The following is a 55,255-nucleotide window of genomic DNA, read 5'->3' on the forward strand; positions in this document are numbered from 1 at the left end:
TCCTCCTTAGGCATATTGTTTGTTTGGCGATTAACAACATGCCGACCCATGCAGGTCTTTTCAATCATATCATCCTGATTTTCTTATCTATTTCGTGGGGATCCATCAGGGGTCACCTGGTGGTCGTCCACGGCGAGAATGCGGGCGTTGCTGATGGCGATCTGGCGCGTGTAGCGCGCCAGGTAGCGGACCACGCCGGGCGTGTGCTCGAGACAGTCCTTGCTGTAGACCACCCACTCAGTGGCCATCAGGGTGTTGAGCTGATTGTCCACGTCACCCGGCCGGGTGACCCGGTGGAGTTCGCCGGCAGTGGCGGCCTGACGCAGGGCACTGACCATGTGCCCGCGAAAGTGGCGCGACAGGGCCCGGACCGGGAACAGGTAGCGACTGCGAGCCCCATGCCAGCCGCCATCGTCGCCCAGCGCACCGCCGGGGACCAGGCAATGCAGGTGCACGTGCTGGCTCAGGTTCTGGCCCCAGGTGTGAAGCACGGCGCTCATGCCCATCTCGCCACCGAGACGCTAGGGATCGCGACCAAAGAATCGGAGGGTGTGCCAGACGCTCTGGAACAGCAGTCGGTAAATCACCTCGGGGTGAAGCTGGACCCCGCCGTTGAAGCTGTGCGGCAGGGTGAACACGACGTGGTAGTAGCGCACCGACAGGATGTTCGCCTGCTGACGCTCGGCCCACTGATACATGGCGCAGCCCTGGCACTGCGGGCAGTGACGATCGCGACAGCCGAAGTAGTGCGGCTGGGTGTGGTCGCAGTCCGTACACTGCAAGACCGTCCCGCCCATCGCCTCGGTGCGACAGGCAAGCAGGTGGTGGCACACCCGTTGACGCTGGAGATCGAGGCCGGCCGGATCGAGAAAGCGGGTCAGGGCCTGTTGAAGGGTGGCAGTCTCAGTCATGGCTCACCTCCAGGCCGGCCACCAGGTCGATGGGGCCCTGACTCGTCCCCTGCTGGCCCGGCAGCCAGTGCAGGTAGCGCATCGTCGACTGGACGCTGCGGTGGCCCAGCAACCGTTGAAGCTGATGAACGGGCAGTCCCTGCTCCAGGACATGCGTGGCGTAGGCTGTGGATGCCACCGATCCGTTCGACCCCGGCCTGGCGCTTGGCCTGGGTAAAGGCCTTCTGCGGCGCGCTCGGGTGCAGCGCACGATCCGGGAACAGGGCACTGGGGAACAAGCCAGGTCGGCGGCCGATAGGCACGCCAGACATCACGCAAGCGATCGAGCAGGGTCGCCGGTAGCAGGACCATGCGGTCCTTCGCCCCCTTGCCCTGCGCCACACGGAGCTGGCCGCGCTGGCCGTCGATGTCCCGGACCCGTAGGTGGCAGACCTCGCTCACGCGCAGTCCGCAGCCATAACACAGTTCGAGCATCATGCGATGCTTGGGGTTGTGGCACGCGGCCAGGATCCGCCGGACGTCGTCGCGAGTCAGCAGCTCCGGAATCCGTTGTGGTGTCTTCGGCACCACGGGCGATACCTCAACCGACGGCCAGTGCAGCACCTGGAGGTACAGGAACCGCACGCCGTGCAGATAGACGCGGCAGCTGGCGGCTAACAAACTGCGTTCCTGGACCAGATGATTGAAGAAGCGTTGCAGGTCGTCGGTGCTCAACTGTCTGGCGGTCGGTGGAAACAGCGCGCCAGGTCCGTGATCACCATCAGGTAGGTAGTGTGGGTGCGTTGCGCGAAGCCATGCTGACGCATGGCCTCGATCATCGTCTGTCGTAAGGCAGTCATCGTCGTCACTCCTGTTCTTTGACCCATGAGGGTCGAAGAACAGTGTGGTTCGATGAAGCGAAAGACAGGATTCGACGACAGCTACCGCGAAGCGGTTTAGTTCAACGCCGCGCTTTGCGGCTGCTTTGTAGCGCCAGCGGAAAAGCAGTCCGACAACAGCGCCTTGTTACAACTTGCTTCGATTGTGGCATAGTGCTACAATTAAGAAAACTCTACGCTGGAGGCACAAATGGCTACGAACAGTATTCGCTTAGATCAAAAGCTAATTGAAAAAGCCACTATTATGGCCAAAGCTCTTAATCGAACCCCTCCCAAACAAATAGAACATTGGGCAAAAATCGGCGAGATAATGGAAGATAACCCCGATTTACCCTACGAATTTGTAAGGCAAGCCATCATCGCGCAGGCAGAGCGGGACGCCGGAAAGCTGGAGGCCTACGATTTTGGTTAAAGCCACGAGTGTATTACAGACCCCTACGTTCAAGAAAGCGGTAAAGAAACTCAAGCCCAACCAGAAAACAGACCTTGATCTGGCGGTTAAGGACTTAATCGCCGACCCCAACATTGGTGAGCAGAAGAAAGGGGATCTGGCCTTTCTGCGAGTCCATAAGTTCAAAATGAACAAGCAGTTGACGCTGCTAGGTTACAGCTTTGATGATGGTGCTCTTGTCCTCGAACTGATGGCCCTGGGATCACACGAAAACTTCTACTGCGATCTAAAGCGGAAGAAATGACGTTGTAACGCCAGCGCACAACGGCGCCCTTGTAATGGAGGCGCAGCCGCAATGTAAAGGGCGTCCGGCGGCCGCAGGCCGCGAATTGATGCGCCTTGTTACACATCACCTGCCAATTCTGCAACCAGCGCCTCATGTGAGTTGCCTGCCTGTAGAGTGTGCCAAATTTCGATAATGTGGCGCCTGTTTCTCTCAAGCCAGGAGACAACATCACTATCGTATTTCTTGGGCAAGTTACCTTCCAGCCTTTCACCCGACTCAATCGAATAACTGGCGGCGTGTTGTTGCTTACCATAATCAATGTGGATATGAGGTAATTTATGCCCCTTTTCCTGGTAGATCTTGATTTTCATGTTTTTTCTCTTAGCCAAGAGAATCTCCATGAAATCACTTTTTGAAGGTCGCCTTGGCTGGGTAATGTCATCCTTTTGAGCAAATAACCTCTGCAGCTCCTTGAATTCCTCGTCAAGGCTCATAGTTCCTCCGTGAGGTGTAACGCTGCCAACACGCGCAGCTTTGTAGTGAAGGCGAAGCCGCAACGGAAAAGCTGTCGCTGTGCTTGGCCTGGTTATGTGCTTTACCGGACATACCCCTTCAACTGTTTGCGTAGCTGAGAAAACGCCTGAGAAACCTGGCCTATGTGTTTCATCAAAGTTTCGTTGTCGTTTTCAGGGTTCTCCGTCTTGTGCCCGTTCTCCTTGCAGATATAGAGATCAGTCAATCCGCCCATACCACCTTTGGGAATGCTCTTTTCTTGAGCTACAGCGTGCTGAATATTGCCTTCTGCCAGCGCGCGCGAAAGTACCTCGTACCTTTTTGCCCAGGCTTCCAAACCTCTGGACCTGAGGAACGAAACGAATGCGTTCACTTCATTGAGCGCTAGAATTCTTCTAGATTCGTTGGATTCATTCATACTTACACATAACAGGTATTAGACGGCGCGTTCTATGATTGGATCAACGTGCCGGCACGTTTTATTGAAAAATGCTGCTTGCAAAAGCGCTTTCAATCTCTTAATTCTCCATAATTTTAATTAAAATTAGGCTACATATCCAAAATTCGCGCTCCTGCTGCATTTGCCGGAAAGGCCGCTTTGGGTCGATAGCCGCCCTTCGACCAATACAACCCATCGGCCACAGGCTGACGGGCAAGGGGCGAAATTCCCAGTCTCGGGGCACGCTACCGCCGGAAGGCGCACAAGGGGCTGCCATCCTGGCGGTTGCGGGATATCAGCGTCGCCATCCCTGCGAACATCGAATCACTTCACGTTAGCAAAGATTGCTTCGGGTTGTATCACCGCAGCCTGATGAAAAGGTCGTAGGTTTCTGGTGCCAATCGGTGGCCTGCCTAAGCCGCTGGCGGGGTCTCGATGCGAACCCGCAGCGGTCATGGGGAGCTGGCCTGCCTTCACGGCAGGGCCCTGCGTGTCTGCCGGCATCGGGGCCCGGGAAGTGGTCAGTCGAGGCCGTGGCGCGCCCGGAAGGCCTCGACGACAGAGCGCAGCTCGGGGGCGAGTCTGGCCAGGGTCTCCTTGGCGATCGGGGCCGGCACGCCGCCGTGGAAGGCTTCCGCCATGCCGCCGGCCATGCAGGCCAGGGTGTCGGCATCGCCGCCCAGCGAGACGGCGTTGCGGATGGCCTCCTCGACACCGTCCGCCTCCAGGAAGGCGATGATGGCCTGGGGCACCGAGCCCCGGCAGGTCACGTCGAAGCGGTAGCCGGGGCGGATATCGTCGAGGCGCGGCGCGAGGTCGTAGTAGAAGCGCTCCTCGATCTCGGTGAGGATCTCGAGCCGCGAGGCGCCGTGACGGGCCAGGAAGATGACGGCCGCCACGGCTTGGGCGCCACGGATGCCCTCGGGGTGGTCGTGGGTGACCTCGGCGCTGCGTCGGGCCAGCGTCAGCGCCTCGTCCAGGGAGCTGGCCGCGAACCCCACCGGACTGACCCGCATGGCCGAGCCATTGGCGAGGCTGTGATAGGGGCGACGCTCACCGCTTATCGCCCACTGGCGGAAATGGCCACCGAAACCGGCCTCCGGGTAGCGGTGATAGTAGGCGTGGAAGGCCTCGGCGAAGTCGCCTCCCTCGAGCAGCACCTCGGCCACCGCCACGCTCAGCACGGTATCATCGGTGAAGGTGCTCCCGGGCGTGAACAGCGGGAAGTCGCGGGTCTTGGTCCCCGCTTGCTCGTGGACCGAGCCGATGATGTCGCCGGCGATGGCTCCCAGCATGCGTCACCTCCGTCGTCCGGTGCCTCCAATCCCCGCCCTCTCCCGCAGTATAGTCCGGCACGGAGCGGGGGCGCGGCAGGGGCCGGGAAATCAGGGGGTCAGGACATCAGCGCGGGCTCGGCGCCAGCGCCTCGCCGACGGCGATCGTCTGGCCCTCGCCCGCCAGCAGGATGGCGTTCTGGCCGAAGTAGCCGCCGGGGGCCAGGCGGGTGCTCATCTCCACCAGGGTGCGCAGAGGCTCGCCGGGCACGGCGATCTTGCCGGTCGCCTGGTCGACGGTGGTGATCTTGCAGCGCTGGCAGGGCTTGCGCAGCCCCAGCCGGACCGCGCCCTCGTGGAGGGAAAGCTCGCCCCAGCCGTCCTCGGCGAAAGGCTCGTCACCGTCCACGACGATACTGGGCCGGAAGCGGGCCATGGGCACCGGGGCGAGGCCCTTGGCCTGCAGCGTCCGGTTGACCTCGGCCAGCGAGGCCTCGGAGACCACCAGGAAGGGATAGCCATCGGCGAAGGCGGTGTGGGCCTGCTCGCCGGGCGCCAGGAAGTGGGGCTCGACGTTACGACGTTGGTCCGGCGCGAAACGCACCAGCCGCAGGCCACTGCCCTTGAAGTCGCCCAGCACGGCGCCGAGCCACGCGGCGGCCTCCGCCCCCTCGTCCAGTGCCTGGCACTGGTCGTCCCAGACATACACCGGCAGTCGGGGCTGGTCGTCACGCCGAAGCGAAATGCGTAGCGGCGCCGCCTCGGGGTATTCCAGTATCAGCGCCTCGTCATCCAGGCGCACGACGATCCGCGCCATGTGCGGCAGCTGGCGCTGGGTGACGAAGCGGCCGATGTCGTCGACCACCATCCAGTGGCGGTCATAGGTCAAGCCCCGGGCGCCCAGTTCGGCCTGGCCGAGCGTGATGCCGCCCAGCGATTTGACGGGATAGATATGAAGTTCGGTGATCCTCACGGGCGGCTCCTGAGGCGGGAAAGCCCCAAGCCTAGCCCAGCCAGAAAGCGATTACAGCCGGCGGGTCTCGACCACGTAGCCGATGATCGGATAACCCGCCTTGCGGGCGGCCTTCTCGGCTTCCAGCTGAGCCTCGACCTTGGAGATGCTGGAGGAGACGTGCTCGAAGACGCTATCGAGCTCCAGCGGCTTGGTGCGCACCGCCAGCTTCACCAGGTGGCCGGTCTTCGGCGCGCCGGATGGCTTGCTGCGCGTGGCCTTGGGGGCAGGGTTCGCGTCGGCGGGCCATTCGGGGGGCGAGGTCGCCGCCTTGCGACGAGTCTCCTGCTCGTTATCCATGAAGGCGTTGATCTCGCGACGCATCTGCTGCTCGAATTCATTCAGTTCCGTTTCCATCGTGTCTCCGTCAACCACAGGGATGGCGCGAGTGTACCAGAACTCTCGCCGAAGCCATGCCTCCGCCAACACCCGCCCCATGGCGCATGCCGGGTTGGCGGTCCCTCGCCGCCCCCTGTTTCAGGACCCTTTCTCGCGTTCGGTAACCCTCACGACACCTCGAGGGCGACCTTCAGCACGCCATCACGCTGATGAGAGAAGAGGTCGTAGGCATCGACGATCTTCTCCAGCGGGTAGCGGTGGGTGACCATCGGGCCGAGATCCAGGCGGCCGCTGTCGATGATCTGCATCAGCCGGCGCATGCGCTCCTTGCCGCCGGGGCACAGCGAGGTGACGATGCGATGGTCGCCCAGGCCCGCGCAGAAGGCGTCCAGCGGGATGGTGAGGCTCTCGGAGTAGACCCCGAGGCTCGACAGGGTGCCGCCGGGCTTGATGACACGCAGCGCCTGCTCGAAGGTCTGCTGCAGCCCCAACGCCTCGATGGAGGCATCCACGCCGCGCCCGCCGGTGAGCTTGAGGATCTCGGAAACGACGTCCACCTGGCGGAAGTTGAGGGTCACGTCGGCGCCCATCTTGCGGGCCATCTCGAGGCGCTCATCGACGCCGTCCACGGCGATGATCAGCCCCGCGCCGCGCAGCCGGGCGCCGGCAGTGGCGCACAGGCCGATGGGGCCCTGGGCGAATACCGCCACGCTGTCGCCGATCTTGATGTTGGCGGATTCGGCGCCGGCGAAGCCGGTGGACATGATATCGGGGCACATCAGCACCTGGTCGTCGGTGAGGCCGTCGGGCACCGGCGAGAGGTTGGCCTGGGCATCCGGCACGCACAGGTACTCGGCCTGGGCGCCGTCGATGGTGTTGCCGAAGCGCCAGCCGCCCATGGGCTTGTAGCCGTGGGCGTGGTGGCCGCCATCCTGGGAGCTGCAGCCATCCTGGCAGGCGTAGGAGGTAAAGCTCGGGCAGATCGCCCCAGCGATCACCCGCTGCCCTTCCCGATAGCCCTGAACGTTGGCGCCGAGCTTCTCGATCACCCCCACCGGCTCATGGCCCACGATCAGGCCCGTCTCCACCGGGTACTCGCCCTTGAGGATATGCACGTCGGTGCCGCAGATGGTGGTGGTGGTCACCCGGATCAGGGCATCGTTGGGGCCGATGTCGGGAATCGGGCGGTCGTCGATCTCGATGCGGCCGGGTTCAACGAAGACGGCGGCTTTCATCATGGCGGGCATGACAGACTCCTGGCGCGTGAAGGAAAAGTACCCTTCAGCTATAGCAGGAGTTCTCTGACTCCACCTTTGATCCACATCAACGTCATGCTGCAACGCCGTATTCCGTGCCCCGTGGCATCACGGCTTCCCATGGCCCTTGAGCCGCCGTAACCTTCGGGTTCACCCGAACGCGCTTTCGCTCTCCAAAGGAACTGGAATGTCACCCGCCGATACCCTGCGCCTGCTGCTGCTCTCCTCGTTGTGGGGCCTGTCGTTCATCTTCATGCGGGTGGCGTCACCCGAGTTCGGCCCGGTGCCGCTGGTGCTGGTGCGCATGGGGGTTGGCGCGGCGCTGCTGGTGCCGCTGCTACTCAGCGTTCACTACCTCAGGCTGGTGCGGGAGCATGCGGGCAGGCTCTTGGTGCTGGGATTGATCAACCATGTGCTGCCCTTTTCGCTGCTGGCACTCGCCACTACCCGCCTGGAGGCGGGCTTCACCTCGCTGATCAATGCCACCACGCCGATCTTCACGGCACTGCTCGGGGCGCTGTTCTTCGCCACGCCCATCCAGCGCCAGCAGTACCTGGGACTGGCCATGGCGCTGTTCGGGGTCTATGTGCTCTCGGCCGACCGGCTGGACTTCGCCCTGGGCGGCGATGGCTGGTTCATCCTTGCCGTGCTGGGGGCGACCTTCTGCTACGGGGTGGCCGGCAACTACTCGAAGACCTATCTTACTCACCTGCCGGTGCGGGTGCTGGCCGCCGGCAGCACCACCATGTCGGCGCTGATCCTGCTCGTCCCGGGGCTGATGCTCTGGCCCGCGGAGCCGATCAGTGGCCTGGCCTGGGCCAACGGCCTGGCGCTCGCGGTGCTCAGCACCACGCTGGCCTTCCTGCTCTACTTCGGCCTGATCGCCAGCGCCGGGGCCACGGCCACCTCCACGGTGACCTTCCTGGTGCCGGTCAGCGCCCTGGTCTGGGGCTACCTGCTGCTGGGCGAGCGTCTCAGCCTGCAGATACTGGCCGGCATGGCGATCACCCTGGCCGGCACCGCCATCGCCACCCGCATGATCCGGCGCCGCCGTCGCCGAGTCGCCTAGACTGACCCTCGCCGCACGCCACTCCCTTGCCGCACGTCCGGGGCTTGGCGAAACCGCCCTCAGGGGGTCAGACTGACGACGTCATACCCCAAACCAAGGAGCCCGCCATGACGATTGCCATCGGCGACCGAATTCCCGACGTGACCCTCAAGACCAACGGCCCGGACGGCCCCCAGGACCTATCCACTGGCGAGCTGTTCGCCGGCCGCAGGGTGGTATTGTTCGCGGTGCCCGGCGCCTTCACTCCCGGTTGTTCCAACACCCATATGCCGGGCTTCGTGGTCAATGCCGACAAGATCCTCGCCAAGGGCGTCGACGCCATCGCCTGCCTGTCGGTCAACGACGCCTTCGTGATGGGTGCCTGGCAGCAGGACCAGAACGCCCAGGCCTTCACCATGCTGGCCGACGGCAACGCCGAGCTGACCCGGGCGCTGGGGCTGGAGAAGGACGCGACCGCCGGCGGCATGGGCATTCGCTCTCAGCGCTTCGCGATGATCGTCGATGACGGCGTGGTGACGTCACTGGGCATCGACGAGAAGGGCGTCGACAAGAGCAGTGCCGAGACGGTGCTGGCCCAGCTGTAGGCCTTGGCCACCCGACACGTCAGGCCTCCATGAGCCTTTCCCCTTAATATCAATACCCCCTTCGAGCGCCTGGAGAGGGTGACGGTGATCACCCGCCGGACGCAGCGCGGCCGTGGCATCCATGCCACGGCCGCGCTGTTTCTGCTTGCCAAGTTGATGACGGCTCAGAAGTTCGGCTTGCGCTTCTCGACGAAGGCGCTCATGCCCTCGGTCTGCTCGTCGCCGGCGAAGCAGAAGGCGAACAGGGCATTCTCCAGCGCCAGGGCGCTGTCCAGGTCCTGGTCCATGCCGTCGTGGATCGCCTGCTTGGCGGCGCGCACCGACCGCGGACCATTGCCGCCGATCTGCTTGGTGAGCTCATCGACGTAGCCCTCGAGCTCGGCCTGGGGCATCACGCGGTTGACCAGACCGATGCGCAGCGCCTCGGCAGCGTCGATCTTGCGCCCGGTGGTGCACAGGTCGATGGCCATGGCCGGGCCGACCCGACGCGGCAGGCGCTGGGTGCCGCCGAAGCCGGGGATCACGCCGAGCAGCACCTCGGGCTGACCGAAGATGGCGTTGTCGCTGGCCACCGCCCAGTCGCAGGCCAGCGCCAGCTCGCAGCCCCCGCCCAGGCAGAAGCCGTTGACCAGCGCCACGGTGGGCACCGGCAGGGTCTCCAAGCGCTTGAAGGTATCCAGCGCCTGACGGGCGAAGTCGCGGGCTTGCTCGGGTGTCTTCTCGCGCATCTCGGCGATATCGGCACCGGCCACGAAGGACTTCTCGCCGGCGCCGGTGATCAACACGGCACGCAGGTCGTCGCGGGCCTCGAGCTCGGCCAGCACGCGTTCCAGCTCGACCAGCACGTCGCTGTTCAGGGCATTCAGCGCCTTGGGACGGCTGATGGTCAGGCGCACGATGCCGGCGTTTTCTACAACTTCAATCGGGGACTCGCTCATTTTGGGGCTCCTGGCGTTGTTCTTGAAGGGTAGACCGCCCAACCCTAGCGAACGCTTGGTTGGGCGGCAATCCCCTCTTCGGCGTATCAACGAGAAGGAAGCATTCGATTCACGCCACGAGCGAAGATAGGCTGGTTGCCGCTGGACCGCAGCTCCCGGAGTGTAGCCTGCTACATGAGGAGAGCGACGGTCCGACGCTTCGGGACCGCCGGCGGCCAGGATATCGAGCGCAGTAGTGAATCGTCGCTTCCTAGTAGACGTGGAAGCCGCGGCCACTCTTCCGCCCCAGGTAGCCGGCGGCCACCATGCGCTTGAGCAGCGGGCAGGGGCGGTACTTGGGATCGCCGAAGCCATCCTGCAGCACCTCCATGATCGCCAGGCAGACATCCAGGCCGATCAGGTCACCCAGCGCCAGCGGGCCCATCGGATGGGCGGCGCCCAACTTCATGGCCTCGTCCACCGCCTCGGGGGTGGCGGCGCCCTCCTGCACCAGGAAGGCCGCCTCGTTGATCATCGGCACCAGCAGGCGGTTGACCGCGAAGCCGGGCGAGTCGCCCACCGGCACCGGCGTCTTGCCGAGGTCGGCAGCCAGTTGCTCGATGCGCGACACGGTAGCGTCGGACGTCTGCTCGGCGCGAATCACCTCGACCAGCTTGAGCACCGGCACCGGGTTGAAGAAGTGCATGCCCACCACCCGCTCGGGGCGCTCGCAGACGGCGGCGAGCCGCGTCAGCGACAGCGAGGAGGTGTTGGAGGCCAGTATCGCCTCGTGGCTCAGGCGGCTCAGGTCGCGGAACAGCTTCTCCTTGAGCGCCGGCTGCTCGGGGGCGGCCTCGATGATCACCGCGCATTCACGCAGGGCGTCCAACGCCGTCGTGGTATCCAGGCGCGCCAGGGCAGCCTCCCGGTCGGCATCACTGAGCTTCTCCTTGGCCACCAGCTTGCCCAGGCCCTTGTCGATGGCCGCCCGGGCACGCCCGAGCTGCTCGTCGGCCACATCGTAGAGCTTGACGGCGAAGCCGCTGGTGGCCAGGACCTGGGCGATGCCCTGGCCCATGGTGCCGGCGCCGACCACGCCGATCGGTTGATCACTCATTGCACTCTCCTGATGATTTGTCTTGATCTGCCATGGACTGTCGCTCGAAGCTTTTTCCGGCGACAAGCCTGAAGAGGGCCTTGACCCCGAAGAGGGCCCCAGTGCTCCGCCAGACCCATCGCGATGCAAGCATCGCTCCCACAAACCCCTGCGCCTCTGCCCATGTCATAGCCGGCCAAGGCCATCGCAATGGGAGCATCGTTCCTACTTGCGCGCTTCTTCGCGCAGCACGAACTTCTGGATCTTGCCGGTGGAGGTCTTGGGCAGCTCGCTGAAGATCACCGCCTTCGGCGCCTTGAAGTGCGCCAGGTGCGCCCGGCAGTGGTCGATGATCTCCTGCTCGGTGACCTCGCCATAGCCGACCTTGAGCTTGACGAAGGCACAAGGAATCTCGCCCCACTTCTCGTCGGGCTTGGCCACCACCGCGGCCTCCTCCACCGCTGGGTGCGAATAGATGGTGTCCTCCACCTCGATGGTGGAGATGTTCTCGCCGCCGGAAATGATGATGTCCTTGGAGCGGTCCTTGATCTCGAGGTAGCCGTCGGCATGCCACACGGCGAGGTCGCCGGTATGGTACCAGCCGCCCTCCAGGGCCTGCTCGGTGGCCGCCTCGTTCTTCAGATAGCCCTTCATCACGTTGTTGCCGCGCATCAGGATCTCGCCGAGGGTCTGGCCGTCCTTGGGCACCGGCTCCAGGGTGTTGGGGTCGGCAACGCAGAGCGCCTCCAGCATGGGGTAGCGAACCCCCTGACGGGACTTGATCCTGGCCCGCTCTTCCATCGGCAGCTCATCCCAGGCCTCACGCCAGGCACAGGAGGTCACCGGGCCGTAGACCTCGGTGAGGCCGTAGACGTGGGTCACGTCGATGCCGAGCTTCTCCACGCCGGCGATCACCGAGGCGGGTGGCGCCGCCCCCGCGGTGGTGACCTTGACCGGGTGGTCGAAGGCGCGCTTATCCTCCGCGGGCAGGTTGACCAGGCCGTTGAGCACGATGGGCGCGCCGCTGAAATGGCTCACCTGCTCGTCAGCGATCAGGTCCATCACCTTCTTCGCCTCCACCTTGCGCAGGCAGACGTTGGTGCCGGCGGCGGCGGCGATGGTCCAGGGGAAGCACCAGCCGTTGCAGTGGAACATCGGCAGGGTCCAGAGGTAGACCGGATGGTGGGGCATCGCCCACACCAGGATATTGCTGGTGGCATTCAGATAGGCGCCGCGATGGTGATAGACCACGCCCTTGGGCTTGCCGGTGGTTCCGGAGGTGTAGTTGAGCGAAATCGCCTGCCACTCGTCCTCGGGCAGCCGATAGGGATAGGCGGGATCGCCCTCCGCCAGCAGCGCCTCGTACTCGAGATCACCAATGGCTCGACCATCGGGCACGAACTGCGCGTCCGCCACGTCGATGATCAAGGGTTTGTTCTCGAGCTTGGCCACCGCGGCCTCGATGACATCGCTGAACTCGGGGTCGACGAGGATTGCGCTGGCCTCGCCGTGCTCGAGCATGTAGGCGATGGCCTCGGCGTCCAGGCGGATGTTCAGGGTGTTGAGCACGCAGCCGGCCAGCGGTACCCCGAAGTGGGCCTCAAACATCGCCGGCACGTTGGGCAGCATGGCGGCCACCGTCTCGCCGGGCCGGATGCCGCGCTGCTCCAGCGCCGAGGCGAGCCGCCGGCAGCGCTCCCAGGTGGTACCCCAATCGCGGCGGGTCTCGCCGTGGACCACCGCGGGATAATCCGGATAGACCGAGGCGGTACGCTCGATGAAGGTCAGTGGCGAGAGCGCCACAAAGTTGGCGGGGGTCCTGGGGAGGCCCTGCTCGAAGATGCTCTGGCTCATGGTTGACTCCGTAGCGTGGTCTGGAAAGCACGCCGCTGGCGCGAGGCCGGCGGCGGGAAGATCACTGGGTGGCCGCGTCGAAGGCGGCGAGACTCGCCATGCCGGCCTCGATCACCGCCCGCTGGGCGCGGCCCACCGGTAGCCATTGGCGAATAGCGTAGTCGGCGCTCTGGCATTTGGCCCGATAGAACGGGTCGTCGCTACCAGTGGCCTGGGCGGCGCTAGCCGCCAGCGCCGCCCGGCCCATCTGCCAGGCGCATAGCACGTGGCCAGCCAGCGACAGGAAAGGGGTGGCATAGGCCTGGACGGCATCGGCACCCCGCTCGGGCTCGGCGCCCGCCTCGAGCACCGCAGCCATGGCGGCGCGCAGGTCGGCGGCCCCGCCGGCCAGGCTCTCTCCCAAGGGGGCGAGCTCAGCGTTGGCGGCCAGGGCAGCAGCCGTGGCCTCCACCTGGTCGATCAGCCCCTTGAGGGCCGCACCGCCGTCGCGCTGCAGCTTGCGCCCGGCCAGGTCCAGGGCCTGAATGCCGTTGGTGCCCTCGTAGATGGGGGCGATGCGGGCATCGCGCAGCAGCTGGGCGGCGCCGGTCTCCTCGATGTAGCCCATGCCGCCGTGCACCTGCACCCCCAGGGAGGCGATTTCCACCGCCTGGTCAGTGGAGAAGGCCTTGACCACCGGGATCAGCACGTCGACCCGCGCCTGGGCCGCCTTGCGATCAGCCGCGTCCGCCGCGTGGCGGGCCACGTCGAGCTGGGCGGCGCAGTAGAGGGCGAGCGCGCGCAGGGCATCGGTGCGCGCGCGCATGGAGAGCAGCATGCGGCGCACGTCGAGGTGGTCGGCGATGGCGCAGTCATTGCGGCCGGAGCGCGGGCTGCGCCCCTGGACGCGCTCCAGGGCGTAGGCAAAGGCGTGCTGGCAGGCCCGCTCGGCCACGCCGATGCCCTGGATTCCCACCTTGTGACGCGCCTCGTTCATCATGGTGAACATGTGGTTGAGGCCGCGCCCCTCCTCGCCCACCAGGTAGCCGATGGCGCCGCCGTTTTCACCGAAGCTCAGGGAGCAGGTGGGCGAGCCGTGGATGCCCAGCTTGTGCTCGATGGCCGCACAGGTGACATCGTTGCGCTCGCCCAGGCTCCCGTCTTGATTGACCAGGGGCTCATTCACCAAGTACTTCTTCACCAAGTACTTCGGCACCAGGAACAGCGAAATGCCCTTGTTGCCTTCCGGGGCGTCCGGCTTGCGCGCCAGCACCAGATGGATGATGTTCTCGGCGGCGTCGTGTTCGCCCCAGGTGATGTAGATCTTCTGGCCGAAGAGCCGGTAGCTGCCGTCCTCCTGGGGCACGGCACGGGTGCGCACCTTGGAGAGATCCGAGCCCGCCTGGGGCTCGGTGAGGTTCATGGTGCCGGTCCAGCTGCCCTCGACCAGCTTCGCCAGGTAGGTGGCCTGCTGCGCCTCGCTGCCATGGTGGGTCAGAGCCTCGATGGCCCCGGCGGTGAGCATCGGGCAGAGGCCCAGCGCCATGTTGGCGCCGTGAAGCATCTCCTGCACGGCGCTGGCCACCACCTCGGGCAGCCCCTGGCCGCCCAGCGCCTCGGAGACCCCGATGCCATTCCAGCCGCCCTCGGCGTAGGCGCGGTAGGCCTCGGCGAAGCCGTCGGGGACGCTCACGCCGCCGTCGTCGCGGCGGGTGCAGCCCTGGCGGTCGCCGCTGGCGTTAAGGGGTGCCCACACCTCGCCGGCGAGCCTCGCGGCCTCCTCCAGCACGGCCTCCACCAGGTCAGAACTGGCCTCCTCGAAGCCGGGCAGCGAGAGCGAGCCGTACTCGAGCATCTCCTCCAGCACAAAGCGGACGTCGCGGACGGGGGCAGCATAGGGGGTCATGGGTCACCTCGGGGAAAATGATAGCCACGATAGTAGATTCACTACTTTTCGCTGGCTATTATCCCAAAGTCTTAGTCTCCTCAGGCTCGTCGAAGTAGGCGATACGGGCCTCGTCGCGCGGTGGTGGCCCCACCAGCGGCTCGGCCACCTCCACCTCGGACACGGCCCCGGAGAGGTCCTCCACGTGCTCGTGCTCCAGGGCCCCCTGGACCCATTCCTCGGTGACGGCGAGCTCGGCGCCTGCCGCCGACATCGGCGTACTGGCATGGAAGGGCGCCACCGGCAACGGTGCCGGACGCACGCTGCGCCGCCAAACGAAGAAGGCCACCAGAAAGACACCGACGGCACCGAAAGCCCAGAACAGGCCGGCATCGCCCAGCACGCCCATCACCGGCGAGATCAGCGGTGGGCTGAGCGCCGAACCGATGGCGTTGATCAGCAGCAGGCCCTGGCTCATGCGCACCAGGGCACCGGCCGGGGCACGGTCGGCGGCATGGCCCACCGCCACCGGATACAGCGAGAAGACGCCTCCGCCGAGCAGGAACAGCAGCCCGGCCAGGAGCCACGAATTCATCGGCAGCCACAGCACCGCCGCGGAGATCAGCGTGCAGAAGGCCCCGATCAGGATGAGTACCTGCTGGCGATCATGGCGGTCCGACCAGCGCCCCACCGGATACTGCAGCAGCATGGCACCGAGCACCACAACCGCCATCATCTGCCCGATCCGGTCGACCGAAAGGCCGGTGCGCTGGAGGTAGAGCGGCAGCAGGGAATAGACGGCCGCGACCAGCAACCCCGAGCCGAAACTGCCCATCACCCCGGTAGGGGTCAGGGTGATCAGGCGCAGCGGCGAGAGCGGCTCGGCCTTCTCGATCAGCGGCGAGACCCGCGGGATCATCGCCATGGGCAGCACCGAGAGCGAGGCCAGCATGCCGATCACCATGAACGACGCCGCCCCGCCCATGGCCTCGGTGACGCCGAGCAGCAGCTGACCGAGCACGCCGGCGGCATAGAGCGAGATCATGTAGAGCGCCAGCAGCCGGCCGCGCACCCTGGCATCGCCAGAGGCCAGCAGCCAGCTCTCGATCACCAGGTAGACGCCCACCGTGGCCCAGCCGCCGACCAGGCGCAGGGCGAACCAGGCCCAGGGCTCGGCCACCAGCCCCTGCAGCAGCACCGTCACCGCTACCAGCGAGGCGAAGCTGCCGTAGGCGCGGATATGGCCGATGCGCAGCAGCAGGCGGTCGTTGAGCATGGCGCCCACCGCCAGGCCGATGAAGTAGGCCGAGGAGACCCAGCCGATCACCACCGGCGACTCGCCGGCAGCGTCCAGGCGCAGGGTGATCACCGTGGCCAAAAAGCCATTGCCGATCCCGAGGATGAAGAGCCCCAGCAGGGGGGCCAGGGCCATGGCCAGCAATTGCCGTGACATGAAGGGCCTCACAGCAGCAGGTGATAAGGGAGAAGCGTGGCAGAGAGTGCCGTGGAGCGCCTGCTCGCGGCATCGTGAGCGCGCGAATCATACTCCCGGCCGACGGCGAGTCAATCGATTTATCGACGCTGCAGCAGTGCCACGTCCGCCGCAGAAAACTCGACCCGCATGTCCAGGTGGCCGGCCAGCCACACGAAGGTCGCCTCGCTGAAGAAGGCAACATGGGTGGGATCGAGGATGTAGTGCCAGCGCGTGAAGGCCTGGTGGTCGGTGACGCGCTTGGTCATCAGCCCCAGCCAGCCGCCGGACGGAAGCATATCGGTCAGTCTCGCCAGTTCCCGACCGGGCTCGAACAGATGCTCGACCACCTCGGTGGCGGTGATAAAATCGTATTCGCCTACCAGCACGCTGGCATCCGGCGCGTAGAAGGGGTCATAGATTGCCATGGGGTGCCCCGCCTCCTCGAACATCACCGACAGGGTCGGCCCGGGGCCGGCACCGAAGTCGAGCCCTCGGGCGCCGGGCGGCAGCCGCTCGCGTAGCGGGTCGAAGAGCCGTGACAGGAAGCGGCGATAGCCGGGGTCGTCCGGGGCGTTCTGGTGCCGGTCGTAGACCGCCCGCTCCGCTGCCGGTCCGAGCCGCTGGTCGGGAGGCACGAACACCAGCGCACAGTGCCGACAGCGGTGGTAGTCGCGCCGGCCATCACGATGAAAGTACCCGGTGTCGGTGGACGTACATAGCGGACAAGTCAGCATCATCGTATCCTGCTCTCTCCAGAACCCCGCAAGGAGACCCGAATGCTGTCAGGTCTGGACCATCTGGTCATCACCGTGACCGACATTTCCCGTGCCGTGGACTTCTACTCACGGGTGCTGGGACTGGAAGTGCGCTACCGCGACCGCGAGCGCGTCGACCTGATGCTGGGCGATGTCGCCCTACGCCTGCACTGGACCGCCACCGACGTCACCCCGCGGGCCGCCACGCCCACGCCCGGCAGCCTGGATCTCTGCCTGCGTAGCCTGCTGCCGCTCGACGAGGTCCAGCGCCATCTGGAGGCGCTGGAGGTCGAGGTGGAACTCGGCCCGGTGGCCCGACAGGGCGCCACCGGCGAGATCACCTCGCTCTACCTGCGCGACCCGGACGGCAACCTGCTGGAACTCAGCCGCCCCGTGAAGCCCCGGACCGACTGAGGCCCGGTGGCATTGTCGTCCTCGACCGGTATGATTGGCGTCAGCGATTCGCTCTACGAGGACGCCCCATGAACGACCAGCTGCCACAGGACGACGACCGCGCCATTGCCAAACGGGGCTCCGCCCCCGACACGACCCTTCCCATCGTGGTGTACGTGCTGCACCTGGCCGGCATGATCACCGGCGGCCTCACCTCGCTGGTCGGCGTGGTGATCGCCTATGTCTACCGCGGCAAGGGGCCGGCGTGGCTCGACGAGCATTATCGCTACCAGATCCGGACCTTCTGGATCGCCCTGCTCTACTTCGGCATTTCCGGCCTGCTGACCCTGGTCCTCATCGGCTTTCTCACCTGGCTGGCCGCGGTGGTGTGGCTGGTGATCCGTTGCGTGAAGGGGCTCAAGGCCCTCAACGAGCAGCGTGCGCCGGACAACGTGGACAGCTGGTGGGTCTGATCCATGGCAAGAGGTGAGTCCAGCTGGAGTACCCTCCAGGCCCGTGCCATCGCCACCCTGTGGCGCCGCCTCGCCGGTCGCCGCCTCGCCACCCTGTGGCGGCTGGCCCGACTGGTCGGCCCGCTGGTGGAGCAGCTGAGCCGCCGGGAGCGTCGGGTCACCCGCACCAACCTGGCCGAGGTCTACCCCTCCCGCAGCCCGGCCGAACGTCGCCAGCTCTCCCGGCAGAGCCTGACTCACTCCACCGCCACCATGCTCGAGCTGGGCTTCGCCTGGATGGGCGACCCCGACCGCGTCGAGGCCTCGATCCTCAAGGTCCACGGCCGCGAGCTGCTCGACGAGGCCCGCGCCGAGGGGCGCGGCGTCATCGTGCTGGCCCCCCACTTCGGCAACTGGGAGGTGCTCAACTTCTGGCTCTCCGGCCACTTCCCCTTCACCGCCATGTACGAGCCCCCCAAGCTCGCCCCGCTGGACCCGATCATCCGCCAGGGCCGCGAACGCCAGGGGGCGAGCCTGGTGCCCACCAACTCCCGCGGCGTGGCCGCCCTGCTCAAGGCGCTCAAGCGCTCCGAGGCCGTGGGCATCCTGCCCGACCAGGAGCCCGACTGGGGCAGTGGCGTGTTCGCGCCCTTCTTTGGCCGGCTCGCCTACACCGCCACCCTGCTGCCCAAGCTGGTGGCGCGCACCGAGGCGCGGGTCGTCACCGGGGTGGCGCTGCGTCTGCCCGGCAAGGGCTTCGCCCTGCATTTCCTGGCCGCCGACGCGCGGGTCTACGACCCTGACGAGGTCACCTCAGCCACCGGCGTCAATGCCAGCGTGGAGGCCGCCATTGCCCTGGACCCGGCCCAGTACCAGTGGGAATACAAGCGCTACCGCAAGACCCCGGAGGAGGCCGAGGGCCGCCCCGACTTCAAGCGTTTCCGGCTCTATTGATCGCCACGGAGACCCGATAGCCCGCCTTGCCGGGCTGGCAATGGTGTCTCTTCCTGCTACAGTAGAACCTCGCTTGACGGGGTGCCGTTGAAGACGGCTGAGATCATGCGCTTTCGAGCATGGATCCCGTTGAACCTGAACTGGCTAGGACCAGCGTAGGGATCAAGCGACACGCCTCCATGGCACCCCACGCCTGGCGGCCCCTGTCCTCCCTGCTGTCCTCCCTGACAATCGCAAAACCCTCAAGGGAGAACACCATGAGCAAGACCGCCCGTTTCCTCGCCGAGACCGCCCGCGTCGACGCGGCCGCCGTCCAGCCGCTGCCCGGCTCGCGCAAGATCTTTGTGACGGGCTCACGCCCCGACATCCGGGTCCCGTTCCGCGAGATATCGCTCTCGCCCACCAGGACCTCCGGCGCCTATGAGGAGAACCCGCCGCTGCTGGTCTACGACACCTCCGGCCCCTACACCGACCCGGCGGCCGAGATCGACCTGCGCCGCGGCCTGCCCGCGCTGCGCCACGCCTGGATCGAGGCGCGCGACGATACCGAACTCCTCGACGGCCCCACCAGCGACTACGGCCGGCGCCGGGCCAACGACCCGCTGCTCGCCCCGCTTCGCTTCGACCTGACCCGCACGCCGCGTCGCGCACGCCCTTCACAAGACGGCCAGGCAGGGAACGTCACCCAGCTGCACTATGCCCGCCAGGGCATCATCACCCCGGAGATGGAGTTCATCGCCATCCGGGAAAATCAACGTCGACAAGCCCAGGGGACGGCAGAGGTGGAGCGCATCCTGGGCCACCAGCACCCCGGCGAGAGCTTCGGTGCCCGGCTGCCCGAAGAGATCACCCCGGAGTTCGTGCGCGCCGAGGTCGCGGCGGGGCGGGCCATCATCCCCTGCAACATCAACCACCCGGAATCCGAACCGATGATCATCGGTCGCAACTTCTTGGTGAAGATCAACGGCAACCTGGGCAACTCGGCGGTCACCTCCTCCATCGAGGACGAGGTCGACAAGATGACCTGGGGGATCCGCTGGGGGTCGGACACCATCATGGACCTCTCCACCGGGCAGAACATCCACGAGACCCGCGAGTGGATCATCCGCAACGCCCCGGTGCCCATCGGCACCGTGCCCATCTACCAGGCGCTGGAGAAGGTGGGCGGCGTGGCCGAGGACCTGACCTGGGAGGTGTTCCGCGACACCCTGATCGAGCAGGCCGAGCAAGGCGTGGACTACTTCACCATCCACGCCGGGGTGCTGCTGCGCTACGTGCCGCTGACCGCCAAGCGGGTCACCGGCATCGTTTCCCGTGGCGGGTCGATCATGGCCAAGTGGTGCCTCTTCCATCACCAGGAGAGCTTCCTCTACACCCACTTCGAGGAGATCTGCGAGATCTGCAAGGCTTATGATGTGGCCTTCTCGCTGGGCGACGGCCTGCGCCCGGGCTCGGTGGCGGACGCCAACGACGAGGCGCAGTTCGCCGAACTGGAGACCCTGGGCGAGCTGACCCATATCGCCTGGCGGCACGACGTCCAGGTGATGATCGAGGGTCCCGGCCATGTGCCCATGCACCTGATCAAGGAGAACATGGACAAGCAGCTCACCGAGTGCGACGAGGCGCCCTTCTACACCCTGGGGCCGCTGACCACCGACATCGCGCCCGGCTACGACCACATCACCTCCGGCATCGGCGCGGCGATGATCGGCTGGTACGGCTGCGCCATGCTCTGCTACGTGACTCCCAAGGAGCACCTGGGCCTGCCCAACAAGGACGACGTCAAGACCGGCATCATCACCTACAAGATCGCCGCCCACGCCGCCGACCTCGCCAAGGGCCACCCGGCCGCCCAGCGCCGTGACAACGCGCTCTCCAAGGCGCGCTTCGAGTTCCGCTGGGAAGACCAGTTCAATCTAGGCCTCGACCCGGACACCGCCCGGGAATACCACGACGAGACCCTGCCCAAGGACTCGGCCAAGGTGGCCCACTTCTGCTCCATGTGCGGGCCCAAGTTCTGCTCGATGAAGATCAGCCAGGAGGTACGTGACTATGCAAGCGAACATGGCCTGGACGGCGATCAGGACGCCGTCATGAAGGGCATGGAGGAGCAGGCCGAGAAGTTCCGCCGCGAAGGCAGCGAGCTCTACCGGGAGGTATAAGGCTCGACGCGGGCCTTGAAAACGGAATGTCCCGTTGCTACTTGGTAGCAACGGGACATTCTCCAAATGATATGCCGACCCGGGCGCCCGCGCGAGTCAGAACCGAAAAGTCAGGCCGAGGCTGACCGCCTCGAAGTCGATATCGGACGTGTCCAGATAGTGCATGTAGTCTGCACCGATGGCCAGGTTCGGTGTCACGTCATAGCTGGCACCGGCACCGTAGGAAACATCACTCTCGCTGTCCCTCGTCCCGTCGAACTCCACTTCAGTGGCCCCCAGCACACCATGGACCTTGAACTCCGGGGTGATCGGCAGCATGCCCTTGACATAGCCCCCGGCAAGATAGTCGAGGTTCGCCGGGCCATCGGACCCGCCGGTGCCCAGATGTCCCTCGATGGCCAGGTAATCGTTGAGTTCGACGCCACCACGTAACCTCACACCGACGCTGTCGAGGCCATCGCGGTACCCACGCCGGTCGAGCTCCCAGAACATGGCATCGACACCCGCATAGGTGGTCGGCTGGTAGGCCAAGGGCCCGCTCTGCGCCTGAACTGCCCCGGTGAAAAGCAGCGCTGCCAAGGATGCGGCGCCAATGACTGACGTCTTCATGGCCATCTCCCTTTGATTGGCTTGCCCACTTTGTCGTCGACGCCCGTGGTGCCTTACGAACCCATCCGGGCACTCACCTCCACGGCCATGTCAGGCCAGTACCGGCCCGCTGACGCGATGCAGACAGGTGGCTGCGGGACGGGCGCGGCATCCTCCAACGACAAGCGCCCCCGCTGGAAACCCGGCGGGGGCGCATTTCAGGGCATGGCGGCGTGGAACCTGCCCGGAGATCAGAAGCGGAACGTCATCCCGAGGCTGGCGGCGTCGAAGGTGTAGTTCGACTCGTCCAGGTAGCGCATGTAGTCGGCTCCCACGGCGAGGTTGGGCGCCACGTCGAACTCGGCCCCGGCGCCGTAGGAGAAGTCGCTCTCGTCATCGGTGTCGAAATCTACCTCGCTGAAGCCCGCCAGGCCGTAGAGGCGGAATTCCGGGGCGATTGGCAGGGTCCCCTTGGCATAGACGCCGGCCAGGTAATCCAGCTCGGCCGGGCCGTCGGAGCCACCGGTACCGAGATGGCCCTCGAGACCAAAATAGTCGTTGAACGCTACGCCACCGCGCAGGCGCAGGCCGGTGCTATCGAAGCTGCCACCTTCATCGGGGTCGAGTTCCCAGAACATGGCGTCACCGCCGAGGTACGGGCTCGGCTGGTAGTTCATCGGGCTGCCCTGGGCATGAGCGGTGGCCGCGGCCAGCAGCAGGGCGGCGGAGACGGCGGAAATCGTGATGGTCTTCATGGTGAACCTCCCAGTTAGGAAACAGTGTTTCCCTATACAGGATTCATTCTGGTACAGCTTCGACCAAAGTGCAAGATGTTCCGCCGCCAGCGCCCTGCCAGGGGAGAGGGAGACGGCAGGGTGCCCGGCATCAAGCCGTCCAGGTCACTGCATCCCGCACTGCAACATGCTAGATTCCCCTTGCCCGAGGGCCATTCGCCAGGCACCCCCTGGCCGCAACGCCCGCGCCCCCGACACCCCTGACAGGACGCGCCATGAACGACCCGATACTGGTACTCAACTGCGGCTCCTCGTCCATCAAGTTCGCCCTCGTCTCCACCTCTCCCGACCAGCCTCGCCTGGCCGGCCTGGCCGAGCGCCTGGGCGGCGAGGAGGCGCGTCTCACCGGGGTCGACGGCGCCGGCCATGAATTCTCATGCCCCCTGCATGGCGCCAGCCACACCGAGGCCATGGCGGCCATCTTCGAGCGCCTGGAGGGGTTGCACCCCGTGGCGGTGGGACATCGCATCGTCCATGGCGGCGAACAGTTCACCCAAGCGGCAAGAATCGACGATGTCGTAGTGGCGGCCATCAAGGCGACCACGGCCCTGGCCCCGCTGCACAACCCGGCCAACCTGGCGGGGGTCAAGGCGACCCTGGAGCTCTTCCCCGACCTGCCTCAGGTGGCGGTCTTCGATACCGCCTTCCACCAGACCCTACCCCCTCGTGCCTATCGGTATGCGCTGCCGGAAGGGCTCTATCGCAACCACGGCATCCGCCGCTATGGCTTCCATGGCAGCAGCCACGCCTATGTGAGTGCCCGGCTCGATGCCCTCAGCGGGCGGCTCCATGGCGGCTGGCTCATCGCCCACCTGGGCAATGGCTGCTCCACCTGTGCGGTCTGGCAGGGACACAGCGTCGATACCAGCATGGGGCTGACGCCCCTGGAGGGGCTGGTGATGGGCACCCGCAGCGGCGACGTGGACCCGGGCCTGCATGCCCACCTGGCCCGCCAGCTGGGCTGGTCGCTGGAGCGCATCGATACCCTGCTCAACAAGGAGAGCGGCCTGCTGGGACTCTCCGGCCTCTCCAACGACATGCGCCGTCTCGAACAGGCCGCCGCCGAGCATCATGCGGGCGCCGAGTTAGCCATCGAGGTGTTCTGCTACCGCGTGGCCAAGTCCCTGGCGGCCCTCTCCTGCACGCTGCCCCGCCTGGATGGCATCGCCTTCACCGCAGGCATTGGCGAGAATGCCAGCGCCGTACGCGCGCGGGTCATCGAACAGCTGCCCCACTTCGGCCTGCGGCTGGCCGCCAAGGCCAACGCCGCCACCGTGGGCGGCCGCGAAGGCCGCATCGACCTCGACCAGGGCGGACCCCAGCTATGGGTCATCCCCACCGATGAGGAGGGCCGCATCGCCGAGGAAACCCGCCAGCTGCTGCAGGAGCACCCGTATGACGCCACTTGATCACCGTCCCGAGCCCCGCAACCTGCTGCTGGTGCCCACCGACAGCGGCGTGGGCCTGACCTCGGCCTGCCTCGGGCTGATACGCGCCCTGGATACCCTCGGGCTCAAGGCCGGCTTTCTCAAGCCGTTCCGGCAAGACGAACTCAACGGCAACGGGCCGGACCGCTCCTGTGCCCTGGCCACCAGCACCCTGGGCCTGTCGCCTCCCGAGCCGCTCTCCCAGGCACGGCTGGAGCGCCTGCTGCGCGAGGACCGCAGCGACGAGCTGATGGAGGAGGCCGTGGAGCGCCATGCCCGGGTCGCCTCCCCGGACGCCGGCCAGGCCCCCGAGCTGGTGGTGATCGAGGGGCTCGCGCCCAGCCAGCACAGCAGCTATGCGACCCAGCTCAATGCTCAGCTGGCGCATGCCCTCAATGCGCGCATCATCCTGGTCGCCGACGGTGACCTGAGCGCCCCCCAGGAGCTGGCCGAGCGGCTCGACATGCATGCCCAGGCCTTCGATGGCGTGGACTCGCCGCGCACCCTGGGCTGTATCTTGATGCGGCTGCGCCCGCTGCCGAACGGCGACAGCCACACGCCCCTGGCGGCCCCGGAGCTCACCGCCCAGCGTGACGCGCAGCTGATCGCCCGCCTGCGCCGCTACCTGCCGGCCCTGGGCGGCGAGCGCTTCCAACTGATCGGCGCCGTGCCCTGGCATGCGGCCCTCTCCGCCCCGCGGGTACTGGACGTCGCCCGCGCCCTGGAGGCACGCTTCCTGCACGAGGGCGAGGTCGCCAGCCGTCGTGTGCTGGGCACCAGCCTGTGTGCGCGTAGCGCCTCCCATGCCCTGCACGTGTTCCGCCCCGGCCGCCTGCTGGTCACCCCCGGCGACCGCGACGACATCCTGCTCGCCGCGGCGCTCGCGACCATGAACGGCGTGCCGCTGGCGGGCATCCTGCTGACCCATGGCGAGCTGCCGGATGAGGCCATGATCGAGTTCTGCCGCCCCGCGCTGCGCAGCGGCCTACCGGTGATGGCGGTGGACTCCGACAGCTTCGCCACGGCCCAGCGCCTCGATCGCATGGCCAACGACATCCCCATCGACGACCCGGAGCGGGCCGAGCAGGTGACCCGCTTCGTCGCCGGCCACCTCGACCTGCAGTGGCTCAAGGAGAACCTCAGTCGCGGCTATCCAAGCCGTCTCTCCCCCGCCGCCTTCCGCCACCAGCTGGTGAAGACGGCGCAGCAGGCGGGCAAGCGCATCGTGCTGCCCGAGGGCAGCGAGCCGCGCACCGTGGAAGCCGCTGTGATATGCCAGCGGCGCGGCATTGCGTGCTGTGTGCTGCTGGCCAAGCGCGAGGAGGTCGAGGACGTCGCCCGCCAGCGCGGCATCGAACTGCCCGAGGGCCTCGAGATCCTCGATCCGGCCGAGATCCGCCTCTCCTACGTCAAGCCGATGGTCAAGCGCCGTCCCGACAGGCTCAATGCGCTGACGGCCGCGTCGCAGCTACAGGACAACGTGGTGCTCGGCACCATGATGCTGGCCGAGGACGAGGTCGACGGCCTCGTCTCCGGGGCGATCCATACCACCGCCAACACCGTGCGCCCGGCCTTCCAGCTGATCCGCACGGCGCCGGGCTATCGGAAGGCATCGTCGATCTTCTTCATGCTGCTGCCCGAGCAGGTGGTGGTCTATGGCGACTGCGCGGTGATCCCGGATCCGGACGCCGAAGCCCTGGCCGAGATCGCCATCCAGAGCGCCCGCTCCGCCGCGGCCTTCGGCATCGAGCCCCGAGTGGCCATGATCAGCTACTCCACCGGCGAGTCTGGCAGCGGCGCCGACGTCGATAAGGTCCGCGAGGCCACGCGCATCGCCCGGGAGCGCGAACCGTCGCTGTGCATCGACGGCCCGCTGCAGTACGATGCCGCCGCCATCGAGAGCGTGGGCCGCCAGAAGGCCCCAGACTCCCCAGTGGCGGGGCGCGCCACGGTCTTCATCTTCCCCGACCTCAACACCGGCAACACCACCTACAAGGCGGTGCAGCGCAGCGCCGGGGTGGTCAGCGTCGGCCCCATGCTGCAGGGGCTCAACAAGCCGGTGAATGACCTCTCCCGTGGGGCCCTGGTCGACGACATCGTCTACACCATCGCCCTAACCGCCATCCAGGCCGCGCAGCAGGGCTGAGCGCGCGCCTCACCTTGGACCCGCAGCCCGGCGAGCCCAGGGTTGACCGCGTCGCTGGCCCGACACCGGGAATCGGAATATCCTCTGGAGACGAGCGGCCTGTTCACGACAGGCCCTGCCCCCCAACACGGAGAACGAAATGGCCGGACTGCTACCCGATGTCGACCCGGATGGACTGCTCGAGTACTCGGTGGTCTACACCGATCGCGCACTGAACCACATGTCAAAGAGCTTCCAAGGTGTGATGCGCGACGTCTCCTCCACCTTGAAGGAGGCGTACCACGCCCACTCGACGGTGATCGTTCCCGGCAGCGGGACCTTCGGCATGGAGGCCGTGGCACGCCAGTTCGCCAAGGAGCGTCGCTGCCTGGTGATCCGCAACGGCTGGTTCAGCTATCGTTGGAGCCAAATACTGGAGATGGGCAAGATCCCCTCCGAGGTCAGCGTACTCAAGGCGCGTCGCCTCGATGAGGATGACCCGACCGCGCCCTTCGGCCCGCCCCCTATCGAGGAAGTGGTCGCGTCTATCCATGACCAGCAGCCCGATATCGTCTTCGCTCCCCACGTGGAAACCGCCTCGGGCATGCTGCTGCCGGACGGTTACCTGCGCCAGATCGCCGACGCCATCCACGAGCAGGGCGGGCTCTTCGTGCTCGACTGCATCGCCTCCGGCACCCTCTGGATCGACATGCAGGACATCGGCGTCGACGTGCTGGTCAGTGCCCCGCAGAAGGGCTGGAGCGCCAGCCCCTGCTGCGGCATGGTGATGCTCTCCCGTCAGGCCCGGGAGATCATCGAGGAGACCACCAGCACCAGCTTCGCCTGCGACCTGAAGAAGTGGCTGTCGATCATGGAAACCTACGAAGCCGGGGGCCACGCCTATCACGCTACTCTGCCCACCGACGGCCTGCGCCAGCTGCGCGACGTGATGCGCGAGACCCAGCAATACGGCCTCGACAAGGTGCGTGACGAGCAGTGGGAGGTCGGGCGCCGGGTGCGCGAGATGCTCGCCGAGCACGGCTTTTTCAGCGTGGCGGCTCCCGGGTTCGAGGCGCCCGGCGTGGTGGTCTGCTACACCGAGGACGAGGGCATCGTCGGCAAGTTCCTGGCGGCCGGTGTCCAGGTGGCCGCGGGGGTCCCGCTGATGTGTGACGAAGGCGAGGACTACCGTGCCTTCCGCATCGGCCTGTTCGGCCTCGACAAGCTCCACCATCCGGAGCGCACCCTCGAGAGCCTGGAAACGGCCCTAGCCAAGGTGCAGGGCGCCAACGACTGAGTCGCCACACCACATCACCGGGCGCGGGTGTCGCGCCCGATCGTTCCTGACCATTAAAGAAAGCGGGGCGGCCATCTGGCCGCCCCGCTGTCGCATGCGCCGGGACGCCGCGGCTTCAGTAGCCGCCCATGCCCCGGGGCATGAAGCCCAGGTTGTTCTCCACCTCCGTCACGCCGCCGATGTTCTCCGCCGCGACCTGCACGGCCTGGCGCTGCTCCTTGCTGTCCACCAGCCCCCAGAGCTGCACCTTGCCCTCGGCCACGATGATGTTGAGCCGGTCGACCATCACCCCGGTGTGCTCGTCCACCTCCTTGAGGATGGCATCGCGGATCGCGCGGTCATCACCGCCACCGGCAGGCTGGCGGTTCACCGAGAAGCCGCGCAGCAGATTGGAACGGCTGACGATGCCCACCAGCTTGCCATCTCGCACCACCGGCACCCGCTTGATGCGGCGCTTCTCGAGCAGCGAGGCGATGCGGTGCAGCGGCTCGTCCTCGGTGACGGTGAGCGGATGCGGCGTCATGATCTCGCTGGCCTTGCGGCCGTGGCTCTTGACGTAGTCCACGGCATTGCCGCCGCTGAAGAGCTTCAGCCACCAGGACTTGTGCTGGTCGGTGTCGTTCTCGACCCGGCGCATCAGGTCCCCCTCGCTGACGATGCCGAGCACCTTGTCGTCGGCATCCACCACCGGCACGGCGCTGATGCCGTGTTCCAGCAGCAGGCTGGCGATCTCACTGACTTCACTGTCGGGGGTGACGGTGATCACGTTGGGGGTCATGACATCTGCGGCTTGCATCGACGTTCTCCAGCAGGTTCAGGGGCTTGTAGAACCAACATAGCAATGCCCTGTGCTCTTCGCCTTGATCCACGCCAAAAACTGTCAACGTAGCCCGGGGATACGGTCGAAGCCTGACAGCCCGGCAGGTGTCGGCGGCAGGCGTCATGCCGGCCCGCCTTCCGCGGCGAGCGTGCCATCGGTGATCACCTCGTCGACCTCCTCGAGCCCGGCGAAGCGCGCTGGCCGAATCACCCCCAGCTTGCTCTCGTCCACCACCAGCAGGCGATGCGCCGCGGTGGTGATCGCCGCCTGCTTGGGGAGCACCTCATGGAAGTGGAAGCAGCTCAGGCCCTTCTGCCGGTGCACGCCCGCCGCGGAGAGAAAGGCCTTGTTGATACCGAGGTGCCGGATGGCATCGCCCATCGCCTCGCTGGCGAAGGAGCGCGACGAGCCATGGTAGACCCCGCCCAGCAGGATCAGCCGCACCCCGGGCAGCACGCTCACCGCATCGGCCACGTTCAGGGCATAGGTCACCACGGTCAGCGACTGGTCGGCCGGCAGGCCAGCGGCCAGCGGCATCAGCGTCGTGCCGCAGTCGATGAACAGGGTGTCGCCGGGCTCGATGCGGCGGGCCGCCCGCTGGCAGAGCCGGCGCTTGGCCTCGGCATGGCGGTCCTGCTGGGCCGCCAGGTCGTAGACCGGCGCATAGCGCGGGTCGTCACTGCGCACCAGGTGGCCCCCCATCAGCCGCAGCCCGCCCTCCCCGGCGGCCAGGTCGCGGCGAATGGTCATCTCCGACACCCCGCACAGCACCGCGGCATCCTGCAGGCGCAGGCTCCCGCCGCGGGCCAGGGCATCACTCAGCCGGGCGCGGCGCCGGGCAGTGCGTTCGTTCATCTCCTGCGGCTCTCCTGAGGGCCCGATGATGGAAATATGTTAGAAAAATAACACTGAATGTTATAGATTTCACCTTACACTCATCCGCATGCCTGCCGCCCCAGGCCGCCCAGCCAGATAGGTGCCCCATGACCCTCCTCATGAGCCTGGTCGGGATGATGACGCTGATCGCCATCGCCCTGATCTTCTCTTCCAATCGCCGCGCCATCCGACTGCGCACCGTGGGCGGCGCCTTCGCCATCCAGGCCAGCATCGGCGCCTTCGTGCTCTACGTGCCAGCCGGCCAGACCGTGCTCGCCACCGTCTCCGATGCGGTCAGCCAGGTGGTGCTCTACGCCAATGACGGCATCGGCTTCCTGTTCGGCAGCCTGGCCGACGTCGAGTCCACCGGCTTCGTGTTCGCCTTCAAGGTGCTGCCGGTGATCATCTTCTTCTCCTCGCTGACCGCGGTGCTCTACTACATCGGCGTCATGCAGTGGATCATCCGCATCCTCGGCGGCGCCCTGCAGAAGGCGCTCGGCACCTCGCGCACCGAGTCGCTGTCGGCCACGGCCAACATCTTCGTCGGCCAGACCGAGGCGCCGCTGGTGGTGCGGCCCTTCATCGCGCGGATGACCCCGTCGCAGCTGTTCGCGGTGATGTGCGGTGGCCTGGCCTCGGTGGCCGGCTCGGTACTGGCCGGCTATGCGGCGCTGGGTATCCCCATGGAGTACCTGGTGGCCGCCTCCTTCATGGCCGCCCCCGGCGGGCTGCTGTTCGCCAAGCTGCTGATGCCCGAGACCGAGACGCCCGAGGACAGCGTCTCCGCCGCCGAGGAGCGACTCGAGGAAGAGGAAAACCATCCCGCTAACGTGCTCGACGCCGCCGCCTCCGGGGCCAGCTCCGGCCTGATGCTGGCCGCCAACGTCGGCGCCATGCTGCTGGCCTTCATCGGCCTGATCGCCCTGGTCAACGGCATCCTCGGTGGCGTGGGCGGCTGGTTCGGCATGGAGTCGCTGAGCCTGGAGATGCTGCTCGGCTGGCTGTTCGCGCCGCTGGCCTTCCTGCTCGGCGTGCCCTGGCAGGAGGCGACCCTGGCCGGCTCCTTCATCGGCCAAAAGCTGGTGGTCAACGAGTTCGTAGCCTACATCAATCTGGCGCCCTACCTGGACGGCGAGCAGGTGGTAGCCGCCACCGGGGAGGCCCTGTCCGGGCATTCCGCGGCGATCCTATCGTTCGCACTGTGCGGCTTCGCCAACCTCTCTTCCATCGCCATCCTGCTCGGGGGGCTGGGCAGCATCGCCCCCAGCCGCCGCCACGAGATCGCCCGCTTCGGCCTCAAGGCGGTGCTGGCCGGTACCCTCTCCAACCTGATGTCCGCCACCCTGGCCGGCTTCTTCATCGCCCTCGGGGCATGAACCGGCGACGCCGCGGCCCCGGCCGCGGCGTCAGGCTTCTCTACAGGACTCTTTTCTATAGGACCATGTCATGACCGATCTGCAACGCGCCGCCCGCCAAGCCCTGTCGCTGATGGACCTCACCAGCCTCAACGACGACGACACCGATGCCACCATCGAGGCGCTGTGCCAGCGGGCCAAGACGCCGATGGGCGCCCCGGCGGCGATCTGCGTCTACCCGCAGTTCATCGTCCCGGCCCGCCGGGCGCTGACTGCCCACCGCCTGAACGACAACGTGAAGATCGCCACCGTCACCAACTTCCCCGACGGCGGCGATGACGTCATGCGCGCTGCCCGGGCAACCCGCGAGGCGGTAGCCTCCGGCGCCGACGAAGTCGACGTGGTCTTCCCCTACCGCGCGCTGATGGCTGGCGACGAGGCCGTGGGCCAGAAGCTGGTCGAGATGTGCAAGGCCGCCTGCGGCGACGCCACCCTCAAGGTAATCCTGGAGACCGGCGAGCTGAAGGACCCGGCCCTGATCCGCCGCGCCGCCGAACTGGCCGTGGAGGGCGGCGCCGACTTCCTCAAGACCTCCACCGGCAAGGTCTCCGTCAACGCTACTCTGGAGGCCGCCGAAATCCTGCTCGAGGTGATCCGCGACAGCGGCGAGGACGTCGGCTTCAAGGCCGCCGGCGGCGTGCGCACCACCGAGGACGCCCAGGCCTACCTGCAGCTCGCCGAGCGCATCATGGGCGCCAACTGGCTCACCCCGGCACACTTCCGCTTCGGCGCCTCAGGCCTGCTCGACGACCTGCTCCTCACCCTGGGCGCCTTCGAGGGCAACGCCGGCCCCGAGGACGGCTACTGATGCTGCCCCAGGAGCTGATCCGCGCCAAGCGTGATGGCCGCGTGCTGGGCCGCGACGCGATCCGGCAGCTGGTGGCCGGCATCGCCGACGGCAGCCTCTCGGATGCCCAGGTGGGTGCCCTGGCCATGGCGGTGTTCCTGCGGGGCATGGAGGCCGAGGAGACAGTGGCATTGACCGAGGCGATCCGCGACTCCGGCGAGGTGCTCGACTGGTCCGGCCTCGACCTGCCCGGGCCGGTGCTCGACAAGCACTCCACCGGCGGCGTGGGCGACCTCGTCTCGCTGGTGCTCGGCCCCTGGATCGCCGCCTGCGGCGGTCACGTGCCGATGGTCTCCGGCCGCGGCCTGGGCCACACCGGCGGCACCCTGGACAAGCTCGAGGCGATCCCCGGCTACTCGGTCACCCCGGACACCGCCACCTTCCGCCGGCTGGTCAAGGAGGTGGGCGTGGCGATCATCGGCCAGACCGCCGACCTGGCGCCGGCCGACCGGCGACTCTATGCGGTGCGCGACGTCACCGCCACCGTGGAGTCGCTGCCGCTGATCGTCAGCTCGATCCTCGGCAAGAAACTGGCCTGTGGCCTTGATGCCCTGGTGATGGACGTCAAGTGCGGCAGCGGGGCCTTCATGCCCACAGAGGAAGCCGCCAGAGCGTTGGCGCAAACCATCGCCGAGGTAGCCAGCCAGGCCGGGACCCGCACGACGGCACTGGTCACCGACATGAGCCAGCCGCTGGCCCCCTGCGCCGGCAATGCGCTCGAGGTGCGCGAGGCGCTGCGCCTGCTCGGCGGCGAAAAGCGCCACGGCCGCCTGCTGGCGGTGACCCGCGACCTGGCCACCGAGCTGCTGCTGGCCGGCCGCCTGGCCGATTCCCGGGACGCCGCCATGGCGCGGCTCGACGAGGCGCTGGCCTCGGGGGCGGCCGCCGAGCGCTTCTCCCGCATGGTGGCGGGCCTCGGCGGGCCCAGCGACCTGCTCGAGCGCCCCGACCACCACCTGCCCGAGGCGCCGGTAACCCGCGCGGTACATGCCGAGCACCCGGGCCGGGTCCAGGCCATGGATACTCGCGCCCTGGGCCTGGCCGTGGTGGCCCTGGGCGGCGGCCGTCGCGCCCCCGGCGAGGCCATCGACCCCGCGGTCGGGCTTTCGCACATTGCCTCCCTGGGCGAAACCGTGGACGCCGAGCGCCCGCTGGCGCTGGTTCATGCCGCCAGCGCCGCGGACGCCGACCGGGCCGCCCAACAGCTCCGCGAGGCCATCCAGATCGGCGACGCCCCCGCCACGCCCCCATCCCTGATCCATGACGTCATCCGTCGGGAGGCCCCATGACCCGCGCCATCGTGCTCGTGCTCGACTCCTTCGGCATCGGGGCGGCGCCCGACGCCGCCCGCTTCGGTGACGCCGGTGCCGACACCCTGGGCCATATCGCCGCCGCCTGCGCCCGTGGCGACTGCGACCTTCCAAGGGGCCCCGAAACAGGCCCCAGCGCGGGCCGCCAAGGGCCGCTTCACCTGCCCCACCTGGCCCGGCTGGGCCTCTTCCATGCCCACCACGCCAGCACCGGCCACTGGGCCGAGGGCGTCGCGGTGCCCGACGCGGTCACCGGCGCCTGGGGCCACGCCGCCGAGGTCTCCTCGGGCAAGGACACCCCCTCGGGCCACTGGGAGATCGCCGGGGTACCGGTGCGCTCACACTGGGGCTACTTCCTCGAGGAAAAGAACAGCTTTCCCGCCGAGCTGCTCGAAGTGCTAGTGCAGGAGGCGGAGCTGCCCGGGGTGCTCGGCGACTGCCACGCCTCCGGTACCGAGATCATCGCCCGGCTCGGCGAGGCGCATGTGGCGAGCGGCAAGCCCATCGTCTACACCTCGGCGGACTCGGTGTTCCAGATCGCCGCCCACGAGGAGGCCTTCGGCCTGGAGCGGCTCTACGCGCTCTGCGAAGTTGCCCGCCGCCTGCTCGAGCCCTACAACATCGGCCGGGTGATCGCGCGCCCCTTCGTGGGCGACGCCACCGCGGGCTTCACGCGCACCGCCAACCGCCGCGACTACAGCGTCGAGCCGCCCGCCCCCACGGTGCTCCAGAAGCTGCATGACGACGCTGGCACGGTGGTGGCCATCGGCAAGATCGCCGACATCTACGCCCACTGCGGCATCACGCGCACGGTGAAGGCCAGCGGCCACGACGCCCTGATGGATGCGACCCTCGAGGCCCTGATGGATACCGGCGAGCACAGCCTGATCATGACCAACTTCGTCGACTTCGACATGGTCCACGGCCACCGCCGCGACGTGCCAGGTTATGCTGCGGCCCTGGAGGCCTTCGACGCCCGCCTGCCCGAGCTGCTGGACAGGCTCCGCGACGATGACCTGCTGGTCCTCACCGCCGACCATGGCTGCGATCCCACCTGGAGGGGCACCGACCATACCCGCGAGCACGTCCCGGTGCTGGCGCTGGGCGCGGGCCTCGCCCCGGGCTCGCTGGGTGCCTGCGAGACCTTCGCCGACATCGGCCAGAGCCTGGCCACGCACCTGGGCCTCGCGCCCATGGACGACGGCACCAGCTTCCTGCCGCCTGCCTCGTCTTCCACCACGCTATCCAACGCTACGGGAGGCCACTGATGGCAACGCCCCATATCGATGCCGAGCGCGGCGACTTCGCCGATACCGTGCTGATGCCCGGCGACCCGCTGCGCGCCCGCTACATCGCCGAGACCTTCCTGGACGAGGTCCGCCAGGTCAACACGGTGCGCAGCATGGCCGGCTATACCGGGCGCTACAGGGGCCGGCCGATCTCGGTGATGGGCCATGGCATGGGCATCCCCTCGGTCTCCATCTACGCCAAAGAGCTGATCACCGAGTACGACGTCGGCACGCTGATCCGTGTCGGCTCCTGCGGTGCGGTGCGCGACGACGTGGCGGTGCGCGACGTGGTGATCGGCCTGGGCGCCTGCACCGACTCCGGGGTCAACCGCACGCGATTCGGCGGCATGGACTTCGCCGCCACCGCCGACTTCGCCCTGACGCGCGCCCTGGCCGACGCCGCCCAAGGCCTCGGCGTGGCGACGAAGGTCGGCAACCTCTACTCGGCGGATCTCTTCTACGACCCGCGCCCCGAGACCGCCGCGCTGCTCAGGCGCTACGGCATCGTCGGCGTGGAGATGGAGGCCGCCGGCCTCTACGGCGTCGCCGCCGAGTTCGGCGCCCGGGCCGCCACCGTCTGCACCGTCTCGGACCATATCCTCAGGGGCGATTCGCTCTCCAGCGCCGAGCGCCAGAGCACCTTCGACGAGATGATGGAGATCGCCCTGGAGAGCGTACTGCGCGACGACGCGGCCCGGGAGGACGAGGCATGAGCGAGCCCATGACGCCTGACGCCATTCCACAGGAGATCGTCGCGGCGCTGATCGCAGTGCGCGAGCGCGCCTATGCGCCCTATTCGCGCCATCCGGTGGGCGCGCTGGTGATCGGCGAGAGCGGGAGGCGCTATGCCGGCGCCAACGTGGAGGTGGTCCACTACAAGGGGATCTGCGCCGAGGCCTCGGCCATTGCCGCCCTGGCCAGCGCCGGCGAGCGTCAGCTGCGCGAGGTCTGGGTGATCGGGCCCGGCCGGCACCTCTGCACGCCCTGCGGCGATTGCCGCCAGCGCATCCGCGAGTTTGCCACCCCCGAGACCCGCATCCGGGTGGTGGACGCCGAGGGCCGGCTGCTCAAGGAGTACGACATGGAAGCGCTGCTGCCGGACTCCTTCGGGCCCGAGAACCTGAGCCACGAGGCCCTGCACGATTAGTTCACAGGCCCCGGTTTGGCGGTCACGACTGTAGTCGTGCGACGGTCTCCTCGGTACTCCACAGGGCATTGGCCATATAGCGGAAGTTAGTCAGGGCAGCGAGGTAGCCGTCACCTTCTGGAAGCTTGGCGGCAGCCGTGGCATCGCGCACCACCACCACCTCGAAGCCTTGTTCCAGAAGCTCGCGCATGTGGGCCTCGACACACAGGTTGGCTGACATGCCGGCCAGGATGACCTGGTCGACGCGCTGTTTCCTCAGCTGCAGCACCAGGTCGTTCTGCTCGGGACCGTAGATCTTGTGGGGGGAGGTGATGATGGTCTTGCCATCCTCGATGAACTCGCGGTACTCGGGCATGAAGTCCGCTCCGCTGTCGCGCTCGAGTGCCGCCAGGGTATCGGGGCGATCGAACATGCCGATGTTGTGCATCAGCTTCTCCAGCGGGCCATTGAACTGCCAGCGGTGGTCATGCGGGTAGTAGTAGTGGGGTGAGACGGCCACGGTGATGCCGCGCTGCTTGGCAGCGGCAAACAGGCGTCGAATGTTCTCGACGGTCCCGTGTTCCCGGACGCTCTCGCCGACCACTTCCCAGGTGACGCCGTCAGGGCTCAGGAAGTCGATCTGTGGATCGGTCACCACCAGTGCGGCTCGCGCAAGGTCGAGCTCGAAGCCGGCAGCCGGCAGGGCGGCCTTCTCGGGCGGAGCGTAGGGATCGCCGGCATGCGCTTCGGCAGCGCTGGGCAGGCCACCCAGGGTGGCGGCAGTGATGCCCGCCAGCCCGCCGGCGAGCAGGCGACGGCGGTCCTTGTCGACGACGTGGAAGGTCGGCTCGGTGGCCGCGGAATGAGCCTTGTGATCGCACATGGTGTATTCCTCTCAGGCGTGGACGGTACGATGTCAGGCTAGCGCCATGCCGGTGCGATATTGTTCGCAAAGGGTGCCATTTCATCCGTTTCCATCCGGAGCCTGCATGCTCGACCAGCTGCTCAAGCGCATGACCATCGAGGTGAGATCCTTCGCCGTCTGCGAGGTGCGTCGCGGCTGGCCGCTGGAGACGCCCCCGCTGGGAAGCGTCTCGCTGCATTACGTGCTGCGTGGGGAAGGCTGCCTGCGCGACAGCTCCCATCGGTCGTTGCCGCTGGCGCCGGGCAGCCTGGTGATCTGTCCGCCGCACCAGCGATTGACCGTCAGTGAAACGGCCGGTGACCCCTTCCAGCTGCCTCACTGCGAGCCCGCCAGTGGCACCCTTGAGTGGCTGCGCAGCCAGCGTGACGACCGGCTGCCCGGGGTATTGATCCTCTGCGGGATGCTCGATGTCGGGACGCCCGAGCTGGCTGGCTCGCCATTCGACCGGCTGCAGGCGCCGGTACGGATCGCCTCGGGGAACACGGCCATCTCGCCACTGTTCGAATCGCTGTTCGAGGAACTGTCCACCCAGGCGTTGGGCAGCCAGGCGATGATCGACGCGCTGATGAAGCAGTGCCTGGTGCTACTACTTCGGGAGCTCGAGGCCGGCACGACGCATCCCGCCTGGCTGCTGGCGCTGCAGGACCCGGCACTGGGGGCGGCCGTCTCGGCAATGACCGAGGACCTCGGGCGTCGCATCGGCATCGAGGAGTTGGCAGCACTCAGCCACATGAGTCGTACGACCTTCATCGCCCGCTTCAAGAAGGCCTACGGGGAGCCGCCCCAGCGCTTCCTCGCCGAGCGGCGCCTGCGCCTGGCACGTGACCTGCTGGTTAACTCATCACTTCCGGTCAAGCAGGTGGCCCTGCGCTGTGCCTACCGAAGCCGGAGCCAGTTCAGCGCCGCCTACAAGTCGCGCTTCGGGCAAGACCCCGAGCACTACCGGCGCGCACAGCGCGATGATTCCCGCTGAGTCGCCGGTTGCCGGCTACTTGCCGGGTGGCCGTCCTCCAGGTGCAGCCAGCGGGCCAGGCGGGAGTGACGCCGTCGGCTCAGGTACCAGGGCAGCGGTGTCATCACGGCGAGTATGACCACAGCGGCCGCGATCGAAAGCAGCGGATTGGTCGGCAGTCTGACGTGCAGGGCATCCCGCCCGCTTGGAGGGCTTCCGGGCGAAATCTAGGACCATGCCTTCATGGCGTATCCGAGCGCACGCTGGCCACGGCATCGAACAGCAGTGCTGGCCGCTGCCACAGGGAATTGATGAAGATGGCGGTCACGCTAGCGGCCATGGCCACCATGGCCCACACCGGGTAGATCAGGCCGGTGGAGGCCAGCGGGATACCGACGCCGTTGAACAGGAACGCCAGCGAGACGTTCTGCAGCATCTTGCGGTATCCCCAGTGGCTGATCCGCCAGGCGGTCACCACGCTGCTCACCCGTGCGTTGAGGATGATGATATCGGCGGCGTCGATGGCGATGTCGGTACCGCTGCCCATGGCGATGCCCACGTCCGCCTGCATCAGCGCCGGGGCGTCGTTGATGCCGTCACCGACCATGGCCACCCGCCCTCCGTGCTGCATCTCCCGCAGCACGTCGGCCTTTTGCTCGGGCAGTACGCCGGCATGGACGGTGTCGATGCCCACCAGGCCGGCGATATGCCGGGCGGTGCGTTCGTTGTCGCCGGTCAGCAACGCAGTATCGATGCCCAGGGATTGGAGCCGGTGCACGGTCTCCGCGGCATCGGCCCGCAGGCCGTCGCCCAGGGCGATAGCGCCGAGTAGCTGTTCGCCACGGGCGATGACGATGACCGTCTGGCCCTGATGCTCGGCGCTTTCGATGCCATTTCTCACCGGTGCCAGATCGATGCCCTGTTCGGCGAGAAAGGCTGGACTGCCGACCGACACCGGTTCGTCGTCCACCCGGGCGGTGACGCCTCGGCCGGAGTGTGCCTGGAACTCGGCGACATCGGGGATTGCCAGGTCCCGTGACAGAGCCGCTTCGACCACGGCACGGCCCAGGGGATGCTCCGAGGCGGACTCGACCGCGGCAGCCAGCGACAGCAGCGTGCCTTCATCGCCATCGACACTGATGACCTCGCGTACCGCGGGACGGCCTTCGGTGAGAGTGCCAGTCTTGTCGAACACCACGGTGGTGACGCGCCGCAGGGCCTGAAAGGACTCACCGGTGCGCATCAGCACCCCCTGATCGGCCGCCTCGCCGGCGCCCCGCACGATAGAGAGCGGGGCGGAGATGCCCACCGCGCAGGGATAGCCCATCACCAACACGGTCAGAGCGGCAAACACGGCCCGTTCCAGATCGGGCTCGGCTCCCCACAGCAGTGGCGCACTCATCCAGAACACGAAGGCCAGCGCGGAGACGACCAGCACCGTAGGGGTATAGACCCGCAGCACCCGGTCCACCAGATGCAACAGGCCCGGTTTGAGCGCCCGGGCATCCTCCAGACTGCGGACCACCTGGTGCAGAAAGCTCGACTCGCCGGTGGCCGTCACCCGCACCACCAGCGTGCCGCTGCCATTGATGGCGCCGCCGACCACCGAATCGCCTACTCCTTTCTCAATCGGCAGGGGTTCACCGGTGACCAGGGACTGATCCACGGCCGAGTCGCCCTCGGTGACCTCGCCGTCCACCGGGATACGCTCGCCGGGGCGAATACGCACCCGCATACCGGTTTCCACCTGCGCCACCGGCAGGTCACGTTCGCCGTCCTCGTCGAGAACGTGGGCTCTCTCCGGCTGCAGGTCCAACAGGCGGCGGACCGACTGGGAGCTGCGGGTCTTGACGATCAGCGAGAGCCACTCGGAGAACAGGTGGTAGGTCAGCACCATGACCGAGACGGCGAAGAAGGCGGCGGTGGGATAGCCGTCGGGCCGTAGTGTTAGACCGATGCTGCCACCGATCAGACCCGCAAAGGCGCCGATCTCCACCAGCACATGCTGATTGAGAATGCCACGGCGCAGGGCCTGATAGGCCATGACCAGCATCTGTCGGGCGATGCCGAATACCATCGCGAGTGCCAGGCCCGCGACCAGAAGCGCCTCCTGGCCCGCCAGCAGGCTCCCGGTGCGCAGCCCGAACAGGACCAACCCGCCCAAAGCCAACAGGGCGCTACCACCCAAGGCGGCTCGGGTCCCTTGGCCACGCAGGACGGCATAGCCGAATATCACCAGGCTGACGTAAACCAGGGTAGAGAGCCCCAGGGTCCAGGGCGAGGTGGGATCGACGATCAGGCCCACCGCCGCCAGGCTGGTGGCCAGCGCCACCAGGAAGCGGTTACGCTCGCGAGCCAGCTCGCGCTCCTGGTGAGCATAGGGTTCTAGCTTGCGAGGGTCGCTGAGGGTGTAGCCGATGGCTTGCAGGGTGCCCATCAGCGTCTCGGCGCTATTCTCGCGCGAGTCGTATTCCACCAGGGCCTGTTCGTGGGTGAGGCTGACCGCCACGCGGCGTACGCCCGGTTTCTGTCCCAGGGCGCGCTCGATGGTACCGGTGCACAGCGAGCAGTGCAGTCCGCCGATATGCGCCCTCACCCGCTGGATCTCCGGCTCCCCGGTGGATTCCAGGCTCCATGGGTGGAGGCCTTCCTCCGGTGCGGCTGTCGCTGTTGTATTCATGGCCTGTCCCCTTGATGTAAATGGGCTCATGCGTCGAGGATAGGGGCCGTACATTGCTACGGGGTCAAGCGTCGGCGAGGATCAAGGCAGGATGGTATGAAGGTCTAGAAGAGGGGAGCCGGTCATGCCTTCACGTCGAGGAGAATGCCAACCACAGGGTCCAGGCTCCCAGCCCCACCAGTACGGCACCCGTCCAGCGCGGCATGCGGCCGGCGAAGCGCGCTAGGGCCTCGAGCCAATGCCGGCCACGAGCGGTATAGACAGCCAGCACCAGGGGGCTGGAGAGTGTCAGACCGAACACCAGAAGCGTGACGGCGCCGAAGATGATGCCCCCACCGGCCGCGGCCCGCGCGGCCGTATCACCGAGCAGCACCGCCAGCAGAGGGGCGGCACAGGCCGGCACATTCAAGCCAAACAGCACGCCCAGTCCCAGGCTGCCCGGTGTCCCGGAGAGGCGTGGCAGGAGGCGGTTCACGCGGGCCAGGAGCCAGGGCGCGCCGCCACCGAGGTACAGCAGACCCACGCCCACATAGAGGCTCCCCAGCACGGCCCAGATAGCGTGCTGAAGCCCCGTGAAAACGCTGCCGATCAGTGCCGCGAGCACCCCGAGCCCGGCCATCAGCACGGCCCGGGTCAAGGTGAACAGCAGCGTCTGGACGGCCCGCATCCGGCGAGGCAGCCGTTCGAGATGGCGGATAAACAGCAGGTGGCTACCGACCGAACAGGGCTCGACGAAGCCCAGCAACCCGAGTCCGGCGGCCAGCGGCAAGGCCGTTGAAAACTCCAAGACGCTAGTCTGCCTCTGTCACCAGGCTTGCCGAATACCCGGCATCCTGTACCGTCTCGGCGAGCCGCTCAGCGGAAATCTGACTGGTATCGACAGCCACCTTGGCCTCGCCGTTCTCATGAGAGACCGAGCACCCCTTGACGCCCGGCTGCTGTTCGAGAACATTGCGGACAATCTCTGCACAGCCGTTGCAGTGCATGCCCTTGATCGTGAGTCTTACGGTTTGCATGTCAGGCTCCTTTCGCTTGGCTGTCTCGTCGTTTGGCCCCGTGTCATGCTCCAGGGCGTCGATGATGGAGCAGCACCGCAATGGTCCTTCTCCTGGGCAACGGTCGAGCAGTGACATCAGCCCTCGGCGGATATGCTGGAGCCGCTCGATCTTACGATCCACATCCTGGAGTTTGGCGGTGGCGCGCTGCCAAACCTCTCTGGCATCGGTGTCGTGGTCGGTACGCAGCGAGAGCAGCTCGGCGATCTCGCGTAGGGAGAACCCGAGCTCCTGGGCGCGGCGAATGAACTGCACTCGCTGCACCGTCTCATCCGAATAGACGCGATATCCTCCACCCCACGGACGAGCTGGCTGTTCGATGAGCCTACGTCGCTCATAGAAGCGAATCGTCTCGACCCCGACGCCCACTGCTTCGGCCACTTTGCCGATGGTCATGTCACTCATGGCAGCCCTCACGCAGTGTCCGAGAACAACTTACCGGCCGTACCATGGTACGGGGTCAAGGGCGCAGTCATGTCGGCTACGCTGTCGCTTATCCAGCACAACAGGACAACTGCGTCACATCCTTGGTGAAGGTCTGCGCACAGAGCTTGAGGCCTTCCACCATGGTCAGGTAGGGAAACAGCTCGTCGCCGATCTCCTCGACTGTCATGCGCGCCCGCAATGCCAGCGCCGCCGCCTGGATCAGCTCGCCGGCTTCTCCTGCCACCGCCTGCACGCCCAGCAAGCGCCCGGTGTCGCGTTGAGCGACCATCTTGATGAATCCCAGGGTGTCGAAGTTCACCAGCGCTCTCGGCACGTTCTCCAGGTCGAGCACGCGGGTATCGACGCTAAAGCCTTGCTCGAGCGCCTCGGCTTCCGTCAGGCCGACGGTGGCGACCTGGGGATCGGTGAAGATCACCGCCGGCATGGCGCTGAGGTCCAGGGTGGCCTTGCCCCCGGTCATGTTGACGGCGGCCCGGCTCCCCCCGGCGGCGGCGACATAGACGAACTCGGGCAACTCGGTGCAGTCACCGGCGGCATAGATGTCCGGCACCGTCGTGCGCAGGCGATCATCCACCCGAATTGCCCCCTGTGCGGTTGTCACGCCGATGCTCTCCAGGTTCAGAGACTCGGTGTTGGGGGTGCGGCCGGTGGCAACCAGCAACTGGTCCGCCCTCAGGGTGCCAGCGTTAGTCTCCAGTACGAACTCGCCGTCGACGTGGTCAATACGGCCGGACTGGGTTTGCTTGAGAACCTCGATACCCTCGCGCCTGAACGCTGTCTCGACGGCCTCGCCGATGGCAGGGTCCTCGGCGGAGAGCAGGCGGCTGCGGGCCAGCACGGTGACCCGACTGCCCAGCCGAGCGAAGGCCTGGGCCAGCTCCAGGGCGACGAGGCCGGCGCCGAGCACGATCAGTCGTTCAGGGATGGTGTCGAGTGCCAGGGCGCTGGTGGAGGTCAGGTAGGGCGTGTTGGCAAGCCCTGGCACCGGCGGCTCAGCCGGGCGAGCACCGGTGCCGATGAAGGCACGATCGAAGTCGATGATGCGCTCACCGCCGTCGTTCAGCGTGACCGCCAGGCGGTGGGCATCGAGGAAACGCGCCTCACCGCTGAGCACCGTGATCGCCGGGTGGTCGCGCAGAATCCCCGCATACTTGGCGTCACGCAGTTCCTCGACACGCCCCTGCTGCTGCGCGAGCAGCTTCGCCCGGTCCACCACCGGTGCCTGGGCGCTCAATCCCGTGTCGAAGGGGCTTTCCGTGCGCCAGTGGGCGATATGGGCCGCGCGGATCAGGATCTTCGAGGGTACGCAGCCGACGTTCACGCAGGTGCCACCGAGGGTGCCACGTTCGATCAAGGTGACCCGAGCGCCGCGCTCGACGGCCTTGAGGGCAGCGGCCATTGCCGCTCCGCCGCTGCCGATCACGGCGATATGCAGGGTCTTGTCATCACTCATTCGGGGAGCTCCTTGAACCTCTGGACGTACTGCGAGAGCAGGCGTCGGTTTGTTTCTTGCGCCACAGCGCATAGGCGGTCAGGCCGATGAAGCCTGCCAAGGCGGGCAGCAGCACGACGTCCAGATAGCCGGTCAGTCCCGCCAAGCCGACGGAGACGAGCAGAATCACCAGGATCGGCGTAAAGCAGCACAGCGCTACCAGCACGGTGCCGGCCACGCCCACACGCAGCAGCACCTTGTCCCTACCGGCAGCCACGGGACCACGTCCCGATTTCGATATCGTCATGCCGTCTCCCTTCCATATGCCATGTTGGTTGGGATAAGGTTACTTCCGTAGTCAACTACGGAGTCAAGGCGCATGCCGAACAAATTGGACATGTTGACCATTGGTGGCCTGGCGAAGGCAGCGGGCGTTCATGTGGAAACCATTCGCTATTACCAGCGGCGCGGCTTGTTGACGGAGCCCGAACGACCTCCGGGGGGCATTCGACGCTATGGCGCCGCCGATATCGACAGGCTGACGTTCGTGAAGACGGCACAGCAGCTGGGCTTCAGCCTCGACGAGGTCGGTAACCTGCTCCGGCTGGAAGATGGCACCCACTGCCAGGAAGCCAGCGAACTCGCCGAGCATAAGTTGCGGGACGTGCGTGAAAAGCTCGACAGGCTGCAGCAGATCGAGAAGGTCTTGAGTGACATGGTGGCCCGATGCCACGCCCAACAGGGCAAAGTCACCTGCCCGCTGATTGCGTCATTGCATGTAGGGATAGGGAAGGCCTGACACCGTCGATAAAGTGATCTGGGATTTTCTGTACAATCCCCCGATTGATTCATGAAGCGGGCTGACGGAGGAATGGATCCGGCCTCAATGTGCGGCGGCTCAGCCCCCCGACGTGGCCTCGTGCCCCGGCCCCTCCTCATGAACCAGCTCCACGTCGACGATCCGCGAGCGGCTCATGACGATCTTCCAGCGCTGCAGCAGCGGCGCGCCGTCGCTCTCCACCTCGCGGATCACCAGGTTGATCAGGTGGCGCTTCTCCACCGGCTCGCGGACCACCTGCCCCTTCTCCTCCAGCCGATAGACATGGTGGCTGCCCTTGTCCATCAGCCGCGCCAGCGACGAGAGGTCCAGGGTCAGGGTCTCGCGGGTGCGGTCATAGCCGCTGAGGAAGCGGGTGGGCGACATGCGCGAGCTGGAGCGGTAATGCAGCACCACCTCCTCGCGCTGGGCCAGGTTGCGCTTGCGCACCCGACGGATCTGCTCGTCGAGCCAGGCATAGCGCTGGTAGTCGAACCACTCGAGCTGGCGACCCAGGACGGCATTGCTGGTCGGGTCCAGGTACTGGCGCCGCCACTTGGGACGGCCCCGGCGCAGCCAGCGCCACAGGGTGATGCGCAGGTCGTCCTTGAACACTTCGCGCAGCGCATAGATCACCGCCAGGGTCAGCACGAACAGCGCGGTGAGATCGCCCAGGGCCGCCCGGGCCTGCAGCAGGCCCAGGGAGACTAACACCATCACGACCGCCGTGGCGAAGGCCTTCACCGCCTTCTGCTCGCCGCCGCCGAGCTCCTGGCTGCGCTGCTTGAGGGTCACCGGATACTCGATCAGCCGCCTCAGCAGGCGCATCTTGTTGGACATCCGGGTAGGGTCGCGGGTGACCCGCTCGGAGTTGTACTCCCGGGCCCGGCGATGCTCGACCTCGTCACGGCAGATCGCCAGCAAGCGCTCGCGGATCGCCCGGTAGCCGCTGCCCCGCGGCAGGTGGGCGACCAGCGCCAGCAAGTTCTGCTCGGTGAACCAGGAGAGGTAGTTGTCGATGTTGGCGTAGTAGCGGTGCAGGCTCTCGTCGTTGGGTTCCTGGCGGCGCAGCCGCCTGAGAATGCCCCGGGCCAGGTCGGCAGCCTCCTCGAGCTGGATACGCAGCCGGTCGGCCTCGTCATCGTCCTGCGCCGTGCTGTTCCGGGTGGGCGCCGGGTCCTTCGCGGGCTTGTCGTCACCGCGCTTCTCTGCCCTTCGTGCACGACGCGACAGCTCCAGCAGCGCTTGGGTGGAGCGCTCCAGGGCCACCACGTACTGGTAGGCATAGAGGCTCAGCCCCAGACGGTACTGGTCGGCGTCGAGCCGCTTGCCCGCCAGGCGGCTCATCACCAGCGGCAGCCGGTGGCGGTCGCTGTAGTAGGTGCGCTTGACGTGGATGGCGCCATGGTAGAACGCCTCCTCCGAGAGCACATGGGGGGTGAGGCCCAGCTCGGCGGGCACGAAGAGGAAGACATCCAGCCGGTGGGAGGTCTCCTCGCGGAGCAGGCGGGAGACCTTGAGGTGCAGGCCATCCAGGCGCTCGACCGTGATCTGGTGGGTCGCCATCCGGACTAGCCGGGGTCCGGGGCGCCGCCCCGGGCACTGGTGTCGCCGGCAGGGTCGGCGACACCCGCCTCGCCGGGCCGCCGGCCGCTGGCGTCGCGGGCCTCGGCGCCTTCACCTGTCCCGTCCAGGCGGCCCCCGCCACGCCCTTCCATGCTCACGCTGAGCCGCGGCACGCCGAGGTCGACGGACTGCGTCTCCATGCGCTGCTTGAGCAGCAGGTTGAAGGCCCGCGCCACATCCCACTGCATCTCCGGGGCGGTCCGGAAACGCATGCGCAGGATGGCGCAACCGTCCTCGAAACTGTCGATGCCCTGCATCTCCAGCGGCGACCAGATGTAGTGGCGCATCATGGGATCCTGGCGCAGTGCCTGGGCGGTCTCTTGCATCAGGGTGGTGGCATCGTCGATCTTCATGTCGAAGGGGATGCGGACCCGCATCAGGGCGACGCCGAACTGGCGCGACATGTTGTGGATGGAATCGATGCGGCTGAAGGTGATGATATGGACGATGCCGTCCAGGTCACGCAGGCGCACGGTGCGCAGGGTCAGCCCCTCGACGGTGCCCATGTGACCGTTGATCTTGACGAAGTCATCCACCGCCAGCGAATCCTCGATGAGGATGAAGATGCCGGTGATCAGGTCCTGCACCAGGGTCTGGGCGCCGAAACCGACGGCCAGGCCGATCACCCCGGCACCGGCCAGCAGCGGGGTGACGTTCACCCCGAGGTTGGCCAGGCCGACGATAGAGGCGATGATCACGATGGTGGCGAAGATGATGTTGCGAATCATCGGCGTGATGGTCTGCGCCCGAGCCAGGTTGACCCGCCGCCCGCGGGCTCGCGCCGGGCTGGTCAGGGCGCGCTGGATGGCGGTGTCGGCGAAGATCCAGATCAGCCAGGCCAGCAACACGGTGAAGCCGATGGCCAGCAGGGCCTGGCCGATGCGTACGCTGGCCACCCCCTGCTGGCCGATGCCGATCAGCGAGCCTCCCCACACCTGCAGCGAGAGCTCGGCGAAGGCGATCCAGGCGAGCACGTGGGCCAGGGCATAGCCGAAGCGTTCCAGGCGCCTGCGGTAGTCGCTCAGCCGGCGGCGCTTCGAGCGACCCTCGCCGTGCCGGCGGATCAGGCCGGTGACCACCAGGGTCAGCACCAGCAGCGACGCCGAGATGATCGAGCGGGCCAGCGCCGTGCCCACGTCGCCCACGGTGATGAAGATCGCCAGCAGCGAGCCCCCCACCAGCAGCAGGGCCGGCACGTGCCACAGGCCGCCCATCAGCCGCATCACCTCTGAGGCGCTGCCCCTGTCGCGCCGCACGGAATAGGGGCGGTTGCGGATCAGGTGCTTGATCGGGCGCTTGAAGCGCAGAATGAAGCGCCCGCTGATCATCGCCGCCACCACATTGGATAGCACCGACATCAGGCTCGCCAGGTCGCTGCCGATGATCCCCGAGAGGCGGGTGGAGTTGAAGGCATCACCCAGCGCGATCAGGGCGCCGATGATGAACAGCGGCCTCAGGCTCTGCTGCTGCAGGATCTGCACGGCGATGAAGCGATGGCCGCTGGTGAACACCGAGATCACCGTCTCCACCACCACCGACAGGGTGCGCCCGCACAGCGCCACATAGGCGATCACCAGGGTCGCGGTACGTCCCGAACTCTCTGGCACCAGCTGGGCAATGCCCAGCACCAGCGCAAAGGCCAGCGCCCAGGGCAGCATGCGGCGCAAGAAATGCACCACCAGCAGCCAGGCCCGGGGCTCGCGGGGCAGGTCCAGGGGCCAGCCCCGACGCCTGGCCAGCAGCCGCCCCAGGGCGATCAGGATCACCAGCAGCCCGGCCCAGATCACCAGCAGCACGGCCAGCTCGATAACAAAGCGCAGCAGCTCGGCATTGCCGGTCTGCACCACCAGGGCCACCAGGTCGGACCCGCCCTGCTGCAGCTGGCGCTGCCACTCGTCCACCGGCGACCGGCCGGCCTCGGCCTGTGCGCCGAGGTCGCTGATGGTCTCCGCCAGGGCACCGAGCAGCCCCTGGGGACGGGTGATGCCGGTCTCTTCGGCGGCCGGGTCGTGGGCCTGCTGCAGCTGGCGCAGGTTCTCCAGCAAGGCCTGGCGCTGGTCGGCATCCTCGAGGGTGGCGATCACCTCGTCCAGCGAGGCCTGGAAGGCCTGGGGATCGTGGGCGGCCGGCTCATCGCCGCTCCCCGGCGTCAGGCCGGACAGGGGCAGCGGCTGGGCCGAGGCCGCCGTCGACAGCAGCAGCGTCAGTAGCAGCCACAACAGCAGGCCGCGAACGACAACGAACAGGCGGTACGCGTCAGGCACTCTCGCGACTCCCCCTCTTTCGACTCCCTGGCATTTCATCTCCCTGGTCTCTCGTTTCTCTGGCGTACGGAGGGCGGCGCGTGCCGCATCCAAGATTCCCGAAGCAGTGTGATAGGCTGCCGACAACATGCCTACAGGATGCCGACATGACGCCGCAACCGCCACCCGAAGCCCGCAATGCCGACGGCGAGACGCGTCGCGTCGGCGTCGAGATCGAGTTCGCCGGCCTGCCCCTGCGACAGACGGCCGAGCTGGTGCGCGAGCTGTTCGGCGGCGAGGTCGAGGTGCTCAGCCCCCACCGCCTCAAGGTCGCCGGGAGCCGCTGGGGCGAATTCGGCATCGAGCTGGACACCCAGTACGCCCACCCGGACCAGACCGTGGTGGATGCCGAGGCCGCCGGCGACAGCGAATGGGAGCGCATGCGCCTGGACTTCCACGCCCGGACCCGCGAGCTGATCGGCGACGTGGTCACCGGCCTGGTGCCCACCGAGATCGTCTGCCCGCCGGTGCCCTGGGACGAGCTGGAGGAGCTCGACGCCCTCTTCGAGGCGCTGCGCACCCACGGGGCCAAGGGCACCGAGGCCAGCCTGCTCTACGGCTTCGGCCTGCACCTCAATCCCGAGGTACCAAGCCTCGAGGCCGAGAGCCTGCTGGCCTACCTGCGCGCCTACCTGCTGAGTGCCGCCTGGCTACGCGAGCAGATCCACGTGGATATCACCCGCGAGGTGCTGCCCCATGCCAACCCCTTTCCCCGGGCCTATGCGCTCAGGGTGCTCGACCCGGACTATGATCCGGACCTCGACACCTTGATCGACGACTACCTGGCCGACAACCCGACCCGCAATCGCGAGCTGGATCTCTTTCCGTTGTTCGCCTATCTGCGCCCCGACCATAGCCATGCGCTGCTGAGCAACAAGCTGGTCAAGGCACGACCTACCTTCCACTACCGCCTGCCCAATGCCCAGCTCTCGGAACCCGGCTGGGGGGCAGTGACGGAGTGGAACCGCTGGCTGGAGGTCGAGCGCCTGGCCACCACCCCGGAGACCCTGGCCGAGCGCAGCGCGCAGTTTCTCGCCCGCCACCGGCCCTCGGCACCGCGCCGCTGGCTGACCCGCCTGCGCCGCTGGGTATCTCGCCAATGAGCCGCGCGACGCGTCCACTGATCGGTATTACCACCTCCGACGCCAAGAGCCGGATTGCCTGGTGGTTCGACTGGTTTGCCGTCTGGCGCCACGGCGGCCGACCGCGGCGGCTGTCGCCCTCGCGACCCTTCCCGGACACGCTCGATGGCCTGATCATCGGTGGCGGCGACGACATCCAGGCCCACCTCTACGGCGACGAGATGCGCCTGGACGTCCGCGTCGACCCACAGCGCGACGAACTCGAGCTCAAGCTGCTGGAACGCTTCATTCCGCTAGGCAAGCCGGTGCTGGGCATCTGCCGCGGCGCCCAACTGATCAACGTCTACCAGGGCGGTACCCTGGACCCGGACATCTACACCACCCATGAGGGGCTCAAACGCCGGCGCACGGTGCTGCCGCGCAAGACCGTGGACATCGTCGCCGACAGCCAGCTCTACCGGATCCTCGAGGTCACCTGGTGTCGCATCAACAGCCTGCACCACCAGGCCGTGCACCGGACGGGAAAGGGCATCGAGATCGTCGCCCGGGATCGCGATGGCCTGGTGCAGGGCATTGAGTCTCGCGAGCACGATTTCCTGATCGGCGTGCAGTGGCACCCGGAGTGGCTGGTCTTCAACCGTCCCCAGCAGCGGCTGATCCGCGCCCTGGTGGAGGCCGCCCAGCGCGGCATCGCACCGCCATAGCTCGGCCGGGGGCATGAGCAGCGCCCTGGAAAGCGCATCGCTCGACACGAAGAGCCGGGGCCACCCTATGGTGGCCCCGGCGCGATGATACTTGCCCGGCCGATCAGGCCGGGGCCGGTTTCAGCCTTCCAGCTTCGCCGACAGGCTGATCTCGGCGTTGAACAGCTTGGAGACGGGGCACCCCTCCTTGGCCTTGTCGGCCGCGTCCTGGAAGGCCGCCTCGTCGGCACCGGGGATCTTCGCCACGGTGTCGAGGTGGATGGCGGTGATGGCGAAACCGCCCTCGACCTCCTCCAGGGCCACCTTGGCCTCGGTGGCGATGCGCTCGGCGGTCAGGCCGGCCTCGCCCAGGATCAGTGACAGGGCCATGGAGTAGCAGCTGGCATGGGCGGCACCGATGAGCTCCTCGGGGTTGGAGCCCGCCTCGCCCTCGAAGCGCTTGGCGAAGCTGTAGGGAATGTCCTGGATCACGCCGCTCTGGGTGGACACCGTCCCCTTGCCGTCCTTGAGGCCGCCCTGCCAGACGGCGCTGCCGGATTTCTTGATGCTCATGTCGACTCCTTCTCGTTATCAGGGGTAAAGCGTTGCCTTTTCACCATACACCATGGGGATGCCCCCCTCCTGGTGCAAGGGAATCGCTGCCCACATACCGGGGGCGAATCGCCCATCCGATGGCCGTTGACCTTCGCCTCTCCCCGTGCCATCTGCAGCCAGGCATGGCGGAGGGTCGGCGTCTTCGCCTGTTCACCGGCATCGAACAGCCCTGCATAGAGGTTGACGTCCTGGTTCACGCTGACAGCGCCGTCACGCCCCTCCTGGGAGACGACCAGGCGCCACTGTCCCTGTCGTTCCTGCGCAGGAAAGGCCTTCTGTTGGTAACTGGGGGCGATGCCGTGTTGCTGCGGCTCGATCCAGATCTGCAGGAAGTGGAGTTCCTCGCTGGAGGAGTGATTGAATTCGCTGTGCAGCACACCTGTGCCGGCCGACATGCGCTGTACATCGCCAGGGCGCATGACCGCCCCGTTCCCCATGCTGTCCTTGTGGGCCATGGTGCCCGACAGGACATAGGAGATGATCTCCATATTCCGATGCGGGTGGGTACCAAAGCCCGCACCACCCTGGACGCGGTCTTCATTGATGACACGAAGCCTCCTGAACCCCATATGGTCGGGGTCGAAGTAGTTGGCGAACGAGTATGTTCCTCCTTTCCTGAGAGCGGGATACGTCCTGTCACTACGAGACAACTCGCTCATAGGTGGATGGGTCAGTGTTCATAAAAATCGGCAAGGCCCCACCTTGACCAGGACCTTGCCGACTCGTTGTTTTAGGGGCTTATCGGGAGATGATACTGAGCGTCAATCGTTGGCCTTGAGTCGCGCTGCCACCTTGGCCACGGTCTCGCCCTGGAAGCGGGCAATGGTCAGCTCACGATCATCGGGCTGGCGAGAGCCATCACCTCCGGCGATGGTGGATGCCCCATAGGGGGTGCCGCCGCCGACCTGGGAAATATCGAACAGCTCCGGGGTGGCATAGCCGATCGGCACGATGATCATCCCGTGGTGCGCCAGGGTGGTCCAGGTCGAGGTAATGGTCATTTCCTCGCCCCCTCCGGTACCGGTGGAGGTGAAGACACTGGCCACCTTGCCCACCAGGCCTCCATTGGCCCATAGACCCCCGGTCTGGTCGAGGAAGGTGCGCATCTGGCCGGCCATGTTACCGAAACGCGTTGGCGTGCCGAAGATGATCGCATCGTAGTCGGCCAGCTCCTTGGGAGAGGCCTCCGGGGCCTGATGGTCGGACTTGCCACCGGCGGCCTTCAGCGCTTCCGGGTCCATGGTTTCCGGTACGCGCTTCACCGTCACCTCGACGCCGTCCACCTGGCGTGCACCGTCGGCAATATTGTTCGCCATCGTCTCGATATGGCCGTACATGGAGTAATAGAGAACCAGTACCTTGGTCATGGGTTGTACCTCCTGGGTGGTGCTGCGGGCTTTCGGTCTTCCAAACAAACGGGCAATTGCCTCGGTCAGCGATGCCATGGGGCGTCTCCGGTGAGTCCGTGAGGCTAATCCTGATGCCAGTCTTCTCTACGAGCGCCCAGCAAAGGCACCGTAGCACTAGCCTGGCATGAGACCTGGAGAATTGCTGATACCAACTGAACGAATACGTCGATCAACTCCTTGCAGCAATTCTGGCCAGGCTAGGATGTCGCTCTTATTTGGTCGCTTTTCGGGCCGGGGTCAGCGGGCCGCCAGCCAATTCGATGGCTTGTGTGTGATGGTCTTTCGCGTTCAGGGTAGCGCGGGCTTTCGCCATGGCAGTGCTGTTTCCGTCATTCCCGATAGCCCCGGAAATATCCATCATCGGGACATGCGCTTCGTTACCCTGGCGTGTTGCCTGGCGGGAAGTGGACAGTGGTTCGTTCAACTGCAGGGTGAGCACGGATGCCTGCCCGGCCTGTGCGGCCACCGGGATCGCGGCGATCATCAGGGCTGAAAGGATCGGCTTGAGTTTCATGATGTGTTTCCTTTGCTTCGATTCAGAGAGAGGCTCTCGACTGGTGACAAGCATGCTAATAGATCAACCATTTCGAACAAAAGAGACTTGTATCGCATTTATCATTCGACAATATCGATTATTTTGACGTCTTGGTCGCGACAGCCCCGCGGAGCTGAACACTCGAGCCGACCAGAGCCGAATTGCAGCGGTTGCCGAGGTCGATTGCACCGGCGAAGCTCAACGACCAGAATAATTGAAAAATATTTCCAAAATTATTCAGACGGGAGATCCCCATGCCGACACCGCCCAGCGTGCGACTCGCCGCCACAGACCGTGAAGCGGCCCGCGAACTGCCGGCCATCGGCCAGGGCACCTGGTACTTGGGCGAGGGGCTGGCCCCTCGCCGCGACGAGGTACGCGCCCTGCAGCATGGCCTAGCCCACGGCCTCACCCTGATCGACACCGCCGAGATGTATGGCGATGGCGGCGCCGAGGAGGTGGTGGGCGAGGCGCTCGCGGATCGTCGCGATGAGGCCTTCCTGGTCTCCAAGGTCTACCCCTGGAACGCCGGGCGCGACAGCGCCATCGCTGCCTGCGAGGCGAGCCTCAGGCGTCTCGGTACCGACCACCTCGACCTCTATCTGCTGCACTGGCCGGGCAGCGTGCCGCTTGCGGAGACCCTGGAAGCCTTCGAGCGGCTGCGCGAGGCGGGCAAGATCCGCCGCTTCGGGGTCTCCAACTTCGACGTGGACGAGATGGCGGCGCTGACCGCCCTGCCCGGCGGCGCGGCCTGCGCGGTGAACCAGGTGCTCTACCACCTGGGCTCGCGGGGCATCGAGCACTCGCTGTTGCCCTGGCAGCGCGCGCAGGGCATCCCCACCATGGCCTACTGCCCGCTGGCCCAGGCCGGCAGTCTACGCCGCGACCTGCTCACTCATCCGGAGGTGACGGACATTGCCGCGGCGCACGGCATCACCCCGGCCCAGCTGCTGCTGGCCTGGGCAATTCGCCCCAGCAACGACAAGGCAGGCGATGTCGGACGCGACGTGATCGCCATTCCCAAGGCCACCCACCTGGCGCACGTGGAACAGAACGCCGCCGCGCTGACGGTCAAGCTGGATGCCGAGAGCCTGGCCCGCCTCGACGCCACCTTCCCGGCACCGAGGCGCAAGACCCGGCTGGATATCGTCTAGGCTCTCGGCCCTGCAACCTAGCCGCGCAGCCTGGCCAGCGCCTCGGAGAGCACCTCGTGGCCCAGCTCGCGCATCACCGCGATATTGCGCTCGGGAATGCCCGCCGGGTCCGCGTGATGAGCCAGGGCCCGTTCCAGCCCCGCCTCGCGCAGCAGGTGCCACATCGGGAAGGGTGAACGGTTGGTGAAGTTGGCGGGGTCCTCCGGCTCGGCGTCCGCGAAGACGTAGTCCGGGTGAAAGCTCGCCAGCTGGTAGGTACCCTCGTAGCCCTGCTCGGCCAGTAGCGCCTCGGCGACGTCCAGCAGGTCCAGGTAGTCGTCGAAGGCCTCGAGTCCCTCGGTGAGCACCAGCAGGGTGGTCTCCACCTCGGGCGTCTCGTCCAGGTGGCGACACGCATCAAACAGCGTCAGCAGTGCCGCCTCGCGGTCGTGGGCCGGCACCGCCAGGTAGCGGACGCTGTCGCGGGCCACCTCGCGGCCGGCGAAGGGACAGACGTCGCGGGCGACCACGAAGGTCTCCACCCAGGCACGGGTGGCCGCGAGGGGATCGGGGCGAGAGGCGTTCATGGCGGGCATCCAGGCAGGGAAGGGGCCGCCATGGTCCGCCGCCCGACCGCGGTTGGCAAGCCGCAGACCTGTCGGCGGCTGACCGGGCTCATCTTTGTCATTTTCCCCGCTTCTGATCACGCCGCGAGGCCAGGCGATCCGCCAGCCGGGTCGGCTCCGGTAGCTTGGTGCGCCCCAGGCAACGGGTGACCCACTCCAGCGCCGTGGGCAGCGACACCCGATGCCCTGGCGAAACGAAGATCGGCTTTACCTTGACCCGCGAACGCAGCACCGTGCCGATCACCTCGTCATCCGGGCCGTCCACCAGCGGCGTCCAGTCGCCCCTCGCTGGCCCCGGCTCGCCATGGCGGCCACACAGCCGCGACTTGGCCACGCCGATGGTGGGCAGGTCGAGCCACAGCCCCAGGTGGCTGGCCACGCCGATGCGCCGCGGATGGGCGATGCCCTGGCCGTCTACCATCACCAACTGCGGTGTCACCTCCAGCCGTTCGAAGGCCGCCAGCGCCGCCGGCACCTCGCGAAACGACAGCAGCCCCGGCACATAGGGCATGCGCGTCGGCTCGCGATGTACGACCTGCGCTACTATCTCCAAGGTTGCCGGATCGAACGCACCCGACACATCCGGCGGCCAGGCCAGCACCACCACCGCCGCCCGGGTGATCGCACCATTCTGCTCGAAGCCGATATCCACGCCGGCGAGATGGCGCACCGGGTCCAGGCGGTCGGCACGTTCCACGCGACCGGCCAGGCGCTTCTGCAGCGCGATGGCCTCGCTCGGGGCGAGGTTCCAGTCGTGCAAGGGGAAAATGGACATCGGGGCTCCCTGATTCATCGGCGTCGCTCGGGTTAGACTACGGCTTTTGCCGCGTGACGGACCACCGGGGAGCCGATGCTGAGACTGATCCACACCGCCGACTGGCACCTGGGCCAGAGCTTCCATGGCCAGGAGCGCCACGTCGAGCACCGCGCCTTCCTCGCCTGGCTGCTCGACACCCTGATGGCGCGCCGTGCCGACGCCCTGCTGGTGGCCGGCGACATCTTCGACGTGGTCAACCCCTCGCTGGCCGCCCAGGCGCTGCTCTACGACTTCATCGTCAGTGCCCACGAGCGGCTGCCCAAGCTCGATATCGTGCTGATCGCCGGCAACCACGACAGCGGCAACCGCATCGAGCTGCCCGCCCCGCTGATGCGCCGGCTGCGCACCCACGCCCTGGGCCGGGTCCGCTGGCTGGACGACGGCACCCTGGATGCCGAGCACCTGCTGGTCCCGCTCACCGACGAGGAGGGCGAGACCCGGGCCTGGTGCCTGGCGCTGCCCTTCCTGCGCCCCGCCGAGGTCACCGGCGCGTCGCTGGCAGGCGAGGCGACCGACGAGCAGGCACCCAACGACTATGTCACTGGCATCAGCCGCGTTCACACCCAACTGATCGAGGCCGCCCGCGGCAGGCGCCAGCCCGGCCAGGCGCTGGTGGCGATGAGCCACGCCCACCTGCACGGCGCGGCCGTTTCCGAGGCCAGCGAGCGGCCCATCGTGATCGGCGGCGAGGAGTCGATCTCCGCCGCCCTCTTCCCGCCGGAAATCGCCTACGTGGCGCTCGGCCACCTGCACCGCGCCCAGCAGGTCGGCGAGGCGCGCATCCGCTACAGCGGCAGCCCCCTGCCGCTGGACTTCAGCGAGGTGGCCTACCCCCATCAGGTGGTGGAGGTCACCCTCGACGGCGAGGCGCTGGCCACGGCCGAGACGATCCCCGTGCCGCGACCGGTGGCCATGCTCCGCATCGGCCCCGGGCCGCTCGACCAGGTGCTGGCCGAGATCGAGGCCCTGGAGGACGACAGGGAACTGCCAAGAGAGCAGTGGCCCTGGCTGGAGGTGCGCGTCAAGCTCGACGCCCCGATTCCCGACCTGCGTGCCCGGGTGGAGGCGGCCCTCGAGGGCAAGGCGCTGCGCCTGCTGCGCCTCGAGCGCCGCCTGCCCAAGGTCGAGGGTGAGGCGGCGTCGGCACGGGTCGACCTGGAGAGCCTCGGCCCGCGCAAGCTCTTCGAGCGTACCTGGGCGGCACGCTGGGGCCAGCCGCCGGAGGCGGACGTGCTCGCCGACTTCGACCGGCTCTGCCAGGACGTGCTCGACGCCGACGATGCCGACGCGGCAGCTGACAAGGAGGAGCGCCCATGAGGATCCTCGCCCTG

Annotated in this window: 58 protein-coding genes and 1 riboswitch (1 of these 59 cut by a window edge); of the genes, 24 read left to right on the forward strand and 34 right to left on the reverse strand. The window is 66.9% G+C overall.

The window, feature by feature from the left end; translation table 11 throughout:
* Positions 1–83 precede the first annotated feature (83 nt).
* The 4 genes from OP497_RS06430 to OP497_RS06445 all read right to left on the reverse strand — a co-directional run bounded on the left by OP497_RS06430 (position 84) and on the right by OP497_RS06445 (position 1,750).
* Positions 84–500 carry a transposase gene (locus OP497_RS06430; protein WP_280547306.1) on the reverse strand — a complete coding sequence of 139 codons (417 nt, stop codon included), beginning with the start codon at positions 498–500 and terminating at the stop codon, positions 84–86.
* Between the two features lie 21 nt (positions 501–521).
* On the reverse strand, positions 522–911 hold the full coding sequence (locus OP497_RS06435) for a transposase zinc-binding domain-containing protein (RefSeq protein ID WP_280547308.1): 390 nt from the start codon (positions 909–911) through the stop codon (positions 522–524).
* Entirely contained in the window at positions 904–1,089 is a 186-nt protein-coding gene (locus OP497_RS06440; RefSeq protein ID WP_280547309.1) for a tyrosine-type recombinase/integrase, read from the reverse strand. Before OP497_RS06440 ends, OP497_RS06435 begins: the two co-directional genes overlap by 8 nt.
* Before the next feature lie 532 nt (positions 1,090–1,621).
* The gene (locus OP497_RS06445; protein WP_280547311.1) at positions 1,622–1,750 is read right to left on the reverse strand and encodes a hypothetical protein; all 129 of its coding nucleotides are present in this window, start codon (positions 1,748–1,750) and stop codon (positions 1,622–1,624) included.
* Positions 1,751–1,979: 229 nt separating this feature from the next.
* Here OP497_RS06445 and OP497_RS06450 point away from each other — a divergent pair, with 229 nt between their 5' ends.
* Both OP497_RS06450 and OP497_RS06455 read left to right on the forward strand, forming a co-directional pair.
* Complete coding sequence (locus tag OP497_RS06450; protein WP_074395037.1) at positions 1,980–2,201, forward strand: hypothetical protein; 222 nt, start codon at positions 1,980–1,982, stop codon at positions 2,199–2,201.
* Positions 2,194–2,484: a type II toxin-antitoxin system RelE/ParE family toxin gene (locus tag OP497_RS06455; protein WP_280547314.1), complete on the forward strand. Its 291-nt coding sequence runs from the start codon at positions 2,194–2,196 to the stop codon at positions 2,482–2,484. The genes OP497_RS06450 and OP497_RS06455 overlap by 8 nt, the downstream gene beginning before the upstream one ends.
* Positions 2,485–2,582: 98 nt before the next feature.
* On the opposite strand, the gene OP497_RS06460 is transcribed toward OP497_RS06455, so the two are convergent.
* The 6 genes from OP497_RS06460 to OP497_RS06485 form a co-directional block, all read right to left on the reverse strand.
* Positions 2,583–2,960 carry a DUF4160 domain-containing protein gene (locus OP497_RS06460; RefSeq protein WP_280547315.1) on the reverse strand — a complete coding sequence of 126 codons (378 nt, stop codon included), beginning with the start codon at positions 2,958–2,960 and terminating at the stop codon, positions 2,583–2,585.
* A gap of 101 nt (positions 2,961–3,061) precedes the next feature.
* Positions 3,062–3,397, reverse strand: a complete 336-nt coding sequence (locus OP497_RS06465) for a hypothetical protein (protein ID WP_280547316.1) — start codon at positions 3,395–3,397, stop codon at positions 3,062–3,064.
* A 542-nt stretch (positions 3,398–3,939) separates the two neighbouring features.
* A complete protein-coding gene (locus OP497_RS06470) occupies positions 3,940–4,713 on the reverse strand; it encodes an ADP-ribosylglycohydrolase family protein (RefSeq protein WP_280547317.1) in 774 nt (257 codons plus the stop codon).
* Between the two features lie 106 nt (positions 4,714–4,819).
* Positions 4,820–5,665 (reverse strand): MOSC N-terminal beta barrel domain-containing protein, encoded by an 846-nt coding sequence (locus OP497_RS06475; protein ID WP_280547318.1) that lies wholly within the window; start codon positions 5,663–5,665, stop codon positions 4,820–4,822.
* 51 nt (positions 5,666–5,716) lie between these two features.
* Positions 5,717–6,061, reverse strand: a complete 345-nt coding sequence (locus OP497_RS06480; RefSeq protein WP_280547319.1) for a hypothetical protein — start codon at positions 6,059–6,061, stop codon at positions 5,717–5,719.
* Between the two features lie 149 nt (positions 6,062–6,210).
* Positions 6,211–7,290 (reverse strand): NAD(P)-dependent alcohol dehydrogenase, encoded by a 1,080-nt coding sequence (locus OP497_RS06485; protein ID WP_280547320.1) that lies wholly within the window; start codon positions 7,288–7,290, stop codon positions 6,211–6,213.
* 196 nt (positions 7,291–7,486) lie between these two features.
* Between OP497_RS06485 and OP497_RS06490 the strand changes: the two genes are divergently transcribed.
* Complete coding sequence (locus OP497_RS06490) at positions 7,487–8,368, forward strand: DMT family transporter (protein WP_280547321.1); 882 nt, start codon at positions 7,487–7,489, stop codon at positions 8,366–8,368.
* Between the two features lie 107 nt (positions 8,369–8,475).
* Entirely contained in the window at positions 8,476–8,952 is a 477-nt protein-coding gene (locus OP497_RS06495; protein ID WP_280547322.1) for a peroxiredoxin, read from the forward strand.
* Between the two features lie 164 nt (positions 8,953–9,116).
* Here OP497_RS06495 and OP497_RS06500 read toward each other — a convergent pair whose 3' ends face one another.
* The 6 genes from OP497_RS06500 to OP497_RS06525 form a co-directional block, all read right to left on the reverse strand.
* Positions 9,117–9,890 (reverse strand): enoyl-CoA hydratase-related protein, encoded by a 774-nt coding sequence (locus tag OP497_RS06500; RefSeq protein WP_280547323.1) that lies wholly within the window; start codon positions 9,888–9,890, stop codon positions 9,117–9,119.
* Between the two features lie 250 nt (positions 9,891–10,140).
* Complete coding sequence (locus tag OP497_RS06505; protein ID WP_280547324.1) at positions 10,141–10,986, reverse strand: 3-hydroxybutyryl-CoA dehydrogenase; 846 nt, start codon at positions 10,984–10,986, stop codon at positions 10,141–10,143.
* A 204-nt stretch (positions 10,987–11,190) separates the two neighbouring features.
* The gene (locus OP497_RS06510; protein WP_280547325.1) at positions 11,191–12,819 is read right to left on the reverse strand and encodes an acyl-CoA synthetase; all 1,629 of its coding nucleotides are present in this window, start codon (positions 12,817–12,819) and stop codon (positions 11,191–11,193) included.
* 61 nt (positions 12,820–12,880) lie between these two features.
* Entirely contained in the window at positions 12,881–14,704 is a 1,824-nt protein-coding gene (locus OP497_RS06515) for an acyl-CoA dehydrogenase (RefSeq protein ID WP_280547327.1), read from the reverse strand.
* A gap of 58 nt (positions 14,705–14,762) precedes the next feature.
* Positions 14,763–16,136, reverse strand: coding sequence for an MFS transporter (locus tag OP497_RS06520; RefSeq protein WP_280547328.1), 1,374 nt, complete (start codon positions 16,134–16,136; stop codon positions 14,763–14,765).
* A gap of 119 nt (positions 16,137–16,255) precedes the next feature.
* Positions 16,256–16,894: a class I SAM-dependent methyltransferase gene (locus OP497_RS06525; protein ID WP_280547329.1), complete on the reverse strand. Its 639-nt coding sequence runs from the start codon at positions 16,892–16,894 to the stop codon at positions 16,256–16,258.
* Between the two features lie 39 nt (positions 16,895–16,933).
* Between OP497_RS06525 and OP497_RS06530 the strand changes: the two genes are divergently transcribed.
* The 4 genes from OP497_RS06530 (at position 16,934) to thiC (ending at position 20,873) form a co-directional block, all read left to right on the forward strand.
* A complete protein-coding gene (locus OP497_RS06530) occupies positions 16,934–17,326 on the forward strand; it encodes a VOC family protein (protein ID WP_280547330.1) in 393 nt (130 codons plus the stop codon).
* A 68-nt stretch (positions 17,327–17,394) separates the two neighbouring features.
* On the forward strand, positions 17,395–17,778 hold the full coding sequence (locus tag OP497_RS06535) for a DUF4870 domain-containing protein (protein WP_280547332.1): 384 nt from the start codon (positions 17,395–17,397) through the stop codon (positions 17,776–17,778).
* A 3-nt stretch (positions 17,779–17,781) separates the two neighbouring features.
* Complete coding sequence (locus OP497_RS06540) at positions 17,782–18,711, forward strand: lysophospholipid acyltransferase family protein (protein WP_280547333.1); 930 nt, start codon at positions 17,782–17,784, stop codon at positions 18,709–18,711.
* A 67-nt stretch (positions 18,712–18,778) separates the two neighbouring features.
* Positions 18,779–18,890: riboswitch (TPP riboswitch) on the forward strand.
* 78 nt (positions 18,891–18,968) lie between these two features.
* A complete protein-coding gene (thiC, locus tag OP497_RS06545; RefSeq protein ID WP_280547334.1) occupies positions 18,969–20,873 on the forward strand; it encodes a phosphomethylpyrimidine synthase ThiC in 1,905 nt (634 codons plus the stop codon).
* 96 nt (positions 20,874–20,969) lie between these two features.
* On the opposite strand, the gene OP497_RS06550 is transcribed toward thiC, so the two are convergent.
* Positions 20,970–21,482 (reverse strand): porin family protein, encoded by a 513-nt coding sequence (locus OP497_RS06550; protein WP_280547336.1) that lies wholly within the window; start codon positions 21,480–21,482, stop codon positions 20,970–20,972.
* 230 nt (positions 21,483–21,712) lie between these two features.
* On the reverse strand, positions 21,713–22,216 hold the full coding sequence (locus OP497_RS06555) for a porin family protein (RefSeq protein WP_280547337.1): 504 nt from the start codon (positions 22,214–22,216) through the stop codon (positions 21,713–21,715).
* Between the two features lie 254 nt (positions 22,217–22,470).
* Between OP497_RS06555 and OP497_RS06560 the strand changes: the two genes are divergently transcribed.
* The 3 genes from OP497_RS06560 (at position 22,471) to OP497_RS06570 (ending at position 27,104) form a co-directional block, all read left to right on the forward strand.
* A complete protein-coding gene (locus tag OP497_RS06560; RefSeq protein ID WP_280547338.1) occupies positions 22,471–23,664 on the forward strand; it encodes an acetate kinase in 1,194 nt (397 codons plus the stop codon).
* The gene (gene pta / locus OP497_RS06565) at positions 23,651–25,828 is read left to right on the forward strand and encodes a phosphate acetyltransferase (RefSeq protein WP_280547339.1); all 2,178 of its coding nucleotides are present in this window, start codon (positions 23,651–23,653) and stop codon (positions 25,826–25,828) included. The genes OP497_RS06560 and pta overlap by 14 nt, the downstream gene beginning before the upstream one ends.
* A 139-nt stretch (positions 25,829–25,967) precedes the next feature.
* Complete coding sequence (locus OP497_RS06570) at positions 25,968–27,104, forward strand: aminotransferase class V-fold PLP-dependent enzyme (protein WP_280547340.1); 1,137 nt, start codon at positions 25,968–25,970, stop codon at positions 27,102–27,104.
* Between the two features lie 115 nt (positions 27,105–27,219).
* Here the strand turns inward: OP497_RS06570 and OP497_RS06575 are convergent, their stop codons facing one another.
* Entirely contained in the window at positions 27,220–27,900 is a 681-nt protein-coding gene (locus tag OP497_RS06575) for a CBS domain-containing protein (RefSeq protein WP_280547341.1), read from the reverse strand.
* A gap of 144 nt (positions 27,901–28,044) precedes the next feature.
* Positions 28,045–28,779, reverse strand: coding sequence for a DeoR/GlpR family DNA-binding transcription regulator (locus tag OP497_RS06580; protein ID WP_280547342.1), 735 nt, complete (start codon positions 28,777–28,779; stop codon positions 28,045–28,047).
* Between the two features lie 128 nt (positions 28,780–28,907).
* Between OP497_RS06580 and OP497_RS06585 the strand changes: the two genes are divergently transcribed.
* From OP497_RS06585 to OP497_RS06610, 6 genes are all read left to right on the forward strand, one after another.
* Positions 28,908–30,176 (forward strand): NupC/NupG family nucleoside CNT transporter, encoded by a 1,269-nt coding sequence (locus OP497_RS06585; protein ID WP_280547343.1) that lies wholly within the window; start codon positions 28,908–28,910, stop codon positions 30,174–30,176.
* 70 nt (positions 30,177–30,246) lie between these two features.
* Positions 30,247–31,023, forward strand: a complete 777-nt coding sequence (gene deoC / locus OP497_RS06590) for a deoxyribose-phosphate aldolase (RefSeq protein WP_280547345.1) — start codon at positions 30,247–30,249, stop codon at positions 31,021–31,023.
* Complete coding sequence (gene deoA / locus OP497_RS06595; protein WP_280547346.1) at positions 31,023–32,351, forward strand: thymidine phosphorylase; 1,329 nt, start codon at positions 31,023–31,025, stop codon at positions 32,349–32,351. The genes deoC and deoA overlap by 1 nt, the downstream gene beginning before the upstream one ends.
* Positions 32,348–33,640: a phosphopentomutase gene (locus OP497_RS06600; RefSeq protein ID WP_280547347.1), complete on the forward strand. Its 1,293-nt coding sequence runs from the start codon at positions 32,348–32,350 to the stop codon at positions 33,638–33,640. Before deoA ends, OP497_RS06600 begins: the two co-directional genes overlap by 4 nt.
* Entirely contained in the window at positions 33,640–34,374 is a 735-nt protein-coding gene (deoD, locus tag OP497_RS06605; protein ID WP_280547348.1) for a purine-nucleoside phosphorylase, read from the forward strand. Before OP497_RS06600 ends, deoD begins: the two co-directional genes overlap by 1 nt.
* Positions 34,371–34,808, forward strand: coding sequence for a cytidine deaminase (locus OP497_RS06610; protein WP_280547350.1), 438 nt, complete (start codon positions 34,371–34,373; stop codon positions 34,806–34,808). Before deoD ends, OP497_RS06610 begins: the two co-directional genes overlap by 4 nt.
* Positions 34,809–34,830: 22 nt before the next feature.
* Here OP497_RS06610 and OP497_RS06615 read toward each other — a convergent pair whose 3' ends face one another.
* Positions 34,831–35,670, reverse strand: coding sequence for a cysteine hydrolase (locus OP497_RS06615; protein ID WP_280547352.1), 840 nt, complete (start codon positions 35,668–35,670; stop codon positions 34,831–34,833).
* Positions 35,671–35,776: 106 nt separating this feature from the next.
* Between OP497_RS06615 and OP497_RS06620 the strand changes: the two genes are divergently transcribed.
* Positions 35,777–36,685 carry an AraC family transcriptional regulator gene (locus OP497_RS06620; RefSeq protein ID WP_280547353.1) on the forward strand — a complete coding sequence of 303 codons (909 nt, stop codon included), beginning with the start codon at positions 35,777–35,779 and terminating at the stop codon, positions 36,683–36,685.
* Between the two features lie 220 nt (positions 36,686–36,905).
* On the opposite strand, the gene OP497_RS06625 is transcribed toward OP497_RS06620, so the two are convergent.
* The 5 genes from OP497_RS06625 to merF form a co-directional block, all read right to left on the reverse strand.
* Complete coding sequence (locus OP497_RS06625; protein WP_280547355.1) at positions 36,906–39,344, reverse strand: cation-translocating P-type ATPase; 2,439 nt, start codon at positions 39,342–39,344, stop codon at positions 36,906–36,908.
* A 130-nt stretch (positions 39,345–39,474) separates the two neighbouring features.
* Entirely contained in the window at positions 39,475–40,131 is a 657-nt protein-coding gene (locus tag OP497_RS06630) for a cytochrome c biogenesis protein CcdA (protein ID WP_280547356.1), read from the reverse strand.
* Between the two features lie 4 nt (positions 40,132–40,135).
* Positions 40,136–40,804: a MerR family transcriptional regulator gene (locus tag OP497_RS06635; RefSeq protein ID WP_280547357.1), complete on the reverse strand. Its 669-nt coding sequence runs from the start codon at positions 40,802–40,804 to the stop codon at positions 40,136–40,138.
* Between the two features lie 88 nt (positions 40,805–40,892).
* A complete protein-coding gene (merA, locus tag OP497_RS06640) occupies positions 40,893–42,299 on the reverse strand; it encodes a mercury(II) reductase (RefSeq protein ID WP_280547358.1) in 1,407 nt (468 codons plus the stop codon).
* Positions 42,292–42,585 carry a mercury resistance system transport protein MerF gene (gene merF, locus OP497_RS06645; protein ID WP_280547360.1) on the reverse strand — a complete coding sequence of 98 codons (294 nt, stop codon included), beginning with the start codon at positions 42,583–42,585 and terminating at the stop codon, positions 42,292–42,294. The genes merA and merF overlap by 8 nt, the downstream gene beginning before the upstream one ends.
* A gap of 72 nt (positions 42,586–42,657) precedes the next feature.
* Here merF and merR point away from each other — a divergent pair, with 72 nt between their 5' ends.
* Positions 42,658–43,077 carry an Hg(II)-responsive transcriptional regulator gene (gene merR / locus OP497_RS06650; protein ID WP_280547361.1) on the forward strand — a complete coding sequence of 140 codons (420 nt, stop codon included), beginning with the start codon at positions 42,658–42,660 and terminating at the stop codon, positions 43,075–43,077.
* A 99-nt stretch (positions 43,078–43,176) separates the two neighbouring features.
* Here the strand turns inward: merR and OP497_RS06655 are convergent, their stop codons facing one another.
* The gene (locus OP497_RS06655) at positions 43,177–44,661 is read right to left on the reverse strand and encodes a hypothetical protein (protein ID WP_280547362.1); all 1,485 of its coding nucleotides are present in this window, start codon (positions 44,659–44,661) and stop codon (positions 43,177–43,179) included.
* A 5-nt stretch (positions 44,662–44,666) separates the two neighbouring features.
* Positions 44,667–47,024: a mechanosensitive ion channel family protein gene (locus OP497_RS06660; RefSeq protein ID WP_280547364.1), complete on the reverse strand. Its 2,358-nt coding sequence runs from the start codon at positions 47,022–47,024 to the stop codon at positions 44,667–44,669.
* A gap of 107 nt (positions 47,025–47,131) precedes the next feature.
* On the opposite strand from OP497_RS06660, the gene OP497_RS06665 reads away from it, so the two are divergent.
* Together OP497_RS06665 and OP497_RS06670 are read left to right on the forward strand one after the other, a co-directional pair.
* Positions 47,132–48,127 carry an amidoligase family protein gene (locus tag OP497_RS06665; RefSeq protein ID WP_280547365.1) on the forward strand — a complete coding sequence of 332 codons (996 nt, stop codon included), beginning with the start codon at positions 47,132–47,134 and terminating at the stop codon, positions 48,125–48,127.
* The gene (locus OP497_RS06670) at positions 48,124–48,810 is read left to right on the forward strand and encodes a type 1 glutamine amidotransferase (protein ID WP_280547366.1); all 687 of its coding nucleotides are present in this window, start codon (positions 48,124–48,126) and stop codon (positions 48,808–48,810) included. The genes OP497_RS06665 and OP497_RS06670 overlap by 4 nt, the downstream gene beginning before the upstream one ends.
* A gap of 120 nt (positions 48,811–48,930) precedes the next feature.
* On the opposite strand, the gene OP497_RS06675 is transcribed toward OP497_RS06670, so the two are convergent.
* The 4 genes from OP497_RS06675 to OP497_RS06690 all read right to left on the reverse strand — a co-directional run bounded on the left by OP497_RS06675 (position 48,931) and on the right by OP497_RS06690 (position 51,327).
* Complete coding sequence (locus tag OP497_RS06675; RefSeq protein WP_280547367.1) at positions 48,931–49,362, reverse strand: OsmC family protein; 432 nt, start codon at positions 49,360–49,362, stop codon at positions 48,931–48,933.
* Positions 49,359–50,063, reverse strand: coding sequence for a pirin family protein (locus OP497_RS06680; protein ID WP_280547368.1), 705 nt, complete (start codon positions 50,061–50,063; stop codon positions 49,359–49,361). Before OP497_RS06680 ends, OP497_RS06675 begins: the two co-directional genes overlap by 4 nt.
* Positions 50,064–50,165: 102 nt before the next feature.
* Positions 50,166–50,771 (reverse strand): NAD(P)H:quinone oxidoreductase, encoded by a 606-nt coding sequence (gene wrbA / locus OP497_RS06685; RefSeq protein ID WP_280547369.1) that lies wholly within the window; start codon positions 50,769–50,771, stop codon positions 50,166–50,168.
* 253 nt (positions 50,772–51,024) lie between these two features.
* Positions 51,025–51,327, reverse strand: a complete 303-nt coding sequence (locus OP497_RS06690) for a hypothetical protein (protein WP_280547370.1) — start codon at positions 51,325–51,327, stop codon at positions 51,025–51,027.
* Positions 51,328–51,602: 275 nt separating this feature from the next.
* On the opposite strand from OP497_RS06690, the gene OP497_RS06695 reads away from it, so the two are divergent.
* Complete coding sequence (locus OP497_RS06695; protein ID WP_280547371.1) at positions 51,603–52,502, forward strand: aldo/keto reductase; 900 nt, start codon at positions 51,603–51,605, stop codon at positions 52,500–52,502.
* 17 nt (positions 52,503–52,519) lie between these two features.
* Here the strand turns inward: OP497_RS06695 and OP497_RS06700 are convergent, their stop codons facing one another.
* Together OP497_RS06700 and nfi are read right to left on the reverse strand one after the other, a co-directional pair.
* Positions 52,520–53,068 (reverse strand): DUF1415 domain-containing protein, encoded by a 549-nt coding sequence (locus OP497_RS06700; RefSeq protein WP_280547372.1) that lies wholly within the window; start codon positions 53,066–53,068, stop codon positions 52,520–52,522.
* A 97-nt stretch (positions 53,069–53,165) separates the two neighbouring features.
* The gene (gene nfi, locus OP497_RS06705; protein WP_280547373.1) at positions 53,166–53,882 is read right to left on the reverse strand and encodes a deoxyribonuclease V; all 717 of its coding nucleotides are present in this window, start codon (positions 53,880–53,882) and stop codon (positions 53,166–53,168) included.
* 75 nt (positions 53,883–53,957) lie between these two features.
* Between nfi and OP497_RS06710 the strand changes: the two genes are divergently transcribed.
* Together OP497_RS06710 and OP497_RS06715 are read left to right on the forward strand one after the other, a co-directional pair.
* Complete coding sequence (locus OP497_RS06710; RefSeq protein WP_280547375.1) at positions 53,958–55,241, forward strand: exonuclease SbcCD subunit D C-terminal domain-containing protein; 1,284 nt, start codon at positions 53,958–53,960, stop codon at positions 55,239–55,241.
* Positions 55,238–55,255, forward strand: partial view of an AAA family ATPase gene (locus OP497_RS06715; RefSeq protein ID WP_280547377.1) — the 5' end (the start) only. 3,285 nt of this gene lie beyond the right edge of the window; the window shows 18 of its 3,303 coding nt (coding positions 1–18); its start codon is at positions 55,238–55,240; its stop codon lies beyond the right edge, outside the window. Before OP497_RS06710 ends, OP497_RS06715 begins: the two co-directional genes overlap by 4 nt.

Origin of the sequence: Halomonas sp. 11-S5 (assembly GCF_029889825.1) — a bacterium.
Lineage (GTDB): Bacteria > Pseudomonadota > Gammaproteobacteria > Pseudomonadales > Halomonadaceae > Halomonas.

Coding starts and splice junctions, on each gene's coding strand:
- OP497_RS06600 (WP_280547347.1), top strand. CDS start 32,348: ATGACCCGCGCCATCGTGCTCGTGCTCGACTCCTTCGGCATCGGGGCG.
- OP497_RS06585 (WP_280547343.1), top strand. CDS start 28,908: ATGACCCTCCTCATGAGCCTGGTCGGGATGATGACGCTGATCGCCATC.
- OP497_RS06520 (WP_280547328.1), bottom strand. CDS start 16,136: ATGTCACGGCAATTGCTGGCCATGGCCCTGGCCCCCCTGCTGGGGCTC.
- OP497_RS06435 (WP_280547308.1), bottom strand. CDS start 911: ATGACTGAGACTGCCACCCTTCAACAGGCCCTGACCCGCTTTCTCGAT.
- OP497_RS06530 (WP_280547330.1), top strand. CDS start 16,934: ATGCTGTCAGGTCTGGACCATCTGGTCATCACCGTGACCGACATTTCC.
- wrbA (WP_280547369.1), bottom strand. CDS start 50,771: ATGACCAAGGTACTGGTTCTCTATTACTCCATGTACGGCCATATCGAG.
- pta (WP_280547339.1), top strand. CDS start 23,651: ATGACGCCACTTGATCACCGTCCCGAGCCCCGCAACCTGCTGCTGGTG.
- OP497_RS06490 (WP_280547321.1), top strand. CDS start 7,487: ATGTCACCCGCCGATACCCTGCGCCTGCTGCTGCTCTCCTCGTTGTGG.
- OP497_RS06450 (WP_074395037.1), top strand. CDS start 1,980: ATGGCTACGAACAGTATTCGCTTAGATCAAAAGCTAATTGAAAAAGCC.
- OP497_RS06555 (WP_280547337.1), bottom strand. CDS start 22,216: ATGAAGACCATCACGATTTCCGCCGTCTCCGCCGCCCTGCTGCTGGCC.
- OP497_RS06525 (WP_280547329.1), bottom strand. CDS start 16,894: ATGATGCTGACTTGTCCGCTATGTACGTCCACCGACACCGGGTACTTT.
- OP497_RS06665 (WP_280547365.1), top strand. CDS start 47,132: ATGACGCCGCAACCGCCACCCGAAGCCCGCAATGCCGACGGCGAGACG.
- OP497_RS06550 (WP_280547336.1), bottom strand. CDS start 21,482: ATGAAGACGTCAGTCATTGGCGCCGCATCCTTGGCAGCGCTGCTTTTC.
- OP497_RS06445 (WP_280547311.1), bottom strand. CDS start 1,750: ATGACTGCCTTACGACAGACGATGATCGAGGCCATGCGTCAGCATGGC.
- OP497_RS06695 (WP_280547371.1), top strand. CDS start 51,603: ATGCCGACACCGCCCAGCGTGCGACTCGCCGCCACAGACCGTGAAGCG.
- deoD (WP_280547348.1), top strand. CDS start 33,640: ATGGCAACGCCCCATATCGATGCCGAGCGCGGCGACTTCGCCGATACC.
- OP497_RS06535 (WP_280547332.1), top strand. CDS start 17,395: ATGAACGACCAGCTGCCACAGGACGACGACCGCGCCATTGCCAAACGG.
- OP497_RS06515 (WP_280547327.1), bottom strand. CDS start 14,704: ATGACCCCCTATGCTGCCCCCGTCCGCGACGTCCGCTTTGTGCTGGAG.
- OP497_RS06670 (WP_280547366.1), top strand. CDS start 48,124: ATGAGCCGCGCGACGCGTCCACTGATCGGTATTACCACCTCCGACGCC.
- merF (WP_280547360.1), bottom strand. CDS start 42,585: ATGACGATATCGAAATCGGGACGTGGTCCCGTGGCTGCCGGTAGGGAC.
- OP497_RS06575 (WP_280547341.1), bottom strand. CDS start 27,900: ATGCAAGCCGCAGATGTCATGACCCCCAACGTGATCACCGTCACCCCC.
- deoC (WP_280547345.1), top strand. CDS start 30,247: ATGACCGATCTGCAACGCGCCGCCCGCCAAGCCCTGTCGCTGATGGAC.
- OP497_RS06495 (WP_280547322.1), top strand. CDS start 8,476: ATGACGATTGCCATCGGCGACCGAATTCCCGACGTGACCCTCAAGACC.
- OP497_RS06660 (WP_280547364.1), bottom strand. CDS start 47,024: ATGAAATGCCAGGGAGTCGAAAGAGGGGGAGTCGCGAGAGTGCCTGAC.
- OP497_RS06655 (WP_280547362.1), bottom strand. CDS start 44,661: ATGGCGACCCACCAGATCACGGTCGAGCGCCTGGATGGCCTGCACCTC.
- OP497_RS06500 (WP_280547323.1), bottom strand. CDS start 9,890: ATGAGCGAGTCCCCGATTGAAGTTGTAGAAAACGCCGGCATCGTGCGC.
- deoA (WP_280547346.1), top strand. CDS start 31,023: ATGCTGCCCCAGGAGCTGATCCGCGCCAAGCGTGATGGCCGCGTGCTG.
- OP497_RS06480 (WP_280547319.1), bottom strand. CDS start 6,061: ATGGAAACGGAACTGAATGAATTCGAGCAGCAGATGCGTCGCGAGATC.
- OP497_RS06690 (WP_280547370.1), bottom strand. CDS start 51,327: ATGAAACTCAAGCCGATCCTTTCAGCCCTGATGATCGCCGCGATCCCG.
- OP497_RS06625 (WP_280547355.1), bottom strand. CDS start 39,344: ATGAATACAACAGCGACAGCCGCACCGGAGGAAGGCCTCCACCCATGG.
- OP497_RS06610 (WP_280547350.1), top strand. CDS start 34,371: ATGAGCGAGCCCATGACGCCTGACGCCATTCCACAGGAGATCGTCGCG.
- OP497_RS06700 (WP_280547372.1), bottom strand. CDS start 53,068: ATGAACGCCTCTCGCCCCGATCCCCTCGCGGCCACCCGTGCCTGGGTG.
- OP497_RS06460 (WP_280547315.1), bottom strand. CDS start 2,960: ATGAGCCTTGACGAGGAATTCAAGGAGCTGCAGAGGTTATTTGCTCAA.
- merA (WP_280547358.1), bottom strand. CDS start 42,299: ATGAGTGATGACAAGACCCTGCATATCGCCGTGATCGGCAGCGGCGGA.
- OP497_RS06430 (WP_280547306.1), bottom strand. CDS start 500: ATGAGCGCCGTGCTTCACACCTGGGGCCAGAACCTGAGCCAGCACGTG.
- OP497_RS06485 (WP_280547320.1), bottom strand. CDS start 7,290: ATGCCCGCCATGATGAAAGCCGCCGTCTTCGTTGAACCCGGCCGCATC.
- OP497_RS06510 (WP_280547325.1), bottom strand. CDS start 12,819: ATGAGCCAGAGCATCTTCGAGCAGGGCCTCCCCAGGACCCCCGCCAAC.
- OP497_RS06580 (WP_280547342.1), bottom strand. CDS start 28,779: ATGAACGAACGCACTGCCCGGCGCCGCGCCCGGCTGAGTGATGCCCTG.
- OP497_RS06570 (WP_280547340.1), top strand. CDS start 25,968: ATGGCCGGACTGCTACCCGATGTCGACCCGGATGGACTGCTCGAGTAC.
- merR (WP_280547361.1), top strand. CDS start 42,658: ATGCCGAACAAATTGGACATGTTGACCATTGGTGGCCTGGCGAAGGCA.
- OP497_RS06465 (WP_280547316.1), bottom strand. CDS start 3,397: ATGAATGAATCCAACGAATCTAGAAGAATTCTAGCGCTCAATGAAGTG.
- thiC (WP_280547334.1), top strand. CDS start 18,969: ATGAGCAAGACCGCCCGTTTCCTCGCCGAGACCGCCCGCGTCGACGCG.
- OP497_RS06615 (WP_280547352.1), bottom strand. CDS start 35,670: ATGTGCGATCACAAGGCTCATTCCGCGGCCACCGAGCCGACCTTCCAC.
- OP497_RS06710 (WP_280547375.1), top strand. CDS start 53,958: ATGCTGAGACTGATCCACACCGCCGACTGGCACCTGGGCCAGAGCTTC.
- OP497_RS06620 (WP_280547353.1), top strand. CDS start 35,777: ATGCTCGACCAGCTGCTCAAGCGCATGACCATCGAGGTGAGATCCTTC.
- nfi (WP_280547373.1), bottom strand. CDS start 53,882: ATGTCCATTTTCCCCTTGCACGACTGGAACCTCGCCCCGAGCGAGGCC.
- OP497_RS06560 (WP_280547338.1), top strand. CDS start 22,471: ATGAACGACCCGATACTGGTACTCAACTGCGGCTCCTCGTCCATCAAG.
- OP497_RS06635 (WP_280547357.1), bottom strand. CDS start 40,804: ATGAGTGACATGACCATCGGCAAAGTGGCCGAAGCAGTGGGCGTCGGG.
- OP497_RS06675 (WP_280547367.1), bottom strand. CDS start 49,362: ATGAGCATCAAGAAATCCGGCAGCGCCGTCTGGCAGGGCGGCCTCAAG.
- OP497_RS06505 (WP_280547324.1), bottom strand. CDS start 10,986: ATGAGTGATCAACCGATCGGCGTGGTCGGCGCCGGCACCATGGGCCAG.
- OP497_RS06540 (WP_280547333.1), top strand. CDS start 17,782: ATGGCAAGAGGTGAGTCCAGCTGGAGTACCCTCCAGGCCCGTGCCATC.
- OP497_RS06680 (WP_280547368.1), bottom strand. CDS start 50,063: ATGAGCGAGTTGTCTCGTAGTGACAGGACGTATCCCGCTCTCAGGAAA.
- OP497_RS06470 (WP_280547317.1), bottom strand. CDS start 4,713: ATGCTGGGAGCCATCGCCGGCGACATCATCGGCTCGGTCCACGAGCAA.